This is a genomic window from Commensalibacter sp. ESL0382 (assembly GCF_009725775.1).
GTDB lineage: Bacteria > Pseudomonadota > Alphaproteobacteria > Acetobacterales > Acetobacteraceae > Commensalibacter > Commensalibacter melissae.
Map to the genome: position 1 here is coordinate 288,358 of NZ_WNII01000011.1, position 57,671 is coordinate 346,028.

Below are 57,671 nucleotides of genomic sequence, written 5' to 3' on the forward strand. Positions count from 1 at the left end.
GATTGCATCAGAATTCATATATCCTTTGTCAATAAGGATTTTTCCTAATGGTGTATAGGGTTGTCCATTCTTGCCGGCATAAGCCAGACGTAAAATTTTACCGTCCGGTAACAAAATCCGGCCTGATCCTTGAATTTGCATAAAAAACAGATCTGCCGAATTTTTTAACCATACAATTTCAAGATTTTTACCGTTTAATGCCCCTCTGTCAATTTCAGCACGTGTGTAGTAGGGAATGAATTGATTATTCTGCATGTGACCATACTGAATTTGACCATCAACAGTTTTACGCGCTTTCAGATCGTTGGGACGTGTATATACAGGTACTTGATAATTGCCTGTTTTTACAGTTGACCCTTCAATTTCTGGTTCATAATATCCTGTCACCTTTCCTTTCTGAATTCTATAGGAATATTGATAGGGTTGCAGCCATTGTTCAAAAAAGTTTTTCACTTGTAGAGGTTGTTTGATATCAATCTGTTCCGCAGCAATACAAACTGGAATCCAATCCTTAGCCTGACTTCCTGGCAAACCGCTAACTCCCCCTAGATAAGTGGTAGATGGCAATTTTTTTATCTGCCTACAGGTTTGACGAAAAACTGTCAAAATTTGTGAGTGGTTTTCCTGATTCCATCCCTGTAATACCTGATAGGAAACCGGATAGAATTCTGACAGTTTTTCCTGACCTTCCTGTACACAAGCGGTCAGACATATTCCAAGGGAAATCGATATTGCACGAACAAAGCGTTTCATAACAAGCCTATTAAATTCAAGTTCCTGTACGAGTTGATTTTAAACGCCAGGAAATATCCTGACCATTCATTCCTAATACACGTTCAAATAACCAGAAATCAATAAATTCCGTCACAGATTCCGTGCCAACTACAGGTTCTTTCTTTTTATCAAATATACAATTCAGTTGATCGGAAATGATCTTAACCTCAATCAATGCTTTTTTAGGATCAACTTCAGATTTAATCTCAGCTTTTGTTATAGCGATCGAACAAATTGCTTTGATTTCAATTTTCTGAATTTCGTGTGCCTCTTGACGTTTTTTAATGGCCCTTTCAAATGAAGAATAGGCATCTGATGTCAGCATTGACCTAAGACCATTTAAGTCTGCATTAGCAAATGCAGTTAGAATTTTACGAAATACTATTTCAGTACCTGCTACAAATTTTTGCGGAACAAAAGTTGAATCGAGCGCGCTAATTTTTTGTAAAGTCTGTCCTAATTCACTATTGGCAGCCGGTATTTCATAATTAACCTTGGGTACAGGTGCTACTGCTGGCTGTACGGGTTTATTTTTTGTATTTGATAAAAAAGCTGGTGCTTTAACTGTCAAGGAAATGGCTTCATGTTTCTCAAATCCAGTTTTTTTCCCTAATACGCTTCGCAAACGGAGAATCAGAAAAATCGCTATCAAGGAAAATATTATAATATCTATGGGAATATCACCTACAGAAAAATCCATCTTTTAACCTGTTAACTTGAACCTATATTGAAGTTATTTACTATATTCTTTTATGATCATTTAAAACATTAAAAACAAATTATTTTATTTAATTATTTCAATTTTTAAACTGCCTCTTGTTTTTTTATTATAAGTTTAATTAGTATAAATCGTTTTATTTAATGATAAAATTTATGTTATATGAAAATTTAAAAATTTTTAAATTAAGAATATATAGAGAATATAATGACTGACTCAACAAATACGGTATCGAGCAATCAAACAGAAGGAACACCCCCTTCCCTTCCATTAACCCTTAATATCCAGTTTACAAAAGATCTTTCATTTGAAGTCCCTCACGGAGCTGCCATTTTCGCAAGTTTGCAAGAGGCTCCTCAAATATCGGTTTCAATTGACACAAATGCCAACCGATTAAATGAAAACGGAGTTTATGAGGTCAGTTTAAAAATTAAAATTGACGCTGTAGAGGCACAAAAACAAAATGAAGGTGCCAGTCGCACAATTTTTATTGCGGAACTTATCTACTGTGCTGTTGTAACCCTGAATAATCCGCCAGAAGAATTGATTGAACCCATTCTTCTTGTCGAAGTTCCTCGTTTGATTTTCCCTTATGCACGAAATATTATAAGTGAAGTTACACGAGATGGAGGGTTTCCACCCGTTGTTCTACAACCCATAGATTTTGTTTCTTTATGGCAAAATAAACAACAACAGGCAGCCCAAACACATACCGAGGCAGGTCATGCATAATTTTGAGCATGCTATCACTTTATAAGATAAAGCATGGATTCAGTAGAGGGATGATCCGCAACGACAATCCCTTTCCACTGAAAATTCTCCAATACCTTTTTCACTTTTTCACTTATTGCAATAGCATAAATCTGGTTAAGCAAATATCTATACTCTTCATATAGAAGATCCTTAAAAAACTGGGCTGTTTCCGAAGAGAAAAATAGAATTGTATTAATTTCCCCCTGTTTGAGTTTCTCAATAAAAGAAAAAGGTATAAAATCTTTTTGTCTGGTTTCGTACACTTCTTCCACAATCATTTTGAAACCATAATTTTGTAAATTGGAAATCAATTGTTTTCCCTGCCCTTTTCCTACAGGAAACAATAAACCGCCTTGTTTAGGAAACAATTCCCTTTGAATTAAATCATTCAAAGCGTTCGAATCTTTATGCGCACTTTGAACCTTTTCAAAACCAGCAATTTTAGCATCATGCGCAGTTATATCGCCAACAGCAAAAACAGGGATATCCCTATATCTTATATCTTGCCGAATAAATAATTTTACCGTAGAAATGATGGCTTGGCGGCTTGTAAACAAAATAGCCTGAATTTGATCAATATTGGTAAATTCAACAGATAATTGATTAACATTCATCAAGGGTAAGGCTAATGTTTTCCATCCCAATTTCTGAACCTTTAAAATCGTTTCACTCAACCCTGGTTCTGGCCGAGTTATTACAACATAATTTTTTTGCTTATCACCCAATTTCAAGACTCAAAAATATCATTCGGACTATCTTTACGCAATTGTTTACCTAACTCATGACCGATCAATTCAGCTTCTTCCAGAGTTCCTATAACATCTTTTTTGATTAAAAAAGAACCGTCTTCTCTTGCAACCAATCCCGTTAAATGCAACCGTTCTTCCTGACCCGGAAAAGAAACAACCCTTGCATACCCGCCAATTGGTGTTCGACAAGATCCATCAAGCTCAGCCAGCAAGGCACGTTCAGCGCTGGATACCGCCTTTGCCTCCCTATTTTCAATTGCCGAAAGCATCTCAAGCAATTCTGTGTCTTTTTCTCTAACTGTGATTCCAACAATACCTTGACCCGCCGCTGGAACCATAATTGAGGGATCAATCAAAACATCAATTCGATGCTCCATATCCAGTCTTTGCAATCCTGCAGCAGCAAGAAAAGTTGCATCAAATTGTTTTGAGGTAATTTTATCCAAACGTGTCTGAATATTACCCCTCAACAATCCAAATTTCAAATCAGGTCTATAATGCAGCAATTGAGCTTGACGTCGTACGGAAGAAGACCCGATCAACGCGCCTTTTGGTAAAACATCAAATGGATTTTTAGAATCAATGGGTTGATATTCACTTCTAACAATTAAAGCATCCCTCGCATCTTGTCTTTTTAGCGTACATGCCAAAACAAGACCTTTGGGCAGGTCTGTTTCTAGATCTTTAAGGCTATGGACAGCAAAATCAATATTCCCTTCCAACAGCTGTTCATGAATTTCCTTGGCAAATAATCCCTTGCCACCGATTTCAGCCAAACGTCGATCCTGTATGCGATCTCCTGAAGTATGAATTTGAAATTCCTGAAACGCCCCAATCTGACGTAATAAAGGGCAGAATTGTGTCAATAATGTGAGAAAATTGCGAGTCTGGACCAAGGCCAAAGGAGAACCCCTGGTTCCTACTCGCAGGGGCAGTCCTCTTTTTCCATGGGCTTTAATATAGTTTGCTTTCTGTAATTCCGCAGCCTTGGCGGCAACCCGTTGTAAATTGGGATTTGAAGCAATATGTACTATGTTTTTGATATCCATAAAAATATACTTTATCTATATTTATGCTCATATTCTCTTTAAAAGAAAAATATTCATTATGATATCCATACACCAAACACGTATAAAAACAAATAACTGCTTTAAAATTCTGGCTATTGAATCTTCTTGTGATGATACAGCATGCGCAATCATTCGTTCGGACGGAATGGTTTTGGGAGAAAAGGTTCATTCACAAAAGGAACATGTTCATTTTGGTGGTGTGGTACCAGAAATAGCTGCCCGTGCTCATATGCACCATCTTCCTTCTTTGGTAAATTCATTGTTGGATGAGGCAAAAGTTTCTTGGTGTCAAATTGATGCCATTGCCGCAACCTGCGGACCCGGTTTAATTGGTGGGGTGATTGTTGGCAGCAGTTTTGCAAAAGGTCTGGCACTTTCAAAAAAAATTCCCTTTATTGGTATCAATCACATCGAGGCTCATGCCCTTACCGTCCGTTTACCGGATATTTCAAGCAAGAAAATAGAATTTCCCTATCTATTATTTTTAACATCAGGTGGCCATTGTCAATGTATCTATGTTGGCGATGTCGGTAAATATCAGCATTTGGGAGGTACTATTGATGATGCGGCTGGCGAGGCTTTTGATAAAGTTGCAAAAATGCTTGGACTTCCCTGGCCTGGTGGTCCAGCTCTTGAAGCCTTGGCAAAAGAGGGAAATGAAAATGCATTCATCATGCCTCATCCTTTATATGGCCGTGACGGATGTGACTTCTCATTTTCCGGACTTAAAACGGCAGTAGCTAATTTACTAGAACCCTATAAGGACTTATCTTGCTTGCCACGCTCTTTGGCAGCTGACATTGCGGCGAGTTTCCAGAAAACTATAACGGATACCATTGTCAACAGATTAGAGAATGCCATTCAAATGGCCCCTAAAACCAAAATTCTTGCGACAGCTGGTGGGGTTGCGGCCAACCAATATTTAAAGTTTCATCTAATGAGACTTGCCAGTCAATATAATATGGAATTTATAGCACCTCCAATTCGTTATTGTACGGATAACGCAGTTATGATTGGATGGGCAGCAATTGAAATTTTAAAAAAGACCATTACAAATAATTTTATTCCAAACGACATTGATTTGATACCTCGTCCACGTTGGCCTTTGTCTGAAATGAAGTCTCGTTTTGAACACTGAGTCTTTTATTATTTGAAGGATTATGAAACATGAAGAAATCGATTGCTGTCATTGGTGCCGGCGCTTGGGGAATAGCCCTTGCCATTCATGTTGCTCGTACAAATGCCAACGTATATTTATGGAGTAGAAAAGAGCTTCCCGATCCGAATACAAAAACACTTTCAAGATTAAAAAATTTCCCTTTACCAGATAATATTCAGGTTCATAATTCATTTCCAAAGAATGCCGACCTTATTTTCCTGGCAGTACCTCTTCAATTTATCCGCTCCATTCTACCGAATATCAGTAGTTTACAATGTCCGATTATTGTCTGCTGCAAAGGTGTAGAACAGCAAACCCTTAAATTTCCATCAGAAATAATTGAAGAATTTGTGTCAAAACAGAATATTGCCATTTTGTCAGGCCCAAATTTTGCTCACGAAGTAGCAGCAAATTTACCAACAGCCAGTGTTATCGCGTCTGAAAACATACAAATGGCCCAGGAAATTTCAGATGAAATTTCAACTTTTAATTTTCGTTTTTATAAAAATGATGATCCCATTGGTGTTCAAATTGGCGGTGCTGCAAAAAACATATTTGCAATTGCCGCAGGAGCGGCAATTGGGGCCGGTTTGGGGGAAAATGCCCGTGCTTCGCTAATAACCCGTGGTATTAGCGAACTCTCGAGACTCAGTCTCGGATTGGGAGGATCTCCCAGAACATTATCAGGATTGGCTGGATTGGGAGACATGATTTTGACATGCACGGGAACGTCATCTAGAAACTATTCATTAGGAATCGAGCTAGGTAATGGAAAAAAACTTGACGCCATCCTAAAGGAAAGAACTGTCGTGACAGAAGGCGTTACAACCACTCCCGCCTTGCTTAAAAGAGCGCAAAACCATCATATTGACGTTCCAATTATTGAAACAGTCGCCGCCATATTAAGTGATAAAATCACCATTCATCAAGCAAAGGAAAGATTGATGTCCCGTCCCATTCCTTTCGAATAAATAAACATTTATATTTGAAATAATATTTAATATAATAAAAAAAATTTTAAAAATCTTGTCAACGAAACTGAATCCATAACATATATAATGACCACATCACTCTATGATTTAACTATATCCTCTTCTACAGGAGAAAGTATTAACCTTGGTAAATTTCAGGGTAAGCCTTTATTAATTATCAATACCGCGTCTCATTGTAAATTTACGCCTCAATATGAAGATTTACAGGATTTATGGCTTTATTTTAGAAATTGGGATTTGAATATTATCGCCATTCCTACCGGTGATTTCGGCAATCAAGAGTTTGAAACAAATGAAGAAATCAGGAATTTTTGTCTTAAGCGTTATCGTATTGATTTTATTCTGGCCCAAAAAAGCCATGTAAAGGGAAAACAGGCCATTCCACTTTTTCAATGGCTGAATAAGGCAGGGGGATATATATCAAAACCAAGATGGAATTTCTATAAATATATTATAAGCCGTCAGGGTAAGTTGTCATCTTGGTACTCATGTTTAACACGTCCTTCATCCAAGAGGTTTATTAATGCGGTTGAACGTGTAGCCTATGATTTATAAATCTGATAATAACTAAATAATATTGTTTTATAAAACACCTTCACCTTGGTAAAGGTTTCAATGTTTAAAAATCTTTTAACAGTCAGTGGATGGACCATGTTAAGCCGTCTTCTGGGACTGGTTCGGGATCAACTGCTTGCCGCCTTTCTTGGGGCCGGTTCTTTACAGGATGCCTATCAGGTTGCCTTTAGGTTACCAAACATGTTTCGCCGTTTATTTGGTGAAGGCGCTTTTAACGCCGCTTTTGTCCCCTTATTCACCCTAACTCTTGATAAGAAAAATATCAACGAGGCTAAGCATTTTGCAAATGAATCGTTCAATATTCTTATATTTATCTTGTTGATTTTTACCTTACTGGGTGAAATTTTTATGCCCCAACTGCTTCACATCATAGCTCCAGGTTTTACCACCGATAAAAATCGTTATCATGAAGCCATTATTTTAAGCCGTATCACCTTTCCCTATATGATCTTAATCTGTGGAGCAGCTTTATTGGCTGGTGTTTTGAACAGTTTACATCATTTCAGCATTGCCGCTGCTGCTTATGTCAGTTTTAATATATTTGGAATTGCCGCGCTGCTCTGGTTAACCCCTTTTATGCCAAACGCAGCATGGGCTGCAGCATGGGGAGTTACAATTTCAGGAGTGGCCCAGTTTGGCATTTTATGGTTAGCGGCAAGAAAAGCTGGGATCACTATCCTTTTCCATCGGCCAAAATTAAGTCCAAGTATCAAAAAACTCTTTAGGAAGATGACCCCCGGTATTATTGGAAGTGGCATCACACAGATCAATTTAACCATTGATACAATCATCGCCACCTTGTTACCGACCGGTAGCGTTTCAGTCATGTATTTTGCTGACCGAATTAATCAGCTACCCCTTGGTGTTCTGGGGGCTGCTGCAGGAACAACCCTATTACCCCTATTGACAAAAGAGCTTAATACCGGAAATAAAGAAGCTGCCTTATCCATTCAAAATAAAACTCTTGATTATTGTTTGCTTTTGACACTTCCTGCAGCTTTTGGTTTATTTACTTTGGCCCCTCTTATAATTTCAACTTTATTTGGTCATGGTGCTTTTAATCTTGACGCTGTCTGTAAATCAGCTCAATCCTTACGGACCTATACAGTTGGCCTTCCAGCCTTTATCCTTATCAAGGTTTTATCTCCCGGTTTTTTTGCCCGTGGTGATACATCTACTCCTGTAAAAATCGGTATATTCACCCTTTTGTTGAATTTCATCCTGAATCTTATATTCATGTATCCTCTTGCCCATATGGGCCCCCCTCTGGCAAGCAGTATTGCGGCCATTGCTAATGTCGGGGCCCTTGCTTTCATTTTATGGAAGAAAGATGCGTTTTACCTACCAGTTTCTATAATAAAACGTATCATTTATATGCTTGTTGCCGCATTCATCATGAGTTTGAGCATATTTTTGACAGAAATGATTTTCTTTCAAAATATAATTAAAAATCCAATTTTATTTCGTATAATAGATCTCTCTATTTTAGTGTTAACAGGCGGAATTGTTTATGGAGGAATTCTTCACATTCTTGATATCATTGATTTGAATTCGACTTGCCTAAAAGTCAGACAAAGAATTTTAAAACAATAAATTAAAAAGCAATTTAAACAGGTATATATGACACTTCCTTCTGCAAAAGGTGCCACACCCGTAATGGCACAATGGTTTTCTCTTAAAAAAGAACATCCTGATGCCCTTCTTTTCTTTAGAATGGGTGATTTTTTTGAACTGTTCTTTCATGATGCAGAAGCGGCGGCAAATGCACTCGATATTGCCCTGACTGCTCGTGGTACCCATGCCGGACAGCCAATTCCCATGTGTGGTGTTCCCGTTGGTACTGCTGCAACCTATCTTGCTCGTCTCATCAAAAAAGGATTCAAGGTTGCCGTTGCAGAACAAACAGAAAGTCCAAAAAACAGAGGAAAAAATCAAAAAGGCCCGCTTTCAAGAGCTGTTATACGTTTAATCACTCCAGGAACCCTGACCGAAGATGAATTATTAAAAGCTTCTCAACCAAATTATATCCTTTGTATCATCCCTGACCTTAAAAAAAATTCCTCCAATCTGGGAGCGGCATGGATTGATATCTCAACAGGAATTTTTGAAACCAGCTATTTCAAATCCTTTCAATTAGATGATTTTTTAGCCCGTATCAATCCCTCTGAAATCTTGGCACCCAATCGTTTATATCTAAATTCGTATGAAAATCGCCAAACAATATTGAATGAAATCAATAATATCAAGATTGCTCAAAAACAACTTGCAAATTTATTCAATATCAACTCCTTATCCGCACTAGGTGATTTCAAAAATGAAGAAATTATTGCTGGATATGAACTGATCACCTATATTAGCCAAACACAAAATGGTAGAATTCCACAATTATCACGTCCTCAATCACAAAAATACGAATCAATCCTAGCTATTGATCCAGCAACGAGAAACAGTCTTGAAATTCTTGAAAATAATGCCGGCAACAACCAATTTACCCTATTTTCCAGCATTAACCGTGCCATTACGGCACCAGGTTCAAGAATGTTGGCGAATTGGCTGTCGTCACCCCTGACTGAAATCGATAAAATTGAAGCCCGACAAAAAGGATGGATTTATCTATATCAAAATACACAGCTTCTAACCCTTCTACACCAGACCCTGAAAGGTTCGCCAGACATTGCCCGCTCTCTGGGTCGAATTTCGGTCGGCAGAGGTTCTCCCCGTGATCTGGCATCCATACGAAACGGTTTGCATGTTGCCAGAAAAATAGCACAAATCTTGTCGAAATACGAAAAAAAAATTGATCGGACTCCACCTTATATCCATAAAATCAAGCATTATCTTTTATCAGGAAACATCCTTCTTGAAAATTTAACCAAAGCCTTGATGGAAAATCCTCCCCTTAAACTGGAAGAGGGTTCAATTATCAAAGAGGGTTATGATGAAAAGCTTGACACTTACCGTCATCTTCATCAGCAAAGCCGGCAAATAATTATTGATTTGCAACAAAAATACTGCAAAAAATATGATATCACCACATTAAAGATTCGATTTAGCAACCAATTGGGATATATCATTGAGCTCAGTCGTACTGCAGCCGCAAAATTAAAAGATTGTCCAGAACTGATTTTAAGACAGGGAACAGTTAATCTTGCACGTTATACAACCGACGAATTAAATATCTTAAATACAAAGATCCTTGAATCTTCCTCCATTTCTGCAGAATATGAAAAGATGCTTTTTGATAAGCTGATTGAGGAAACGTTACGGGAAAGGGATTTGCCGCTTCTGGCAAACGCCATTGCCGTCATTGATGTTTTACAGGCATGTGCGACGCTTTATTCCTCGCAAGAATGGTGTGTACCAACTTTAACCAATGATACACGCTTCACACTTAAAAACGCACGCCATCCAGTTGTTGAGGCCGCGTTACAAAAACCTGATAAGTTTACACCCAACTCCTGCAATTTATCCAACAATAAAAGGGTTATGCTGCTTACAGGTCCTAACATGGCCGGAAAATCAACATTCCTAAGACAAGTCGCCCTAAACGTCATTCTTGCACAAAGTGGTTTGCCCTTACCTGCAACAAATGCCGAAATTGGAATTGTCGATCGCCTGTTCTCAAGGGTGGGTGCCTCTGATGACCTTGCCAATGGCCGATCAACCTTTATGGTTGAAATGACCGAGGCAGCTTCAATTCTAAATCAGGCTGGTCCCCGTTCTCTTGTTGTAATTGATGAAATAGGAAGAGGAACTTCAACCCTGGATGGATTGGCCATCGCCTGGGCTATATTAGAAACCTTGCATAATACGATACAATGTCGTACAATTTTCGCCACACATTTTCATGAATTATCACAATTGACCCATCATTTGCCATTTATACAAAATTTTACCATGAAAATTAAAGAATGGAAAGGTTCCATAATTTTCCAATATGAGGTAGTGCCTGGCGCAGCCGAACATAGTTGGGGTATTCATGTCGCACAGTTAGCAGGAGTTCCAACAACAACGTTAAACAGGGCAAAATCGGTTTTACAAACTCTTGAAACGCAACAGTATGGTTCCCAAATCTCACTCCCTCTATCAGACACTGATGCAACGGTTGGAAATCAGGATCATTCCCAGGGAAATTTTGATACTGAAAAACGAAAAATGCTTAATGAAATAGAAACTGCCCTTATGGAAATCAATCCGGATCAAATCACTCCAATAAATGCCATAAATATTCTTTATAAACTAAAAAAAGTTATTGATAGATGATGATTTTTTTTTAATTATTATCTGTAAATGCCCTTTATTCCATTATGAAATTGGTTAAATAAATTGAAGCAATCTTTACTTAATTTCTCCTCTCACCCTGAAAAAGCGACAGAATCTCTTCGCAATTACGTTCAAAAGATTTTAAATAATAATCCAGATTTATCCAGAGAGGAATTGCTTCAGATTTTTAGACGTCATCTCGGGCGCATCCAGACACAAATTCAATCCGAATTTGAGATATCCAAAATTCCAGGACTGAAAGCCGCCACGGAATTGGCCGAATATATTGACGGTTTAATTACCGTTATATTTGATTTTATCTATAAAACCTTACCCTCCACAGATATCGCCACACATTCCATAGCATTGGTCGCGACAGGTGGATATGGAAGAAAGGCCCTTGCCCCGTTCAGTGATATTGACCTTCTTTTTTTAACGTCTGAGCGTCCCTCAAGCAATCTGCTCAATACGATTGAACAATTTTTATATTTTCTTTGGGATTTAGGGTTAAAAGTTGGTCATGCCACACGTTCCATTTCGGAATGTCTTTCAACAGCACAAAAAGACATAACCATTTTGACCACTTTACTTGATTCACGTTTTGTAAGCGGAGATCAGAAACTTTTCAACCAATTTAGTATTGAATTCAAAAGGACCCATGAAACCGTGGGTGATGTTCGTTATATTCAGGAAAAGCGTAAAGAGAAAAAAAACAGGTACAAAAAATTTGGAGAAACTCCGTATCTAGTTGAACCTAATATCAAAGAAGGTTTGGGAGGGCTAAGAGACTTACAGACAATTCATTGGGAATGCCGCTATATCCTCGGGTTAAATCAGCAGGACAATATCTTTATCAATCCATATATCGGATCCTTGAATGTACTGAATGAACAAGAGGTTCGACGTTTAAGGAGAGCGCATAATTTTTTATGGACGGTTCGTTTTCAGTTGCACTATATCGCAGGACGAGCTGAAGACCGATTGACTTTTGATATGCAGCCCATCATTGGGGGGAGGATGGGATACACACGACATGGACAACAAGTCGGTGTTGAACGATTTATGCGACATTATTTTCTTACGGCCCGCGAAATAACGCGTTTAACCTATGTTATCGAGGCGGCTTTATATCTTCATGCCCAACGGCTCAAAATAACCGATTATCAAAACAATAAATTTCTTGAACATACCGGTTTTGCCCTTTTAGAAAACCAGCTTTTTCCAACGCCAAAAATTTCATTTGACAATCAACCCATTTACATGATGCGGATGCTTAAGATTGCCCAGACCCAAAAACGTGCCATTCATCCTCTGGCAATTCATCAAATGATCAGAGCGGAACGACAGACCAACCTATTACGTGGGGACAAAGAGGCTTCCCATATTTTCCTTGATCTGTTATGCGATATACCGAAAGTACTTACTTCAAAAGCACGCTATAAACGTCTAAGCCAGAATAAAAATGAACGTCAGATAGCTGTTCCGTTTGACCCAGTCTCGGACGAACAATATAATTTTCATTGGCTGCAAATCCTTAATACAACAGGTGTATTGGGTCAGTTCATTCCTGAATGGCGTCATATGGTGGGACAGATGCAATTTGATACCTATCATGTATTTACCGTTGATCAACATAGTATTGAAGCTGTCAAACTTTTGGCGCTACTCGAAGCAGGATATTATCCCGAGGATTTGCATTTTGCCTACAAACTCATTCAGGGATTACAGTCACGACGGGCATTATATCTTGCCACCCTTCTTCATGATTCAGGCAAAGGCAAAGGTTCAGATCATTCTGAACTTGGTTCTCAAATGGCGGTTAATATTTGTGCAAGATTGCATATGTCAGCCGATGAATCAGATACCGTTTCCTGGCTTATCCTTCATCACCTGCTTTTAAGCAGTACTGCATTTCAACGCGATATCGATGACCCAAAAACAATTTTGGATCTGGTTGATACCATTCAATCTCCAGAACGTCTTCGTTTATTATTTTTACTAACCGTTTCTGATATTCGTGCCGTTAACGATAAAGTTTGGAATGCATGGAAAGCCACCCTTTTAGTCGAACTTTACAACCGAATATCCGAGGTGTTAGAAGGAAGTCTTGCAACTGCTGAACAAGATACCCGAGTCCACCAGAGTAAAGATAGTATCACCAACCTGTTGAATAGCAAAGAATTCAATTCATGGGAAATTGATGATTTTATCAAGCTGGGATATGCCAGTTATTGGCTATCTTTTGATCAAGACACATATTTGCGCCACGCGGAAATAATTACGAAAGCTAATCAATCAAGCTCTCCCCTAACGGTCCATACCCATCCCATTCATGACCGTGGTGTCACAGAAGTCACCATCTATACACAGGATCACTCCGGTTTATTTTCAAAAATCGCAGGTGCCCTATCGATTGCTGGGGCATCCATTGTGGATGCACGAATTCACACCCTCACAAATGGCATGATTCTGGATACATTCTGGATACAAAATGCCTCCAAAGATGTTTTTGATGAACCCCACCGCCTGAAAAGAGTTGAGGAATTAATTCATTCAACTCTCGAACAGAAAACAGACATAGAACAATGCATATATAATTATTCCCATCACCTGTTATATGGAAGACGTATGCGGGCAATTCATGTCCCTCCCCGTGTTGTTATAGACAATCAGGCTTCTAACAGTTTTACCGTCATTGAAATCAATGGACGTGACCGGATTGGTTTACTTTATGATGTGACAAAGACTATTAAGGAACAAAATCTACAGATAAGTTCCGCCCATATTACAACTTATGGTATTAGAGCTGTGGATGTTTTCTATGTTAAAGACGCGTTTGGTCTAAAAATTCAAGATAAAACCAAATTGTCTCTCATAAGAGACGCTATTCTTCAAAAACTATACCAAGCTGAAGAAAAAATTACTGGTCAACAATCTGAAAAATCTAAGGTAACACAACATCAACCTCAGTCAGAAAATATCAATTTATAAATTTACTTACTTTTTTTTCCAATGCAAGTTTTACCTTATCAATGACAGCTTGCCAGCTCTCTTCCCCATTCCCCGCTTTTTCTTGTTTGAATAATGTCAAAGTTGGATACCACAAATTCTTTTTTGGTATATCGGGACTTTGATTGTACCATCGCCAATCCCCACCATAACGGTTTAAAAGCCAGGTCTCTTTACCTAAAATACCGGCAAGATGCGCTATTACAGTATCAACTGTTATGATCAAGTCCATTTTCTGCATAATTATGGCTGTATCAAGTAAATCACCCTGTGGTAAAGTCAATATTTTATATTTATCAAGTAATTTCTGAGAAAAATTAATTTGTAAAGATTGAAAAATCACATGTTGAATTGAAAATAACGTTGATAATAATTTAAAAGATATAGACCTTATTCGGTCAAATCGATAATCCGGACTACCTGCCCAACAAATTCCAACATGAAATTTGTTTTCATGCAAAACTATTTCATTTGTTTTATCAAGAATAACTGTAGGCATAATTGGAATGAAATTGATATCTAACAAATAGGGCAAACTCATTAATCTTGCCTGGAAATCAATTGGCTGATTAATTTCCTCCCCTTTTACAATAACTTTACAAATATTATTTAATTCCTGTTGAACAATAACCAATCCAACCAATCGATATACAGGTAAAGGAACTTCCAAAATTATAGAAAGGTTTTTATCTAAATATGGCAGATACCGGATAAACTGAAGAATATCCCCCAATCCCTGTTCTGATCTTATCAGCAATGTGCCTTTTAGCACTTTCCCGTCCCAAAAAGGTATATCAGAATATTCTGGAGCAATTTCAAGTAAAGGATGACGAGATTCCATAAGTCTCCAGCCTTCTTTAAATTGACACTTAGCCAATAATATCGATGACAAATTATATTTTATTCTGTTCTGATCTTCCTCTGACAAAAAATGTAAATCATCATCATGAAACAATCTAATATACAGTTTTTCAGCCTCGTCAATCATTCCTAATTCAAAAAATAACGTACCTAAATTCAAGCCTATTTTCAGATCTGCCGGAAATTTGTCATAAACCTTCTTCAGTAACTTTAGAGATTTCAGCAATGATCCCTCTGCCATATAAACAAGGGACAAATTAACCTGACATTCTGAATTGTCATTCTGCTTATCAAATGCTTTTTCCAAATAATGTTTGGCTTCATCAATTTGATTTAATTGAAATAATATCCCCCCTAAATTAGCATAGGCACCGTAATCATCATGTTTTAAATGAATAATTTTCTTATAAACAATAACAGCTTCATCCAACAAATTTAACGCCTGCAAAACCAATGCAAGTTTAAATAGAAAATCTATTTCTCCTGGATTATTCCTGACAGATTCCTGTGCAACCGACAAAGCTGTTTCATAAAAATGCCGATCCCAATAAAAATCGATCAAATCATTCCAATAATTGAATGTCTTCTGTTGTAATTCAACCGCCTGCTTAAATGTCTGTTCGGCACGTGTATAATCATCTAAATCATTATAAACTCTTGCTATGGCGTTTAATGCCCGATCATCGGATGGTTGTAAAATAATTGCACTTTTTAGCGCTGATTTAGCCTCATTTAAATGACCCTGACAATGCAGCGCTTTCCCAAGAATTACATAATATTCAGGTTTGGAAGAAAGTTGGACGGCCCTACCTGCGAAACCTATGGATAGATCAAACCTTTTGGCCATATAAAAAACAAGTGAGCGCCCATATAATGCATCTGGTTCATCAGGATTGCTTTCTAAAATTTCAAAGAAAGCTTGATCCGCTTCTTGAAATTTTCCCTCGGATATGTAATCCATACCCAATTTTATCAACAGCTTATAATTTGTCATAAACAAATGTCACTTTATAAACAGAAGAATGGTCAAAAATTAATCAATACAAATTTTTTGGTTTAAAATTTCGTGCGTTATACATTTTTTTTATTCTATTATGAGAATAACAGTATTAAATAAGGTTAGTCTCTATCATAATCTTTGATTTTAACTTATAAATAAACAAAAATTAACTGGTAATAGAATATTCATCATGAGCATTTTAAAATATTGTTTCATTGCCCTGTCCATGATCCTGATGGTTGTGTTCGTCTCTTTTGACAAGGGTATGGCAAAGCAAAAATTAGATCAACCCTCTCTATTACCATCCAATGCGTTACAAAGCGTTGCAACTGTTAATCAATATATTCCAAATTATATTGCGGTTGATACGGAAAAAAGAATTTTTGTTCAATTTTTCAATTACAATAGAGATTCAGGCCCTTCTCTAGCAACTATAAACGCTGACAACTCAGTTACTCCATATCCGGGAGGTCAATGGAATGACTGGAACAAGACATCCAACCTTGATCCCTCAAACGCATTTGTTGGATTGTCTGGAATGACCTTAACACCTGATGGTTATCTATGGATCATTGATAATGGTATCGATAAATTCGGAAACAAGCCAAATAAAAAAGGCATTAAAATAATTAAGATAGATACAAAAACCAATAAGGTTGTTGATACCTATCCCATTCCTTCCTCTGTCATTTTGCCTAAATCGGTTTTTAATGCGTTGGCTGTCCACGACCATCATGCTTATTTTGCAGATAAAGGTGCCCCCGCCTTGATTATTATGGATTTAAACAATAATCAAGCCAGACGTGTCTTAAGCAATTCATCCAGCCTATATTCTCGACAACCCATTATCGTCGATCATAATCTTATACGTCCAAGTAGCGATCAGAATTCTTTTTTCAACGTTAACCAAATCGCAATCACCCCCGATGGAAAGAGACTTTATTATCAGGCTGTCAGTGGTCCACTTTATCGTATCGACACCATGTATCTCAATGATCCTACATATTCGGAATCCGAATTAAATGAAGCGATGATTCTATGGCTTGAAACTCCCTCTTCAGGTGGGATCACATGTGATAATGAAGGCAATCTTTATTTTACTGACATCTCCACAAACAGTATCTATCGTTTTACCCAGGGACGCATTTTAAATAAAATTGTTACGGATCCCCGCCTGCAATGGCCCGCTCATCCTTTTGTTCTACAGGATAAAACCCTATATACTCCTGTAAATCAGTTTATCCATCATTCGGCATTGGATCATAATAATCATTCAACGATTAAATGGCCTTTGACGATTTACAAAATTGACCTTCCACCCTTAAAATAAATTCTATCTAAAAAACAGGTTACCATGCGTTACATATCCACACGGGGACAAGCCCCAATTTTAAATTTTTCTCATACGCTCCTTACGGGTCTTGCAGAAGATGGAGGCTTATATATTCCTGAAACCTGGCCACACCTTTCCCATAATGATCTTAGGGAATTGAGAAAGCTTGATTATTCAGAACTTGCCGCAAAAATTATTGGTTTATTTACAGGGGATGATATACCTGCTCCCATCCTTTTGGATTTATGCAAACAATCCTACGCAAGTTTTAACCATAAAGCAATTGTCCCCTTGGTTCAGCTCGAACACAACCTTTTTGTTCAGGAACTTTTTCATGGTCCCACCCTGGCTTTTAAAGATATGGCGATGCAGCTTTTGGGACGCCTGTTTGATTATGTTCTCAGCCAACGAGAGGAGCATATCACAATTGTAGGTGCGACCTCAGGCGATACAGGCTCTGCCGCAATAGAGGCTTTTAAGGACAGTAAATATCTTACGGTCACTATTTTACATCCCTATGGACGCACATCAGAAGTCCAGCGTCGTCAAATGACAACCGTCCTTTCACCCAATATCAATAATATTGCCATTAAAGGTTCCTTTGATGATTGCCAGGATTTAGTCAAGTCCATGTTTGCTGACATGCCATTCCGTAAAGAAATGCATTTATCTGCCATAAATTCCATTAATTGGGGGCGTATCGCCGCACAAATTCCCTATTATATTTATGCGGCACTATGTTTAGGCGCTCCTGACCGTGAGGTTTCCTTTACTGTCCCAACAGGAAATTTCGGCAATATACTTGCTGCATGGACGGCAAAGAAAATGGGGCTTCCCATTAAATTTTTAGGAGTCGCCTCCAATCATAATGATATCCTAACACGCTTTTTATTAAATAATGACATGAGTATACAAGAGGTAAAACCGAGTTTATCTCCCTCAATGGATATCCAGATTTCTTCGAATTTTGAACGGTTGCTTTTTGAATTGCTTGATCGTGATGCAGCGCAATGCTGTCAAATCATGCAAAATTTCCGCAAGGATGGAAAAATGAATATTCCTGAACAATCCTGGACAAAAGCGACTCAGAATTTTAAGGGAATGTCACTGAATAATGAAGAAACGAAAAAAGCCATTACAAAAATTTTCAAAGATTCACTGTATCTTGCAGACCCACATACTGCAATCGGAATAATAACCGCACAAAAATATCTTGAAAAAGATGTCCCTATGGTAGCTGTTGCAACAGCTCATCCGGCCAAATTCCCTGATGCGATTAAACAGGCAACAGGAATTCTTCCTCCACTGCCACTTGCAATGGCGGATTTATATGAAAGAAAAGAAAACTATCAAATTCTTCCTGCAGATTTACAAGCAATTGAAAATTCAGTCCGCACTGTAGTCTATCAAAATAATTTTTAATTTTAGGATAATTATGAATCAAGCCATAAATATCACACGTCTTCCTTCCGGCATGTTGGTCGTGACTGAACAGATGAAACATGTAGAAACCGTTTCCATGGGAGCTTATGTTTCAGTCGGGACAAGATATGAAAAGGCTGAAGAAAATGGAATATCCCATTTTCTGGAACATATGGCTTTCAAGGGTACACACTCGCGCTCTGCATCCGTTATTGCGGAAACGGTTGAAAATGTTGGTGGACACATCAATGCCTTTACCGCCCGCGAACTTACAGCCTATTATCTTAAACTTTTAAAGGATGATGTGGAACTGGGGACAGATATTCTGGGCGATATCTTGATCCATAGTATTTTTGATGCGGAAGAATTTGAAAAAGAGAGAAATGTTATTCTTCAGGAAATCGGTCAAGTTAATGATACACCTGATGAAATCATTTTCGATTATTTCCAGGAAACCGCTTATCCCGATCAACCAATGGGACGTCCCACTCTTGGGACAAGCAGTATTATCAGATCTTTGCAAAAAGAACATCTGCAACACTATATGAATTCACATTATAATGCGGAAAATATTATTTTCTCTGCAGCTGGTAATATTGAACACAATAAAATTGTTGCGTATGTAAACAAATATTTCAAAGACTTACCAAAAAAAAAATCAGTCTCTCCTGTTGCAGCCCTATATAAAGGTGGGGAATTCAGAAAATTAAAACACTTGGATCAGGCACATATTATTCTGGGCTTTCCATCATTTACATTCAAACATCCATGTTATTATGCCTCCATTCTTTTATCTATTATTCTCGGTGGCGGAATGTCCTCCCGTCTTTTTCAGGAAATACGAGAAAAAAGAGGGCTTGTTTACACAATCTACGCTTATAACCTTACCCATCAGGATGATGGAATATTCAGTATTTATACAGGTACTGGTAAAGAACAGGTCAAGGAATTAATGCCTGTTCTCGTACAAGAATTGAAAAATATTCAAAAATACATCAAGCCCGAGGAATTACAACGCACCAAGGCTCAATTAAAGTCTTCCCTGTTAATGTCAATGGAAAGCACTAACAGCCGTTGTGAACAACTTGCACGTCATTTACAGATTTATGGCCGGATCATTTCCCCCCAGGAAATTTCCAAACGCATTGATGCTGTCACCCTTGATGACATATGCCAAGCTGCAAAACACATTTTTACCCGTGTTCCCACGCTAACAGCACTGGGTCCTATTGAAAACGTTCCATTTCTATCAAGTATTACCGAAAGTCTTGCACAATGACAGATCATAAAGATTTTATCAAAAACCTGATTTTAAAGGCTGAAAAGGCAGGGGCGACCGATGCGGATGCAATCTATCTTGAATCTACATCCGTTGGTGTGCAGGTCAGAAATGGTCAGGTGGAAGAGCTTGAACGTTCCGAATCAAAAACAGTTGGATTAAGAGTTTTAGTTAACAAACGCGTTTCAACAGTCTCAACAACTGATTTGCAACAACAGAATATGGAAAAGCTGGTAGAGCATGCTATTTCAATGGCAAAAATATTGCCAGAGGATCCCTATGCCGAATTGCCCGCACCCTCAGGAAAAAATTATATTGAACCGCAAAAGCTAGATCTGTATGACCCTACAGAACAATCAACCAAACAGATGATTGAGCAAGCCAAAGCCGTGGAAACTGCCGCAATAACCATAAAAGGAATAACAAATAGTATGGGAGGAAGCTGCAGTTATGGCAAGACAGCTATGACCCTGGCAAACAGTAAGGGTTTTTTGGGATCTTATCAACGTACCTCTCATTCGCTGGCTGTTTGTGTTCTGGCAGGAACCGGTACAGAAATGCAAAGAGATTATGACTTTCATTCCTCTGTTCATCTTCAGGATTTACAGTCCCCCAAAATCATCGGTGAAAATGCCGCCCGTAAAACGTTGGCCAAATTAAATCCCTCCAAACCCAAAACAGGTATATTATCTGTCGTTTTTCATCCTCGGGTTGCCAACAGCATTGTTTCTCATTTGGCAAGTGCATTAAATGGTCATGCAATTGCAAAAGGAACTTCTTTTTTGAAAGAGAAAATGGGACAGTTTGTTTTTCCCGAAAATATAACCATTATTGATAATCCATACAAAATAAGAGGGTTGGCATCTCGTCCTTTTGATGCTGAAGGATTGTTTCCTGAAGAATTGAAACTGGTTGATTCTGGTAAAATAGCCAATTGGTTGTTAGACAATCGTACAGCAAAACAACTCGGTCTGCAAAGCAACGGTCACGCAACCAGAGGTCCATCATCTCCACCCACACCAACGACAACCAATCTGTATATTCAGCCTGGCAAACAAACCCCCGAAGAATTGATGAAAGATATTGCAGAAGGTATTTACATAACAGAACTATTAGGTTCATCGGTCAATATTGTCACAGGTGACTATAGTCGTGGCGCCAGTGGGTTTATGATCAGAAATGGAAAAATTGCTGAACCAATTATGGAATTCACACTTGCTGGCAATCTAATGGACATGTTTTCAAAACTTCACGTCGCAAACGATCTTGATTTCAGATATACTACCAATAGTCCAACTCTACGGATTGATGAAATCAGTATTGCTGGACAATAATTTCATAACCTTAAGAGATGGATCAATAAAATGAAACGTGCGACCTTACACAGCCGTACACTGTTATTTTTATTAAGTGCTGCTTTGATTAGCCCCCCGCTCCTCATTTCTTCCTCTCATCAAGCTGAAGCAAGAGCAGGACGAGGGTTTTCCATGGGTAGCAGGGGAAGCAGAACCTTCAGCTCACCTTCCTATACTAGAATAACTCCTAATGGAGGACAATCTTTTCAACGTACCATGACGAGACCTCCAGCAACTAATAATTCAGGTTTTAATGCGCGCCCTGTAGCACCGTCAGCTCCAACTACGCGACAGATATCCCCCAATAACGCAACAGCTCCGCAAAGAGGAAATTTTCTTAAAGGAGTTGCCGGAGGAGTTGCCGGAGCGGCTGCCTATGATATGTTGATGGGTCATCATCAAACCAACGCCCAAACTCCCGCTGCTAATGCCAATCAAAATACTGATCAGAACATGAATCCGTCAGATCCCAATACAATGCAATCACATCCGACACCAATGTCTCAACAGACACCCAAAAAGCATAATTCATCAGGATCTCTTGTATGGATTATAGTTCTTGGGCTTCTGGTATGGTTTGGTATCCGTTATTTTCGCAAAAATTCTGCCATTAATAAAGGACAAGGAAACAATAATTCAATAAATCCGATTAAGGAATATATCAAGGAATCAAATATACAACTTAATCAAAACGATTATACTGTTTTCCAACAACGACTCATCGAAATACAAGAATCCTGGAATCATCAGGATTTGGGAAGTATGCAAAAAATTGCCACTCCCGAGATGGTGTCTTATTTCAATGAGCAACTTACCGATTTGGCTAGTAAAGGTCTGCATAACAGCACTTCAAATGTACAATTTGAACAAGGGGATCTTTCCGAAGTTTGGACTGAAGGTACGCGTGAATATGCTACAGTGGCTATGCGTTATTCGCTAATCGATATAACGACCGACAATAACGGAAACGTTGTAGAAGGTAATCCAAATCAGCCTGTAACTGTAACAGAACTTTGGACTTTCGTACGATCGGTTGATCATAATTGGTGGTTGTTGTCTGCCATCCAACAACAGAAATAATTTAAACTTTGATTAAGGTGATAATATATAAAATTCCACTTAATCCCAAAAATGCATAAAATAAAATTTTATTCCTTTGAATGTTACGGCGTTTTTTTTCCTGCCTTTCTTCAAGGGATATTTTTTTTTCAAAATATATCATGATTGATATTAGACACCCCATAAATCATAAATATAATGATCTATAATCAAGGCTAAAAATAAAAAAAAGAGATAAATCAAAGAAAAACGAAAAGACCATCTTGCCGCTTTATCACTTCTTAAACTTTTTCCTGAATGATCCTGTTTTTCAAGTAAAACACAAATGGCCATAAACATAAATCCGACATTCAATATCAACGCTGCCACCATATAGACGCTATGCGTGAAATGAAAATACACAGGCAATAAACTGACAATGGCCAACAAAATAGTATATATGAAAATCTGCCACCGTGTATGTCTGGCCCCTTTCACAACTGGAAGCATGGGAATACCAGCCCGTCCATAATCCTTGCAAGCATATAGGGATAAAGACCAAAAATGGGGAGGTGTCCAGAAAAAAACAATCAAAAACAGTATTATTGGGAATAATTGGATCTGTCCAGTTACACTTATCCAACCTATCAAGGGAGGAAAAGCACCCGCTGCCCCACCAATAACAATATTTTGCGGGGTTGATCTTTTTAACCAAACTGTATAAATCACACTATAATAAAATATTGAAAACGCCAGTATAAAACTTGCAAAAAAATTTGTAGCCAGAAACATAAGGATGACAGAGATAATGGATACAGTTACCCCATAAATCAAAGCATCTGAAGATTGAACCCTCCCCGAGGGCAAAGGACGGGTTATAGTCCTGTTCATAACACGATCAATATCCTGATCGTACCACATGTTAATGGCGCCAGCACCTCCTGACGCAAGACAAATACAAATAATACTTATCAAAGAAATAAAAGGGTTTGCATATCCAGGTGCCAAAATAATGCCGACAATTCCTGTAAAAACAACCAAAGAAATAACCCTTGGTTTTAACAGAAGGAACCAATCCCTGACATTGCTTCCAACAATTAGTGGGTCGAAGCGTATACGCTGGTTGACAGCATTATTCTCAATCTGAATTTTACTCATCTGTTTTGCTTGTTTGCAGTAAACATGGGAGAAGGCAATTTCCATTCATTCGTGATCGCACCTTTACCCCAATAATTGGCTACAGGTTTAACCACGTTATAAAATATGGCATTGATAATCACACCCTGAAAAACAAATATGGATAGTCCCATAAATATGTCACCCCAAAAAACTGTGTTTCTACCTAATGGGATTATTTTCAATGTCAGAACAATTCCAATCATTGTAATCACAAAATGTGAAATTCCCAATGATTCTGAATATTGTTTTCCAAAAATTTTACCCATCCAAAAATAAAACCCTGCAAAAATTGATAATATAATTGCATAAGTTAGAGTTGAATGAATCTGATCTATTCCTTGAATTAATCCTTTATATGGCCAGGCAAAAAGTAAAAGGAACAAGCAACCCAACGACCATAGCATAGGCGTTGATACGTTTTTTAAGCCTGTTTTAAACAAGTTCAATGCAAAAATACTTAAAACACATATCAATCCATATAAACCAACAGCAAATATAGTTTCGATGTTCACAAATGAATCTGTCTGAAAGTAGACTTCTGTAAATATGGATTTATTCCAAAATAAAAATAATAGAAGAGAGAATGCTGTTGTAATGCCAATTAATAAAATTTTATCCGATTTGATTCTGTTTTCCGAGATTGTCTGAAAAATATGAAATAAGATACCAAAAGATGGCAAGATTAAAACTACAACCATGGGGAAAACGAAATTTTTAACAGTTTGTGAAATTGCCCAATCCAACTGCATATTATAATTGAAATAATCTCGTGTTAATATCCCCAATAATATTGATCCCACTCCCAATAAAAAACTCGCACTTATAACATGCATCCAGGCAAATAGGGGAATTGAGTAATATTTAATATCCTGCCCACGATTATTAATAAAAGTAACAAGGACATTAATTGAAAATAAAACCGAACCAATTGACCAAAATACCAGGCTTATCAAGCTCATCAATCCAGTTTCTGAATTAAAAAAGGAAAAAAAATTAAAGAAAAATCCTGTCCATAATAAAATAATTGAAAGGATATTGATTAATGGAAACGCAAAATTTCTGCTTCCAATTAAAACAGGAAAGAACCATGAACCGAAGGCTACCATTAATGCTGGCTGTAAGACAAAAAAAACCATCATTCTGGCATGAGTCTGGAAAATGTTGATGGCAGCAGTTTGGTCATGAATTTGAAATAATAAAGGTAGAAATTCATTCAGTTGGTAATATAAAGCGGTGATCCCTCCACTTAATCCTGCCAAGATAGCCAAAATAATGGCACTCATTCCTACTTTATAATTGATTTTCATTAATAATTTTCCACAAATATACTTTTTTTAGAGTATATCTATCTTTCAAAACTAACCAAAGTAAATAATCCTAAAGGCGGGACCGAATTTATTTCAGCCCTTTTTAACACTTCTGGTGGTAACAAGGACTGAATGGCAAAATCGGGATGCCAACCCAATGCCTTGGATGCAGGAGCCATAATTCGTTCAACATATGACCGGAGTCCTTTTTGAGCTATAAAATGATTCACAAAAAGAATATGTCCACCAGGCTTCACTACACGTTGTAATTCCTTAAACAATCGGTCTGGATGAGGCACAACCGAGGCAACAAACATGCCGACCGCAATGTCAAAAGAATCCGTTTCAAAAGTCGTTGCTTCAGCATCCATTTCCAACAATGCATCAACATTATCGATTTTTTCTTTTTTCACACGCTGTTTGGCCTTTTCCAGCATATCGGTTGAAAGGTCAATACCCGTCACTCTTTTATCATTATGATAAGAAGGTAAAGCCAGGCCAGTTCCGACACCCACCTCTAATATTTTTTTCCCCGGTAAAGAATTAACCTTTTCAACGGCACATCGTCGGCCAAATGAAGAAACTGTACCAAAAACAGTATCATAAACCTTGGCCCAGCGACGATAGGCAAGCTTAACTGCATCTGCATTTAAGGCAGTATGAGGTAAAGGAGACACGCTATTGCTCCAAATTTGGTGAAATAACAAAATAATACAAAAATAACACTTTATAATCCAATTTCATAAAAATAGAAATTTTTTTTATTTACCTTAAAATTAAAGTATTATTTTTTATAATTTTTCTTTGGATAATCAAAATTCATCGAACACTCTTTATTGTTTCCCGAATTATGTCTATACTCCATTTTGTTAACAAATTAAATAAATATAATTAGGACTTAAGCGTTAAAATGTTAATGACAATTGTGGTATGGATCCTCGCGATTGGATCAATCATACTATGGAGCTATAATTTTACTTACCTAAAACATCGTGAAATATACGAGTGGTTTGATAATAAATTTGGCAAGGATGACCCCATACCGCCAATGCCTTCAAAATCGAATTCTGATCAATCCAGTGATGACAAAAAAAATAATCTTTAATTCTTTTTCATTTTAGATAGGATTCAATAACATTCCAGATACAAGCTGCAGAATTCATTTGATTAAAACGGTCCAGCTCTTGTAACCCTGTTGGTGAGGTGACATTAATTTCAGTAAGGTAATCCCCCAATACATCTATCCCAACAAAAATCAACCCCTGCTCTTTCAGGGTTTTACCTATTTTAGAGCAAATATAAAGATCCCGTTCAGTTAATTGAGTTTTCTCCGCCACTCCCCCAACATGCATATTGGATCGCATATCTCCTTTTTGCGGAACTCGATTGATTGCACCGATAGGTTCCCCATCAACTAAAATGATCCTTTTGTCTCCCCTTTTAACGGAAGGCTCGTAACGTTGCACCATCAGGGGTTCATTGGATATTGAAAACTGCATTTCTAACAATGCATTAAAATTCTCATCCTCATCCTGAATGCGGAAAACGCCTACACCCCCATTCCCGAACAACGGTTTAACAACAATATCTTTGTATTCCTCCCTAAACATCCGAATTGTTTCGACATCGCGGGAAACAAGCGTGGGAGGCATTAATTCAGGCCAAAATGTAGCCATTAATTTTTCCGGTGAATTTCGAACGGATTTTGGATTATTTACAACAAATACCTTGTCCTTGCCCACACCATGAATACGTTCCAGAATATGTGTGGCAGTAATATATCCCATATCAAAAGGTGGATCCTGGCGCATCAACAGCACGTCAAAATCTGCCAGATTCACGGTTTCCACTTCTCCAAATTTTACATGATCACCTGTAACCTTTTGAATATTAACTTTTCGACCTCGTGCTGTTACATACTTACTTTTTTCATTGTTGAACAAACTTAAGCTATTTACAGAATAAACAAAAAGTGAATAACCACGAGCCTGTGCCTCGAGCATCAATGCAAATGTTGAATCTCCATGAATATTTATTTTTTCCAAAGGATCCATTTGTACCGCGATTTTTAACATTTTTAAATATCCATTCTATTCTGACTCTGCATCATAAGTGATTTCTAAAATTTCAAGGTATTTTTCACCAACAGGGGTTTGCAACCTTATTTCATCCCCTACTCTAGCACGCATTAATGCCCTAGCTACAGGGGATACTAAACTTATTTGCCCTTTTTCCGTGATTGCTTCGTCTGTTCCAACAATAGTAACCCTATGCTCACAATCATCCTCAGTTAAATAACGCACTGTAGCACCAAAAAAAACCCGATCTTTTCCCTGTTGATCAATGGGGTTTACAATTTGTGCGTTCTCTAACCGTTTGGATAAAAATCGAACCCGACGATCAATCTCACGCAATCTTTTTTTTCCATAAAGATAATCTCCATTTTCAGATCGATCTCCATTACCGGCTGCCCATGAAACAATTTCCACTATTTTTGGACGCTCTTCATGCAATAGTTGTAATAATTCCTTTTTCAAACGTGTATAACCCCAAGGGGTGATATAAGGTAAAGACATATAAACAAACCTAAATTCTAAAATAATCCCTATATTCCCATAAAGGAATAGAATATCCTGCCTTTTAAAATTTGCCCCGGTTTTAAGATAAACAAGCCGCGATCCGAAATTTCTGGCATATTGATTGCATTATTCATGTTAGTTGCCGGTTCCATAGTAAAAAAAGATTGGTCTGGCGGGGTATATACAACAAAATGCCGAAAAATAACGCTGGCAGAAACCGTTAAGAAACTATTACTATATTTCCAGCGGATAAACGCTTCGCGACCCCAGTTCACATAACAATTATCCAGAAAATCGTCTTGTTTCAAAATACGCATTTGATCAAAGTTCCATTGATCTTCGTTCAACATGCGACCCTCTGGCAATCCATCCGGACCATTGTTCCATACAGACGGTGCCGAAAAACCGATTTCAACAAGATTTCTTCTTGGCAAATAGGGATGAAAGCCCATCCCGATGGGTTGTTTGCAAATATCAGTATTTTTACATGACATTTGTATAAACAATCCACTTTCATAAACACAATATCTCAACCTGGCAAAATATGCATAGGGCCATTCCTTTTGAGATCCCTTATCCGGATTATAATTCAAAGTTAAAACAACACTATTTTCCGTAAATGATTCAAGATCCCAAGACTTTTGCCATGCATTACCATGAATGGAATCCTTTCCGTTCGACGCATTGGGGGTTAATTGATAAACACTGTTATTGAATTTAAATTTACCGTTTGCAATACGATTAGAATAAGGCAACATTGGATAGGCTGCAATAATCTGGTCAGAATGTCTCGTCAAGGGCGAACGCTCGACTGGATAAAAAATCAATAAATCTTTTCTCAACCAATATGCTATGGCTCCACCCAAAGAAGGATATATGCCGATTCTATTATTTCCCGCCTTAATTTCCAGCATCCCGCATCCCTATTTAATGTTTCTTTGATCTTTGACGCCTCGATGGACCATAGCCTCCCCCACCAGGTCCAAGAGGTCTTGGTTTAAAATTGCTTTTTAGGATTCTCCCCTCTTCTCTGGTACGGATTGTCGGTTCAATATCAGAAATTAATCCCATATCTAAATCTTCCAATCTCTTTATTTCATCTCGTATACGAGCAGCCTCTTCAAACTCAAGATTGGTGGCGGCGTTACGCATTTCCTTTTCCAATTCTGCTATGGTTCCTTTCAGGTCCTTCCCTACCAGAGAATGAATATCAGAAAATTCTGTTGGGGAAACCGTTACATAATCCTGCTCATAAACAGAAGCAATGATCTCTCCAATTTTCTTTTTTACTGTTGCTGGAGTAATATTATGATCTTCATTCCATTGTGTCTGTTTTTCACGACGTCTTGCAGTTTCTTCGATCGCATATTTTAAACTGTCCGTCATTTTATCCGCATATAATAAAACACGCCCATCAACATTTCTTGCTGCCCGTCCAATCGTCTGTATCAAAGAGGTTCTTGACCTTAAAAATCCTTCTTTGTCAGCATCAAGAATGGCTACCAATTGACACTCCGGTATATCCAGACCCTCCCTTAGAAGATTGATCCCTACCAGAACATCTATCACACCCAAACGCAAATCCCTTATAATCTCTATACGCTCCAAAGTATCGATATCTGAATGAAGATAACGTACCTTTATACCAGCTTCATTCATATAATCAGTTAATTTTTCAGCCCATTTTTTGGTTAGCGTTGTAACAAGAACACGCCCACCCTTCTTGATGACCTTATTTGCCTCGGATAATAAATCATCCACTTGCAATTCAATTGGTCTTATATCAGTAACAGGATCAGTCAAACCGGTTGGACGTATGACCTGTTCAATAAACACGCCTCCTGTTTTCTCTAACTCCCAGGGACCTGGTGTCGCACTGACAAAAATGCTCTGGGGACGATAACAATCCCATTCCGCAAAATTAAGTGGCCTATTGTCCATACAAGAAGGGAGTCGAAAACCAAAATCCGAAAGCGTTTTTTTACGTGCATAATCCCCCCGTTCCATTCCTCCTATCTGAGGTACACTTACATGACTTTCATCCACGATAAGCAAGGCATCTTCTGGCAGATATTCAAAAAGAGTAGGCGGAGGTTCACCGGGATTGCGTCCTGAAAGATAACGGGAATAATTCTCAATACCCTTACACAATCCTGTTGTTTCGATCATTTCAAGATCAAAAGTTGTACGCTGTTGAATACGTTCGGCCTCCAACAATTTGCCTTCAGCTACAAATTGATCAATTCTTTCCTTCAACTCAACCTTGATATTTTTAATTGCCTGATTCAAGGTTGGTCTTGGCGTAACAAAATGACTATTGGCATAAATAGCTATCGATTTTAAATTTGCTGTATTAACCCCGGTCAAAGGATCAAATTCGTTAATTGATTCAACCTCATCCCCAAAGAGCTGAATTCTCCAGGCACGATCAGCGTTTTGAACGGGAAAAATATCTATTGTTTCGCCTCTTACACGAAACGTTCCCCGCTGAAAGGCCATATCATTTCTACGATATTGCTGTTCTACCAAAGCTTTTAGCAAATCCTCACGATTTAACACTCCACCTTCCTCAACCCGCACAACCATATGAGAATAGGTTTCTGGAGATCCAATACCGTAAATACAGGAAACAGAACCAACTATAATAACATCATTACGTTCTAGTAAAGCCTGTGTGGCCGCATGTCGCATACGGTCAATCTGTTCATTGATCTGACTATCTTTTTCTATATAAGTGTCAGATCGAGGCACATAGGCTTCCGGTTGATAATAATCATAATAACTGACAAAATATTCAACCGCATTATTTGGAAAAAATTCTTTCATTTCTCCATAAAGCTGCGCTGCAAGCGTTTTATTGGGTGCTAAAATCAAGGTTGGTTTTTGCACGGCCTCAATAACCTTGGCCATGGTAAAAGTTTTGCCTGAACCTGTTACACCCAATAAGACCTGGTCACGATCTCCAGCCTCAATTCCATCAGTAAGTTGTTTGATGGCGTTTGGCTGATCTCCTGAGGGCTGAAATTGCGATACAATTTCCAACCTGTTCATTTTCGGCTTTGCCGGAATCTTTTCTGGATGAAAAATGACAGTTCCGCTTCTTTTTGGTTTTTTCATGGAAATTATCTGATTTTGTTATGATTTCTATATTTGATTTAAGATTAAGACTTTGTATTTGCTATATTATATAGCATAATAAATGGGCTACTAAAATGAACAATCCCAGTTCATAGATCAAAAAAACAAATGTCTGTTTTCATCGCCTGAAATATTCGATAAAATCCATTTATATAAAAGATCATTCATTTAAATCAAACAGAGATACAATGTCTAATTCATCTTGTCACACCAATCAGCCGAATCATGATACACTAAAATCCGAAAAGAAAAAATCGGATCAACTTCCTTCTTGGGACCTGACAGATTTGTACCCATCACCCGATTGTCAAGAATTAAAGAATGATCTGCAAAAAGCTCAAACCCTCATCACACAATTTTCTGAAAAATGGAAGGGAAATTTATCCCAGACATCAAGTCAGGAATTAAACCAAGCTCTTAAAAGTTATGAAATAATCAATGAAATATTGGGAAGAATTGGATCTTATGCTCAACTGATTTTCGCAACTGATTCGACCAATCCTCAAAATATCAAATTTTATCAGGATATCCATGAAAAAATAACTGGATTAAGCACGCAGTTTCTTTTCTTTACTCTGGAATTGAACCAGCTTAGCGAGGAAAATGTCAAGAATAAAATGCAGGACAACGAATTACTGCAGTGGAAACCGTTTCTTGATAAAATCCGTATATTGCGCCGTTATCAGTTAAGTAATGAAATCGAAAAGCTTTTCCATGAAAAAGCAGTTACGGGTGCCAATGCATGGTCAAGATTATATGACGAAACATTGGCGACCCTGGAAATCCCCCTAAAAGATAAAACCGTCCCTTTAGGTGAAGCTTTGAATAAATTATCATCTTCACAGGCAAAAGAAAGAAAAGATGCAGCCCAGGGATTGAGTTCGGTATTTTCGAAAAATCTGAGACTTTTCTCGATTATTACAAATACGCTGGCAAAGGATAAGCAAATCTCTGACCAATGGCGTGGTTTTTCCCGTCCAGACTCACAACGAAATTGTGATAACCAGATTGAAGACAGTGTCGTTGATGCACTGGTTACCGCTGTTACCAATAATTATCAAAATCTGTCACACCGCTACTATCTTTTAAAAGCAAAATGGCTGGGTGTGGACAAATTACATCATTGGGATCGTAATGCTCCCTTACCGGAAGATCATGATCAACCTATACACTGGAGAGACGCGAAGACAATCGTTTATCAAGCGTATCATGAATTTGATCCTCGGCTGGGCAAAATGATTGATCAGTTTTTACATAGTCCATGGATTGATGCCACACTACGTACCGGGAAATCCTCTGGTGCCTTTGCCCATCCCACTGTTCCATCGGTTCATCCCTATATTCTTCTTAATTACCATGGTCGCAGCCGAGATGTCATGACATTGGCCCATGAGCTGGGGCACGGAATTCACCAGATTCTTGCTGCAAAACAGGGATATATTCTATCTGATACACCGCTGACCCTTGCTGAAACAGCCAGTGTATTCGGAGAAATGCTGACTTTCCAGAGCCTTTTAAAAAACCAAACAGATCCCAGACATCGTCATATTCTCCTAAGCCGTAAGGTTGAGGATATGTTAAACACAGTAGTAAGACAAATTGCATTTTATCAATTTGAACGCAAGGTTCACGAAGCCAGACATGAGAACGAGCTTTTACCTGAACAAATTGGTCAGTTCTGGCTTGAAACTCAACAAAAAAGCCTTGGCCCAGCTTTTGAATTTACACCAGACTATAATACATATTGGACATATATACCGCATTTTATCCATACACCTTTTTATGTTTATGCCTATGCGTTTGGAGATTGTTTGGTAAATGCACTCTATAATGTCTATCAGGAAGGGTTTCCCGACTTCCAGGACCTTTATATTGAAATGCTGAAGGCGGGTGGAACAAAAAGTCATAAAGAACTTTTGGCGCCTTTTGGATTGGATGCCTCTGATCCAGCCTTTTGGCAAAAAGGATTAAATGTAATCAATGATTTCATAGATGAACTGGAACAAATTTAGATGGTACATAATAACGATAATCTTGATAAAACCAGTTTATTCAGTGGAATGAAACGTATGGTCAATTCTACCCGGGCGGTGGGGGGGATTGCCGCACGGTTGGCTGGTGAAAAAATGGGAATACCGATTAACAAAGCTTCCCATGCAGAAGAGTTGAAAAACATTCTTGGGAATCTCAAAGGCCCCATGATGAAGGTGGCGCAATTAATCAGTACCATTCCCAATGTCCTGCCTGATGAATATGCCGATGAATTGGCGCAGTTACAATCAAATGCCCCTCCGATGGGATGGTCTTTCGTCCGTCGTCGCATGAGGGGAGAATTGGGTCCGAACTGGGAAACCGCTTTTGACGAATTTTCACATGAAGCTGTCGCCGCAGCCAGTCTTGGTCAAGTCCACAAGGCAAAATTGCACGATGGAAGGGAAGTTGCCTGTAAATTACAATATCCCGACATGATTAGCACTGTTGAATCAGACCTCAAGCAACTTCGTCTATTAATTGCTTTATACCATCGATTGGACAATGCAATTAAACAGGACGAGGTTTACAAAGAGCTTGTTACACGTTTACAGGAAGAACTGGATTATAAAAGAGAAGCGGCCAATTTAAGACTTTTCTCCTACATGCTCAAAAATAATGACACAACAGTTATACCAAATGTAATTGAAAATCTTTCCACTGAACGTCTTATAACCATGGATTGGATAGAGGGCAAGAATCTAAGATCCATGATCACACCTGAATTAGATCAGGCTCATCGGAACAATATTGCCCGCGCACTCTTTAAAGCCTGGTATATTCCTTTTTATCAATATGGTGTCATTCATGGTGACCCGCATATGGGAAATTTTCTTATCAATCATCAAAATCAACTGTGTCTTCTTGATTTCGGTTCGATACGAATTTTTCAGGGTAAATTTGTCAAGGGTGTTATTGATCTTTGCCGTGCCGTAGAAACTAACAATGAGGAATTAGCCTATCAGGCCTATACCTCATGGGGATTTAAAAATATTTCCAAAGAGACAATGACTGTTCTAAATGAATGGGCAAGTTTTCTCTATGCCCCCCTTACCCAGGATAAAGACCGTTATATACAAGATGATACAGATCCGGATTTGGGACGTAAATTGGCCAATAAAGTACATAAAGGGCTTCAACAAGCTGGGGGAGTGACACCACCACGAGAATTTGTTCTGGTTGATCGTTCTGCGATAGGACTTGGAAGTTTATTTACAAGATTAAATGCAAAATTAAACTGGCATCAATTATTTCAGGAAATCATTGCAGATTTTAATGTTGACAAACTGGATCAGGAACAGGAAAAGGCAATAGAATTGGCCCGTGTTCCCCCCCCTTTGGAATAGAATAACGGCTACAGTGATTTAGTATGGAAAATTTGCTAGATCACTGTAGATATCAGGCAGTTAAAAGATTTAATACAAACCTTTAACTGCATGATATAATTTTTTGAATTTTTGATATTTTTCTTGATATTGCGCACTGACAGATTGATTGGGAACATAGGTTGCCTGTATGGAAGGTTCTGGCAATAAATCTCCAAATGCTACATTTGGATGACAACTCAACATTGCCAATCTTGCGGCACCCAATGCTGGCCCCACATCTCCACCTTCACGATATTGCAACGTTTCTCCTGTAATATCAGCAAGCAATTGACGCCAAAAAGAGCTTCTTGCCCCTCCGCCAATCAAACTGATATGGTCTGGCCTTAAACCCGTGGCATGTAAAACTTCCATACCCTCCGCCAATCCAAAACTTACCCCCTCTATTACTGCCTTGGCTATATCCTTCCGATCATGTTGATGGGTTAAGCCAAACAACATTCCATTTGCCTGGGGATTATTATGAGGCGTTCGCTCACCCGAAAGATAGGGAAGAAAAATAACGGATGATGGAATTGAAGAGGCCTGTCCTGCCATTTCCAACAATTTAGGCACTGTCTGAATTCCCATAATCCGAGCAGCCCAATCCAAACAGGAAGCAGCACTCAGCATAACAGACATTAGATGCCAGGTGTTCGGCAATGCATGACAGAAACTGTGAACAGCCTGTTTACAATTATTCAAAAACCCATCACTCGCGACAAAATATACCCCAGATGTTCCCAAAGAAAGCATAGCCTGACCTTTTCGCCAGATACCAACCCCAATTGCTCCAACGGCATTATCACCACCACCGGCAATAACCGAAACTTTTGAAGTCATTCCCCATCGTTGCGCTAATTCAGGTTTAACCGTTCCGGTTGCCTGATTGCCTTCAAACAATTGAGGCATATTTTTTCGCGTCAACCCACATGCCTTTAATAAATCATCATTCCATTGACGATTTTTGACATCAAGCCACATAGTTCCAGATGCATCAGACATATCAGATGCATAAATTCCCGTTATCAACCAGCGAAGATAATCCTTGGGTAATAGGACTTTATCAATTTGTTGATATACTTCCGGCTCATGTTTGCGAACCCAAGCTATCTTGGGTGCGGTAAAACCAGGCATCAGTATATTGCCTGTTATCTCTCTTGAATTTTGTACATTCTCCTCAATTTCATTACACTCCCGATAGCTACGCCCATCATTCCATAAAATAGCAGGTCGCAATATTTTACCATTTTTATCCAGCAAAACTGCCCCATGCATTTGACCCGTCAACCCTATCGCTTTTACATCTTTCAAGGAATATTGACTCGATAGTGACAAAAAAACCTTGTCTGTCGCCTTCCACCAATCAATTGGATTTTGTTCTGACCAAAAGGGATGGGGACGATAAACTTTCAGTTTTTCAATATGGCTGGCGACAATCTGATGGTTATCATTCAATAAAATACCTTTAATACCTGATGTTCCAAGGTCAATCCCGATATACATAACCATCCTTTATAATGAAATATAATACAAAAATAATATCACTTATTTGACTGTCCCAAGCGTGACGCAGGAATTTGAAAATCCCTTATTGCAACTTTCATTCAAAAGTTTTTTAGCCTTCCCCTTATTCTTTGGAAAATCCTTACCAGACAGAAAAGCCATTCCAAGATTATACATGGCCTGGGCATTCCCTTCCTTAACAGAATTTTGCAAATAATATTCTGCCTTGCCAATATTCTTCTTAACATCCTGTCCAGTCAGATATATCTGTCCCAAAAGACGGGCCGCTTCGGAATTTCCATTACTAGCCAAGATATCAAATAGTTTAATTGCCTCAGATACGTCTTTTTTTGTACCAACCCCCTTATAATACATCTTGGCAAGAATGAATTGGGAATCTAGATCTCCTGCCGCAGTGCCTTGCATATAATATTGGAAAGCCTGACTGTCATCTTTTTGAACCCCCAATCCATTCTCATAAAGTTGACCCAGATTATAATAAGCCTTTACTTTCCCCTGTTCAGCCGCCTCCCTAAACCAATAAATGGCCTTGGAGTAGTTCTTGTCAATCTGATCATTATTTTTATATAATTCTGCCAAAACAAACTGGGTTTGTGCATCTCCCTGATTTGCACCCTTTTGATAGTATTGAATGGCCTTATTGATATCCCTTTTCACCCCTTGACCTGTTTCATACATCAAACCTAAAGTATAGATCGCATGAATATTATTTTGCGCTTCAGCCTTTTCAAACCAGAATTTGGCCTGATCATAATTTTTTTCTATGAAAAATCCCTGTTCATATAATTTACCCAGATAGAATTGCGCCTGAGCGTTCCCCTGTATTGCAGATTTTTTATACCAATCAACGGCTGCTGACGGGTCTTTCGGAATTCCGCTGCCTTTTTCATACATAGTGGCCAATTGAAATTGTGCCTTACTATCTCCTGCCTGTGCCGCTTTTTTAAAAAGATCAAAGGCTTTCTGAAAATCCTTGTTAACCCCTCTTCCTTCCAGATATAATTCCCCCAGGGCATAAATGGCGTCATTATTTCCGGAATTGACCGCCATGTTGAACCAGTTCAATGCCTTGGAATAATCCTGGGAAACAATTTTTCCCTCTTCATACAAAATCGCCAATTTATATTGTGCTTCCGAATATCCTTTTTCAGCAGCCTGCTGCAATAAAGATAATGCCAATTGCGAATTTGGATTAACCCCTTTACCCACCATATACATCATTGCGAGATTGTATTGAGCTGTCACATTCTTTTTCGAGGCTTTTTCATACCAATAAAGAGCCTTGGAATATTCTTTATCAACCCCAATCCCGTTTTCATACATATTGCCAAGTTTATATTGGGCGTCAGCATAACCTTTATAGGCGGCCTGTTCAAAACATCGTTGAGCCAATTTCGGACTTTTTGTAATATTTTTCCCTTCCAGATAAAGACTTCCAAGAAAATACAAGGCATGAATATTTCCCTGATCGGCAGATTTTTTGATCAGTTCTATACCTTTAGTTACATTTCTATCATTTCCCTCAAGATAAATGATACCCAATTGATACTGCGCATTTGTCTCCCCCTTGTCTGCAGCGGTTTGATACCAGCGAATTGCACGTGAAAGATCTTTTTTTACCCCTTTGCCATTTTTGTACATATTGCCAAGTACATATTGGGCCTTTACATATCCGTGACGGGCTGCCTTGCGATATAACTGAATAGCTTTTTGATAATTCTGCTCGGTGTTTTCGCCATATTCATACATCACACCCAGCATATATTGAGCCTCGACATTTCCCGCCTCAGCTGATTGCTCAAAATATTCACGTGCTTTTTTATAGTTCTGAGACGTACCCTCACCCTGCATATAAAGATTTGCACGATTAAATTGTGCCTCAATAAATCCCTGACGAATCGTTTTATAGAAACAGATGCACAAAAACACAAAAATTATGCAAATTACTGCTGCACTTTTACCGATAAAGGCAATCTTAGATCTGGACATAAACCCAACAATAACAAAAAAGAAAATGAATTAAGGCTGAATTATAAAGAATTTAATCGATAAAATAAACTTAACAAATCAATTTATTAAAGGCTCGGATTCCGCTTTATCTCATCTTAAAACCTGATAATGAAATATACCAGTTACAGATATCATGTTTCGCTTAATCGAATTAGCTCCATCCCTTTTTGATGATCGTGAGGTATTCCTCTTCCCTCTAGATACATTTTTCCAAGGATTAACTGTGATTTTTTATGATTTTGATCGGCAGCTTTTTGAAACCATGCCGCAGCCTTATGATTATCCTGGATAACACCATCTCCCTTATAATACATGACCCCCAAATTAAATTGAGCCAAAACATAACCTTGTTCCGCAGCTTTTTTAAAATAATCATAGGCCTTTTGAAGATTTATTCTTGATGTCTTTCCAGTTAAATAAAGATATCCCAAATTATATTGAGCATTCATATCATTTTGATCGGCTGCCTGTTCATACCAATACACGGCTTTGTCAATATTCTGGAGGACACCCTTACCCTCCTCATACATTTGTCCAAGCATGAATTGCGCCTTGACGTAACCCTGCATCGCGGCCTTGTTATAAAAGCTGAAAGCCCTCTTATAATCTAATTCGACCGTATTTCCAGTAAAGTACAGATTGGCTACAAAATATTGTGCCTCAACGTCATCCTGATAGGCGGCTTTCTCAAAATATCCTCTGGCTTTATTAGTATTTTTTTCTCCACCTTCACCATTCCAATACATCAAAGCTAGATTATATTCCGCTTTACGATCTCCCTGATTAGCAGACAGTTCAAAATATTCACGTGCTTTTTCAAGATCCCTCGAAACACCTTGACCATTCATATAGATGAACGCCAGATTAGTTTTTGCCTCCATATTACCTTTTTGGGCGGCCTGTTCGAAATAAACTCTTGCTTTACTATAATCCTTATCAACACCCTTACCATCAAGATAGATTAAACCTAGATTGAATAAAGCCTCACCCTCACCCTGACGAGCGGCCATTAAAAAATATTCATTGGCCTTTTGATAATTTTGCTCGACAATTTGGGCATCCATATAAATCTGCCCCAGTATCATCATTGCCTTTGTATTACCTTTTTGGGCCGCATTTTCAAACAATTCAAAAGCTTTTTCAACGTCAGCTTTGACACCCAAACCCTCGTAATAAATTATAGCCTTATACAAAATACCTTGCGCATATCCCGATGCAGCAGCTTTTTCAAAATATTTCAAGGCTTGTTTGTAATTTTGTGAAACACCATCCCCGTTAAAATACATTAAACCTATATCAACAGGATTGTTTCGTATTGCAGGTGAAGTTTCAGTTTGTATCCGATGATTTTTTTTATTATTGGATTTATTGATTATATAAAATAATGCAATGAAACCTGTACATAAAAGAATAATTATAAAAAAAATCATATGAACCCTATCGATTCAAATTGAATGTTTAGATCCAAAATAATTCTGAAAACGAAGATAATCAATAGTAAAATTAGTTATTTATAATTCGAAAATACTTGTTCACACTAAATTAATACTTGCCTCTTATTCAGTAACAACTTTATATTTCCTATAAATCATCCAATTTGAATTTTTAAGAAAATTTGATCATGAAAAACATTAAACCAATTTCTCTTGAAGATTGTCTTCCTCTCAGACAGAAAGTCTTATGGCCTTCATTAACAGTGGAGGAATGTATTGACCCAGAAGATCAATATTCAAAACATGTTGGATATATTCTTGATAACCAGGTTGTCAGCTGTTTTTCCATTTATCCAAAATTGCAAAACAATTATCAAATTCGTAAATTTGCAACTTCCCCCTCTTTTCAAAGAAAAGGTATTGGGACAAAACTTTTCACAACTGTTCTTAATGATCTGAAACAAAAGAAAATTGAATTTGTGACGCTGAATGCAAGAATAACCGCGGTTGAATTTTATAAAAAATTTGATTTTTATTTGTCTGGAAAAAAATTCATTAAAAAAAATATACCATTTATTCCAATGCAAATCGCATTGAAAGATTTTAATTTTAAATATAATTCAATTGAATAATTATTCTAAAGATATACAACTATACAGGATAAAAATTTATTGAATGGCGGAGAAGGTGGGATTCGAACCCACGGTACGCTATTCACGCACGGCGGTTTTCAAGACCGCTGCCTTAAACCACTCGGCCACCTCTCCGACTTATGAAAACTTCATATATGATTTAACGTGGATTTGGCAAGCATTTTTTTTACTTTTATTAATAAAACTGATTTTAAAAATAAAATATCATTATAAGATTAATTTGTTTAGATTAATAATAAAATAAAACATTAAATCGTCAAATCTTTGATAGAGTGACAAACATATCAGGTATTTCTTGATTATGTCTTATAAACCTTCTTTTTATCGGATATTTTATTACAATATTGGGCAATGATCGCAATTACAAATAGCTGAATTTGATGAAAAATCATTAAAGGCAATATTATCATTCCCACCATTGAGGGAGGCAATAACACGTTTGCAATTGGAACCCCGGAAGCTAGAGATTTTTTTGATCCACAAAATACAATGCTGATTTGGTCCTGCCAACAAAATTTAAAAAGTTTCGATAGCAAAAAAGAAATTATTAAAATTGAATCTAGTAAAACCACGTCAATTAAAATCAGTTTCATAAACTGATACAAGGATAATTTGTACCATAAACCTATATTCACTGCCTGACTAAAAGCTGTATAAACAACGATCAGGATTGACCCACGATCAGAACAGGATAAAAGACGGGAATTTTTTAATGCCCATTCCCTTATCCACGGCTGCAGGATCTGTCCCATGATAAAGGGTAATAACAATTGGTAAACTATGTTAAGATTATCTCTTGAAAAAATAGCCTGATGATGATTTGAAAATATTGATCCAACCAAAAAAGGAGTTATGAAAATTCCCAGAATATTTGAGGCAGTAGCTGAACATATTGCAGCTGGCACATTTCCTTTTGCGATTGATGTAAATGCAATTGACGATTGTACTGTAGATGGTAAACAGCATAAAAAAAGAATGCCCATCCATAAGTCAGGCAATAACATTTTAGGGAATAAATAATGCAAGCCTAATCCCAGTATAGGAAAAATGACAAACGTACATGCAAAAATTAGTAAATGTAATCTCCAGTGAAAAATACCCTCAATAACCGCTTGACGAGATAACCTTGCACCTTGCAAAAAAAACATAAGAGCAATGGCTATTACAGCCAGATTGTTAAAAAAAAGAACACCCGAACCGTGACATGGAAAAAAGCTTGCTATTGCAACGGTCATTAATAGTAAAATTAAAAACGGGTCCAGATATTTCGGCATTGAAAATCCTTAATCTTTTAGTTTTGATCCAAATCATTATCCAACTATTATAATTTTCAATCTTTTGTAAATAACCCTTTAATATCTTTCTTAATATCGATATAGTTTAATTCTTTTTTGAAAATGAAAAATGTTTCTATGGTTATGAGTATATTTTTAAAGTCTTTGCCTTTTTTCGTGCTGATGCTTATTTATTCACTATTTAATAATGCAGTAGCTTTCGCTTCTGTAACTTGGCATTCATACTGTTCAAATATATCATCAGACACTGTTGATCATCATATCAATTCTTTACAAGTTACTAATTATACTGTCAAAATTCCGGATAATTCCAATGTTTTCCTGAATAGCAAACAGTTAATGGTAAACCAGAGCGGTAAAACCTTGTCCAAAGATCAGTTGCAAAGAGTTACCAATATCACATCGACCGGATTGTTGACCGTATTTCTGAAATATCAAATCAATTCCTGTAACAAAAATTACTATACTGATTCTATTACACCTATATTAAAACAACTTAAACAAAACGAACAACTTACCATTATATGGCGAAACATTTTAATAAAAAATTTAAACAATGCCTACAAAGCTGATGAAATACGGTTGCAAGTTCAAAATATCGCTGACAATGTAAATTTGAAACTGTTTTTTTCAGGTCTGAATGAAATAAACCCCTCTCAAAAATCAAACCTTTTCCTTCCACGAGAAGGCATTTTGAATCTGAATACCCCTTCAAAATATTATCCCCTAATTTTAGCCGCCGCGAGTGGCAATAATGAGGATAAATTTTATGACCTGTCATTACCATTAAAAATCAATAACTTAATGATGCAGAACAATTTAACCCATATTACTGCGTATGGAAACGCTTTAGTTGACCGAGAGCTTAACTTCCAATCGGCAAAAGGTAAAATCACTGTAAGCAATATGGAAAAATTGATTGCAAATAGTGGTTCTACCCGTATAAATAATCTAAAGACAGCATTGATTTTAGCTAAATTTGCTGGACGTTCTGTCGGAAACAATAATCTTGAATGGGATATAAACTGGCAGGGAAATCTGTTCAAGGTTAATAATGTTCCCATTCCCGTATGGTAATTTAAACAAAGAATATGAATTAAACAGTAACCTGATTAATGGGTTTGATACCATACTGATTATTTTCTGAACCGGGAAAACTTGCTATAACAAGAAAAATAATCTGAATTAAAAAATTGAGGTATAGATAGGGTAAGGGAATAATCATCAACAAAACCCACCAACCTGACAAATTAAGATCATGCAGGCGACGTATGAACAGTACAAATGATGGAAAGATCGTTAATAAAAAATATATTAAAAAAAATAGATGGATATCACAATAATAATAATGAAAAGTCACTCTGTAAATCAAATGAAAATATTCATCTATACAAAATAAAAAATATAGAATTAGACTATTTAAAACTGCAAAACACCAAAAACCTGATCTGCTTGTCCTGCCACTGAAATAAAAATAATGAAGTATAGCATCCCACCAATTCGATATAAAAATTGAAATCACCCGACCCAATCGAATATTATGCATCTTCATTATTTTATTTATTTCTCAAAAAAAAGCGAAACCATGGCTTCCCATGACTGCACCAATGATTGCAATGAAACTGATGGTTAATAAAAACCAGTGTAATCTCTGAACCTTAACATATACCTTATCGGGTTGTTGCTGGCCACTATTCCCTAATTTTTTATTGAGTATAAAGGGTTCAATTACAAATAACATGGTTGTAAAGATTAACCACACCAAAAACATGGCATGCATCCACCAAAATTCTATATGCTCAAATCGATTCCATATTTGCATTCGCCATACCATGTAAAACCCGGATAATCCGGCTATCAAAGTTGTAAAACGAGCCTGTGTAGCAAAACGGCTTTCAATACGATGAAATATAGACAATCGTTCGCTGGATGAAAAATTCTTACGAATGGTTGGTAGAAGAACCGTTGTCACCATACATACCCCACCTATCCAAATTACAATTGCCAATACATGTAAAGCCCGCGCCAAAATTAAATCTGACATCTTGTTTCTCTTGAATTAATTAATATGTATATTTTTTACATCAATTTAATTTGAAAAAAATAAAAGTGCAATTATAATTTGCAAGGTAATAATATAAATAGCGAAATTTAATGTTCAAAACTTTGCAATAGCAAAGAAAATGCCTGTGTAAAATTGTTTCGATTGGGGTATCTCAGATAATATCCTGAAAAAGAGGGACAGTATTCAGATAAAACATGTACAAGATGTTTTTGCTGAATGGCGTGATAAACCTCTTTCAAGGGAATATAGGCAAAACCAAAACCATCCAGTGTGGCCTGTATGACCTGGGTTAGGGTATTACAAGAAAATTGACCTTCCATATGAATTACTTGTGTATTACCCTTTACAACAAATTCCCAATCATACTGATTTTGCATAAAAGAAAGAAAGTAATTTATAGATTGATGTTTGAGCAAATCATGCGGCGTTTTTGGAATTTTTTTATCTTGTAAATATAATGGTGACGCGACAACCGCTATTTGGACAGGTGCGCTAATTTTTATTGATAAGAAATCTTTGTCTACAACTTCACCAAGGCTTATTTTTGCATCATATTTTCCATGAATTTCTTTTTGAAGATTGGAGGAAACCTCTACATTAAATTTTATATCAGGATAATGTCGCAAAAAATTTCGCAAATGAGGCCATACAACAAAGTTTGCAGCATGTTCATCTGTTAAAAGATTGATATTTCCAAAAGGCCTTTTTTTCAAATCAATAATCTTGCCAAGCTCTTCAACAATTTCCTCTAATCTCGGCGCAATATTTTTCAATAAAATCTCACCAAGCTTGGTTGGCTCTACACTTCGTGTAGTACGGGATAATAATTGCACATCCAGATTTTTTTCAAGATTTCGCATGGTATGACTTAATGCGGATTGGGATACACCTAATTTTGATGCTGCCTTTGTAAAACTTCTTTCTTTAGCAATTGTTAAAAAAACCAAAAGATCATTGACATTTTTTTGCAACATAATCTAATTTCTCTACTTAACTTTATTTATTTCTTAAAAAAACATTTAAATTACGTAACATTATCATTGGATTAAAAAATATTCAATGATTTTAATAAATTATGTCTTATTAATAAATAAATTCATGAATGCTTCAAAATGTCATTTCTAGCTAAATTCAGTCTACTTAATTTAGGAAATGACGTTTTATTATCGGTGAATTTCAACAAGCTTGCTTAATAAAAATTGACAACGCTGAATCCGTTTTGCAAACGGGGTTTCTCGCAAATATATCAATTTACCATCAGGACGCAATCTCACAGACTGATCTTTAATACCGGCTATCCATTGTACTAATCCTTCAGGATTTTTGAATTGATTGTTAAAAAACTGAACAACAACCCCTTTCGGTCCAGCCTCAATGCGATTAACACCAACTTTTTTACAAAGTTTTTTCAGTTTCATTACATGAAGCAGATTGCTTACTTCTTCAGGCAAGGTCCCAAAACGATCTATCAATTCAACTTGCATGGCTTCAATATCATCATGATTTTCCAGATTGCCTATTCGTCGATATAAACCCAATCTTACTGATAGATCCGTCACATAGGTTTCCGGGATCAGAACAGGTAATCCCAAAGTGATATTGGGTGTCCAATCCTGATTTTCCAATAACTGATTATTTTTTTCTGCACGGAGGCTTGCCACTGTTTCTTCAAGCATCTTCTGGTATAGCTCAACGCCAACTTCCCGAATATGACCAGACTGTTCTTCTCCCAGCAGATTACCCGCCCCTCTCAAATCCAGATCGTGAGATGCCAAAGTGAATCCTGCCCCAAGATTATCCAGTGACTGCATTATTTCCAGTCGCTTTTCAGAATTCTTGGAAAGAAAATGATGCTGTGGCCATGTCAAATACGCATATCCACGCTGTTTTCCCCGTCCCACACGACCTCTCAATTGATATAACTGACCTAATCCAAAATGATCAGCCTTATAGATTATCAGTGTATTGACAGTTGGCATGTCCAGTCCACTTTCAACAATATTGGTCGAAAGCAATACATCATATTTACCTTCATTGAATTCAGTCATCACCCGTTCAAGTTCTGTAGGGGATAACCGCCCATGAGCTTGTACCAACCGTAAATCGGGAACTATATCCAAAAGTTGATCTTGCAGGTTTTGCAGATCCTGAACACGCGGTGCAACACAGAATATTTGCCCCCCTCTGAATCGCTCCCTTTGAATAGCCTCTCGAATAACGATACGATCAAAGGGCATAATAAAAGTTCTAACAGCCAAACGATCAATTGGAGGCGTTGCGATTAGACTTATCTCTCGCATTCCAGTCAATGATAATTGCAACGTCCTTGGTAATGGGGTGGCAGATAATGTCAATACATGAATATCTTCACGCAAGGTTTTCAATTTCTCTTTGTGCGCAACACCAAAATGCTGTTCTTCATCTATAATAAGCATACCCAAATTTGCAAACTTAATCGTCTTGGCTAGTAAAGCATGTGTACCAATCACTATATTGACATTGCCATCTGCCAATTCCTTTTTGATCTGTGCCGCATTTTTTGATGTCACCATTCTGGAAAGTTGGGCAATTTTTACCGGAAATCCCTCAAAACGTTTCACAAAGGTTTGATAATGTTGACGTGCCAATAGGGTTGTCGGTACCACAACCGCCACCTGGCCTCCATTCATGGCCACAATAAAAGTGGCACGTAATGCCACTTCTGTCTTACCAAAACCAACATCACCACAAATCAAACGATCCATGGGACGTCCGGAAGCAAGATCCTGAATAATATCAGCAACAGCCCTTGCCTGATCATCCGTTTCAATAAAGGGAAACCGTGCACAGAACTCCTCCCACAATCCTTCAGGAGGGGTCTCGATCGTCGCTTCCTGCATCAAGCGGGCCGCAGCTGTTTTCAATAACTCACCAGCCATGTCCCGAATACGAGCCTTCATTGTGGCTTTACGTTTTTGCCATGCAGGACTTCCCAGTTTATCCAGAGCCACACCCGTTTGATCAGATCCATAACGGCTCAATAACTCAATATTTTCGATAGGTAAGAATAATTTTTCATCACCATGATAAACAAGTGCCAGACAATCGTGTGGCGCAGCACCGATTTCCAGATTAACCAGTCCTTGATAACGACCAATTCCATATTCCTGATGTACAATAAGATCTCCCTCGCTAATTTCAGAAGCTTCTGAAATGAACTGCTCGGCTTTTTTCCGTTTTCTATGTGGACGTGAAATTCTTTCCCCTAACAAGTCGGCTTCAGAAACAAGAATGAAATCATCGGCAACAAATCCGCGATCCAAACCAAAAGTCAATAATCCAACAGAAGCTTCCCTGAAATTTTTAACTTCTTGCCACCCTTCCAGTTTCTGAACGGCGATTTTGTGTTCTTTCAATAATGTAGCGATGCGCTCTCTTGATCCGTTTGTCCAGCCGGCAACCAATGTTTTCCGTCCAGATGAATACCATTCCCTGAATCTTGACTTGAACATATCAAAAACATTATCGGCTTCGACTGTCAGATTACTTTTAGCAAAAACTATACCTGGCCTTCCCCCTGCATCCATTCCACTAGATCCGTCAGGCATTGCAAAAGGATAAAAATACACCCCTTTATATCGCGTGACTATATGATTCCACTCAGATTGAGTAAGATATAGCAAATCAGGTGGTAAGGGACGATATACAACTTCGTCATTTCTTACTGGCTGTTTGCGGGCTTCATAATGATCAGCAATCATTTCCAGTCTTGGTTGCAATGCCTCCTCGGCCTGATATGAAAAAGACAGTTTAACATCAGAAACATAATCAAAAAACGTTTCCATCTTATCATGAAAAAGAGGTAACCAATGTTCAAGTCCTTGAACCATTCGGCCTTCCGAAACGGCTTCATAAATTGGATCACTCATTGATCCCTGACCAAACAGTTCTCGCCATTTCGTACGAAACCTTGATATGCTTTCCTCATCCAGAGAATAAACTGCGGTAGGTCTTAAAACAAGTTCCGTAACTTTCCGAGTTGAACGTTGCGTAATCGGATCAAAACAGCGAATTGAATCTATCTCATCTCCGAATAAATCCAAGCGGACAGGCTCTTCTTCCCCAGCCAGGAAAATATCAAATAAACTACCCCTCAAGGCAAATTCACCCGGTTCCATAACTGTATCCGTACGATTGTATCCCTGCGCAACAAGAAGTTCGACTAAAAATTCCTGATCCAGACTTTCACCCTGTTTAAGGGTCAGAGCACGTCCTGCAAAGACTGATCTGGGTGCTATTTTTTGTAACAGTGCGGGTATTGTCGTCAATATGATCCTTGGCCCGGTCAAGGGTTCAAGTAATTGCGTCAATGTTGCTACCTGTTCCGAGGTTATTGCCTTGTTCGGGGATACACGGTCATAAGGCAAACAATCCCAGGCAGGAAAATTCAAAACATTTAATTGAGGTGCGATATAATAGAGTAAATCAGCCAACCGGTTCATATCTATATCATTCCGTGCGACATGAACCAGAACATGGTTATCTTTTTGATAACATTCCTGAGCAATTTTACTTAATAAAAAGGCATCATATCCCTCGGGAGCTCCCCATATCGGCAAAAAATTTTTAAATTGCTTTTTTGAGGCTCCCCCCATGCGATTTCTCCTTAATGTTTATTCGGTTTATTTTGTTGAGCAAAATGATATAGCGAAAGAAAAACAGGACTCTCAATTTTTTTTGGGTAAGGCTCGAAACCTGTCAACCATAACATCAGATCTGTATCAGCCAATTCCATTATTTTTTCAAAATCCTCAATTTCAATAATTGTCATTGCTGGTACATTCATCATCGCAAACTGACCGATGATTAAGTCAGCCTCGAAGGTCCCTCTATGAGTTGCACGATAAATCAGTCTGCGTTTTCGTGCCTCAAGTGAACTTATATTTTCTTTTTGCTCTACCATTTAACATATCCTATACTGATATCTAAATTTAAACAATTCTACACTCTCATAACCAAAATAATCATGAGTCCCCCCTCTATTCCACCTTCCCTTTATCTTTCCATAAAACCTATATTGTCCCCCTTATCCAGTCTTAAAGGTATAGGTCCGAAATTGAGCAAGTTAATGACCCATGCAATTGGTGGTGAGCGAATTATTGATTTACTCTTTCATTTGCCCACTTCAATAATTGACCGACGATATCGCCCCAAATTGCAAAATGCAATCCCTGGAAAAATAGTTACACTTCAAATAGAAATTACCCATATTGAAAAACCCCGTCATCATAAACAACCCTGGCGTATATTTGTTAACGATGGCAGTACTAAAGCTGAAATGATATTTTTTTCATCTTGGCAAGCGAAAAAACTGACCCTTGATACAATATTTGTTGTTTCAGGTCTTTTAGAAAATAAAAATAACAAACTGATTATAACCAATCCACATTATATTGAACCTATATATAACCAACAGGCCATTCCATTAATTGAACCTGTATGGCCCTTAACAGCAGGCCTTTTCCCAAAAAATCTTTCAAAAGCTTTACGCCTGGCATTAAACCTATGTCCCGAATTGCCCGAATGGATCAATCCTTCCCTTTTACATCAACACCATTGGCCAAGTTTTAAAGAAGCGCTTCATTTGCTACATTTTCCAGGAGATTTCCCCACTTTTTTTGAAAATCAAACCTATGAAGCTGTTGAAAGTCGGGCACGTTCCCGTTTGGCATTTGATGAGTTATTCGCGGAACAATTAGCCATTACAAAAATAAAACATACAAATCAGTTAACCACAGGAAAATCCCTGATTGGTGATAATCATCTTATTTTCCACGCTTTACAAAAATTCGGATATTCACTGACATTTTCCCAAAGACAGGCATTCAAAGAAATTCAGACAGATATGGAACGCCCTTATCGCATGCTAAGATTATTACAGGGAGATGTCGGTTCCGGTAAAACCATTATTGCTATAATGGCCGCCTTACAGGCTGTTGAAGCGGGATTCCAAAGTGTTATTATGGCACCCACTGAAATTCTTGCCAGACAACATTATGAAACCTTTATGAAACTTGCTCCTGTTGAAATTTCATTTTTAAGCAGTTCCATAAAAGGAATAGCTCGCAAGGAAACCCTCGATAAAATTAAAACCGGAAAAACAAAAATTGCTATCGGTACACATGCCTTGTTTCAGGAACAAGTTGTTTTTCATAACCTGGCGCTTGTCATTATTGACGAACAACATCGTTTCGGTGTTGAACAACGCATTAGACTGGGGGAAAAGGGGGAAAATACAGATACACTTGTAATGACAGCAACCCCTATTCCAAGAACCCTTTTACTGACAAGATGGGGAGAATTGCAGGTTAGTCGCCTTACAGAAAAACCTGCAAATCGGAAACCTATCCATACCACGCTGCATGCATTAAGCAAAATTGATAAAATTTTGGAAGGTATCAAAAGAGCCATTCAACAAGGTTGTCAAATATTCTGGGTCTGTCCTCTAGTTGAAGAAAGCGAGGTTATGGATCTGGCTGCAGTCAAAAATCGTTACATGAGCCTACAGCATTATTTTGGTATCGAGAATGTAGGCTTAACGCATGGCCAACAAGATACCGGCGAAAGACAAGCTGAACTTAATAAATTTGCACAGAATAAAACCAAAATACTAGTTGCCACCACAGTTATCGAGGTTGGCGTCAATATTCCCAATGCTAATATCATGGTTATTGAACATGCAGAACGTTTTGGTCTTGCACAATTGCATCAATTACGTGGGCGTGTTGGAAGAGGAGAAAAACAGTCATACTGTCTTCTTTTACATGATGATAAAATTAGTTATATAGCAAAAAAAAGATTATCCCTCATACGCGACACAGAGAATGGCTTCCTGATAGCTGATGAGGATTTCAGGATACGAGGCGGCGGAGAGGTAACAGGTCGTAGACAATCCGGTTTACCCAATTTTAAAATGGTCAATGAAATCATGTTGGATCATTGGATTAATACAGCCTGGAAAGCTGCTGAATACTGGTATAACAAAGAAACTCAAGCCTCTATTGATGAAAAAACGTCAATACAAGTTTTACTCATGTTATTTGAAAAAAATAATATTCAAAACCTTATCAAAGCAGGATGATTTCCAGAATAGCATCACAGTAATGCAACAAAACAATTTTCAATAAATTATAATTTGTAATTCAAAAAATCTGAGGAAACATCATTTTAAGATAATTAAATTAACATAAATTTATTTTTCAATTATTGAAATAATTTCATATTTAATTTGCCACAAATCAATAATGTTATAACATATTGACAAATATTTCCTTTCTCTTTTTTATATTTTCATTTATTTCAAAAAAATTAAAGTTTCATATAATGATTTCAAATAATTTAATTTTAAAACAAGATTTCCGTTCATTTGAAAAAATATCAAAGCAAAAAAAAATTTGTATTTCATCCCCTGCCATTTTATCTCTTCCCAAAAATTTTAATACTATAACAGGTAAAAGGGATTTCATGCGAGGGTTGTCTTATTATAACGTAAGATCAAATCCTAAAAAAAATGATCAAATAACTTTACCTCTTACGTATTTGACTCTATTTACCCTTAAAAACGCATATTTTATCGTTTTCCCGGGACTGGACGGAGTAATCGTAACATCCGAAGGATATATCGTTGATGAACCTTCTTGTTTTTTAATAAAACAACAATTGCCACCCAGTGAAAATCATTCTGGCTTTTTATTTCCAGACATTGAACAAAAGTCCAGTTTAGATAATGTTTTTGTGGGTTTTGACGCTGCTTGCTTTAATTATTATCATTGGTTATTGTATGGAATCTCCAAAACACAATTAGCCAATTCCATATTGCCACCTGATACAATTCTTGCCTTACCATCTGAACATAGCCTATTCAACAATCGGCAATGTGCTTTCTCCCCAACAACTTATGTTCAAAGCCTTGAATATAGTGGATTGATTAATCGTGCCACTTTTATGAATTATGGTATTTACCCTGTAAAAAATCTGCATTTCTTCTGGCATAAACCCCTGATGCCGGAATTATATCTAACATTTGATGAAATTTATACCTTATTCGATACAATCCAGCCCCCTGTCAATACTTCATTACCCAAACGTTTTTACATTTCAAGGGAACATCATCCAAATCCTCGAATTAGTTTTGATGAACAACGTATTATTGATAAAGTTTTGAATGAGAAATCAATTGAAAAAGTGTTTCTTGAAAACATGGATTTTGCTGCACAAGTCAATCTTTTTCGTCAGGCTGATCTGATTATCGCCCCTCATGGTGCAGCTTTAGCAAATATGGTCTTTGCAAAAAAAGATACAGCTCTATTGGAGTTAAATAGAAAACTGGATAACCAAAATCATCTGCGTAATTGTTTCTATCTTCTTACCGCAGTTAAAAAGCAACGTTATGGTTGCATAAATTTAAGTGATCAACCTTTAACAGAAAATGATTTATTCAGTGCGATAAATCAATTGATAAATTAGAATTCCTTCATCTGATCATTAAATGCAATATTAACAAACAAAAATCAAGATAAGGTAAATTAAAAAATATTATAATATTTTAACAGTTCACCCTTTAGGAAAAATCTTTTCCGCAGTTTAATAAATCCCCCCAATGATTAATAAACCCAATATTCTCAATTATGATTCAGTTTTCAAATATCGCATAAGCAACGCATATTCGAGAGAAAGATTTTTCTGGACAAGAATGTAGACAATATGACTATTTCCTGGGGCGATTTTAATGGCTTCCCCTTTCGTGTTTTCCATTTTTTCTAAAGTAAAGCTAACATTTCCGCCAGGAGTCATTATTTCTAGTTGATCACCAATTTCAAAACGGTTTTTAACCGCGATTTCGGCAAGATCATCCCTGAAATTACCAGTGAATTCACCAGCAAATTGCTGTTTCACCGAAATTGATGAACCTGTTTCATAATTTTGATATTCATTATGTTTATGTCGACGTAAAAAACCTTCAGTATATCCACGATGAGCCAGGGATTCCAAACTTGTCATCAAGTTCATATCAAATGGCCGACCTGCCAAGGCATCGTCAATTGCCTTGCGATATATTTGAGCAGTACGGGCACAATAATAATGAGATTTTGTTCTCCCTTCAATTTTAAGGGAATAAACACCAATATTAACCAACTTTTCAACATGCTGGATTGCTCTCAGATCCTTTGAATTCATGATATAAGTGCCATGTTCATCCTCAAAGGCTGTCATCTCCTCATCAGGGCGTTTTTCTTCGCGCAGAATGAAAACTTTATCCGTTGTCTCCCCTTCACCCAAGGTTGGTGGAACATCATCAGATTTACAACATGTTTCAGATTGGTTTTTATTGACAATTTCTCCCAATTCATTTTCAGTTGCCTCTTCAACATCATATTTCCAGCGACAAGAGTTTGTACATGTTCCCTGATTGGCATCACGGTGATTAATATATCCCGACAATAGACACCGACCTGAATAAGCCATGCAAAGGGCCCCATGCACAAATACCTCCAATTCGATATCTGGAACATGTTGATGAATTTCTTCAATTTCCTTGAGGGAAAGCTCACGTGACAAGATAACCCGTGTTAATCCCATCTCTTTCCAAAATTTAACCGTGGCCCAATTAACAGCATTGGCCTGAACGGATAAATGTATGGGCATTTGAGGAAAATGTTGCCTCACCATCATAATTAGTCCAGGGTCAGACATGATCAAAGCATCAGGTCCCATGGTGACAACAGGCTCCAAATCTTTGATAAATGTCTTTAACTTTGCATTGTGAGGTGCAATATTAACCACCACATAGAAAGATTTTCCTTGAGCATGTGCCTCATCAATACCGATTTTAAGATTTTGGTGATTGAATTCATTATTGCGAACTCGCAGACTGTAACGTGGCTGTCCTGCATAGACCGCGTCTGCACCGTATGCGAATGCATATCGCATGGCCTTTAACGTGCCAGCTGGACTTAAAAGTTCTGTTTTCAAAGATTGACGCATAACAAGGTAAAACTTTAATGAAACAAAAAAGCCTTTTTAACAAGGCCAAGAAATTTTTCAACCTTTTAAAAAAGCTATATGCAGATAAAATTATTTATCTTCATAATTTAATTTATCTAGGCAAGAGAACATGCCTCCGTTAACCGTCTGACCACTCTTTCTCGCCCAATCAGCGGTAAAAGCCCTCTCATCTCCGGCCCTTTATCCTCTCGTGTTAATGCCAGACGCAATGGATGAAAAAGAGATTTTCCCTTTCGACCACTAACCTCTTTCAAAATATTGGTCCATTGGCTCCAGGTCTCTTGTCCCCAAGGTTCAGTTGGCAAACATTCCAAGGCCAGATGAAGATATGATTTATCTTCATCCGCAACTTCAGGAATAATATCCTCATGAACCAAATCCCACCAATATCGCGTTTCAGACAATATATCGATATTGGGTCGGACAATATTCCAGAATTCTTCTGTAACAGCTTCAGGCAATCGATCTCTGACTTCTGAAAATTCCATTGTATGCAAACACTTTTTATTCAATGCCAACATTTGTTGAATATCGAACCTTGCTGGTGAACGCGAATATGAGGATAAATCATAATCCTTTGCCAATTCGTCAACAGACAACAATTGTGGATCTCTTGATGTCCCCAATCTTGCCAGATAGGAAACCACAGCTTTTGCCTCCAATCCATCCTCGCGTAATCGGCGCAAGGAGATACTTCCCAATCGTTTTGAAAGCTTACCCCCATCCTCGTCAAGCAGTAACGGTAGATGTGCAAACTGGATGGTATTTGGATGATCAGTCAATGCCTCAATCAAATCCAGTTGAACACCTGTATTTGTCACATGATCCTCACCCCGGATAATATGCGTAATGCCACTTTCAAGATCATCGACAACTGATGCCAAAGTATATAAAACGGTACCATCCGCCTTGATCATGACTGGATCGGAAATGGAGGATAATTTGACGTGACAGTCACCCATAACCAAGTCTTTCCATTTCATTTCACGCCCAGAAAGCATGAAGCGCCAATGAGGTTTTTTTCCGTTTGCCTCTGCTTCTTCTCGTTGTTCAGACGTAAGCTTAAGCATTGCCCGATCATAAATAGGAGGCTTATTTTGCCGACGACGCAACTCTCTCTTAAAATCAAGCTCCTGTTTAGTTTCAAAGCATGGATACAGACGCCCGGACTGTTTTAATTTTTCTATTGCCAATTGATAACGATCCATACGTTCAGATTGACGCATGAATTCATCCCAGCCAATCCCAAACCATTTTAATGCCTGATATATTTCCCGAACATATTCCTCCTTGGAGCGTTCAACATCCGTATCATCAATACGCAACATAAAGGTTCCACCATGATGACGGGCATAAAGTGCATTAGCAACTGCTAGACGGGCATTTCCTACATGCATTAAACCAGTAGGACTTGGGGCAAAACGTAATTTCATAATCTGTACTTGTATTTTAATTAACAAAGAAAACTTATATTATTTGTCGTCTTCAGGAAAATCATCCTCTTCCACCAAACGACGTGGATCAAGCGCACGCCAGTCCCTTTCCATTGGCGTAGCAACATTTTCAATAAACATCATAATGGAATCCGAAGAATCCCAATTCTCTTTTTCTTGTGAATCAACAACTTTCGCATCTTCTCCAAAAGCTGACCAAGCATCAAAGATTTCCTGTCGTGAAGCTCCTGGAATACGGCATCTTTCAACACTGTCCCGAACATAAGTTTTGGCGAATGCATTGGCATGTTCCAAACTGTAAAAACCGGCAACCACTTCAGTGACCTTATTTTTTTGCTCACTCGAAAGATCAAAGATCTGTACATTATATTCTCTCTTGTCTTCTTTGTTCTGATCTTCTTGATTTTGCAAATTATTTACCCCATTCATATATTATAAATTATCATATTCCCAAGTTAGGCATATACTGTCGGGCAAGATTAATCAAAAATTCCCGACCTTTTTTAACCAAAGGTTTGCCATTATAGGCAATAATATCGGCAGTTGCATATGTTTCATTCCATAAAACAGGAATGAATGAACCGGTCCCGACAATATCAACCGGGGCTCTTGCTTCAGAAATGATACGACATTTCTCGATATCAAACCCCGATGAGGCAATGATCTTAACCCTATCAAATCCGGCCTCATCAAGTTTTTTACGCATATACCATATTGCAGCCGCAGAGACACCTGTTCCTGCCAGATATGTCAATTCTTTTTCGGAACAATAGCGTTGAATTGTTTCAGGAGCATATCGCATTAACAGTTCATATGATGACTGTCTATTCAGTCCTTCAATGTATCGTCCACCATGAGTATCCAAGCGCAGCAAAACTTTACCCTGGGCCGCCAATTCTGGAAAAGCCTTGCAAACCGCCAATCCATCCGTAATTTCTTGACCAAAGTAATCAACCAATACACCAAGTTCCTGATCTGGAAACTGCCCATGAAACATTTCAGCAGCTTTAAGGGTTGAACCGGCATAACCGATCAAGGCATGCGGCATTGTTCCAAGTCCATGATGTAATCCATAAAATTTTGAGGTTATCGTACTCGCAGTCCCGATAAATCCTTTCGCTCCGTTCTTTTTTTGTGCTGCCTTGCTACCAACCCATGCAGCATACTCCACCAACTCCTGCATTTCATAACCGGCACAATGTCGCGCATCCATCGCGATGAAGCTTGTATCTGGCAAAAGTTGGGTCATCTGAAACGCATTGCAGGCGGCAACACAACAGGCGCCGAGTTTTTGCAATAATATGGTTTCCAGTGTGACAAGCTGTTTAAAGGATCCCTTTAAGTATAGTATCGGCAACCCTGCTCCAACCCATTCCCCTTCTGGAAATGCCAGTTTATAACTGGCATTAATTTTTTCCCTTGCGATAATATGCTCTAGCCATTCAAGAGCAATACGAGGTGCAGAAATTACAGGACGTCGTAAAAAAACGGCATAGACAACTTCTGTATCCCCATATTGCTCGATTATTTTCTGTGTACGAACAAAATACATATCCGTACGATTTAATATTTCCTCATTATTACCAGGTACTGTCACAGCCAAGGTAGATGACAGAATTTTATCCACGTTCTTTTTCTCTAATCCATCAGTCATCCATTTGACTTTCAATAATATTACAAAACAATATTCCTGTTAATGAGCCGCAAAATTTCTTTTGGTCAACTCATCAGCAAGCAGAAAAGCGATTTCCAAAGACTGTTCAGCATTTAAACGAGGATCACAAAATGTCTGGTATCGTTTTGCAAGATCAGACTCCTTTAGATGATGGGCTCCACCGATACATTCCGTAACATTTGTTCCGGTCATTTCAACATGAATACCACCCGGAATGGCATTTGAAGAAGTCATTACATCAAAAAAACCTATAACTTCAGCAAGTATTGAATCAAATGAACGTGTCTTGACCCCGTTACTTGTTGAAATCGTGTTCCCATGCATTGGATCGCAAAGCCATGTAACAATATGGCCAGAATCTTTAATCCCCTGAACTATCTTGGGCAAATAATCCCTAACTTTTGCAGCCCCCATGCGACTGATCAGAGAAATACGTCCCGGTTCATTGTTTGGATTCAAAATATCCAACAATTTTAATAAATCCTCCAAATCGGCAGATGGACCAACCTTGATACCAACCGGATTTTTAACGCCTCGCAAAAATTCAACGTGCGCACCATCAGGTTGGCGTGTTCTATCACCTATCCATAAAAAATGCGCCGAACAATTGTACCAGTCATCGGATGTTGAATCAATTCGTGTCAAAGCCTGTTCATAGGGCAATAATAAGGCTTCATGAGATGTGTAAAATTCTGTTTCATGAATTTGCGGCGTATTTTGTGATGTCAAGCCACAAGCTTTCATAAACGCTAGAGTTTCATCTATTCGATTGGCCAATTTGTTGTATTGTTTTGCCAGAGGCAGGCGCTTGACAAAATCCAGATTCCAGCGATGGACTTCATTTAGATTAGCATAGCCACCATTTGCAAATGCACGGATCAAATTCAAGGTCCCAGCTGACTGGAAATAGGCAATTTCCATTCTTCTCGGGTCTGGAGTACGGGCCTCTTTCGTAAATTCAGCTCCATTGATAATTTCACCACGGTATGATAAAAGACTCATACCGTTCTTATTTTCATGTGATGAAGAGCGTGGTTTGGCAAATTGACCTGCAATGCGACCAATTTTTACAACAGGAACTTTTGCTCCAAACGTCAGGACGACAGCCATTTGAAGAATAACCCTGAACATATCCCGAATGATATCAGCCGTAAATTCCTCAAAATTTTCAGCGCAAGGCCCACCCTGTAATACAAATGCCTTACCTTCCGCTGCTGCTGCCAATTGCTGTTTCAGTTTACGCGTCTCACCTGCAAAAACCAAAGGTGGATATTGGAATAATTTATCTTCGATTAATTTCAATACGGATTGATCTGGATATTCTGGCACCTGTTTAATTGGAAATGAACGCCAAGAATCTGGTGTCCAGTTCTTATTTACATTAGCATCAGACAATATCTTACTATCCATTGTAAATCCTGTTTCAATAAAAGCTTAAATTACAAATATTTTATCTAATATTTTACATTCAAACATACAATAACATTTTCCTAAAAAAACATATTATTTATCTTTTGATATAAAAAATTAACCATATTTATAAAATAATTAACCAGCAGCTTTAAT

45 protein-coding genes and 1 tRNA gene (1 of these 46 running past the window's edge) are annotated in these 57,671 nt (G+C 37.8%); 19 read left to right on the forward strand and 27 right to left on the reverse strand.

From position 1 onward, the window contains the following. Both GM552_RS05585 and GM552_RS05590 read right to left on the reverse strand, forming a co-directional pair. Nucleotides 1-753, reverse strand: the 5' portion of a protein-coding gene (locus GM552_RS05585) for a murein transglycosylase A (protein WP_155565621.1). 447 nt of this gene lie to the left of the window's left edge; 753 of the gene's 1,200 nt are visible here — the first part of the coding sequence; it begins with the start codon at nucleotides 751-753; its stop codon lies beyond the left edge, outside the window. Between the two features lie 16 nt (nucleotides 754-769). Further along, nucleotides 770-1,474, reverse strand: a complete 705-nt coding sequence (locus GM552_RS05590; protein ID WP_155565622.1) for a Tim44/TimA family putative adaptor protein — start codon at nucleotides 1,472-1,474, stop codon at nucleotides 770-772. 225 nt (nucleotides 1,475-1,699) lie between these two features. Here GM552_RS05590 and secB point away from each other — a divergent pair, with 225 nt between their 5' ends. Further along, complete coding sequence (secB, locus tag GM552_RS05595; protein WP_155565623.1) at nucleotides 1,700-2,224, forward strand: protein-export chaperone SecB; 525 nt, start codon at nucleotides 1,700-1,702, stop codon at nucleotides 2,222-2,224. A 14-nt stretch (nucleotides 2,225-2,238) separates the two neighbouring features. On the opposite strand, the gene GM552_RS05600 is transcribed toward secB, so the two are convergent. Together GM552_RS05600 and hemC are read right to left on the reverse strand one after the other, a co-directional pair. Further along, nucleotides 2,239-2,976, reverse strand: a complete 738-nt coding sequence (locus GM552_RS05600) for a uroporphyrinogen-III synthase (RefSeq protein ID WP_155565624.1) — start codon at nucleotides 2,974-2,976, stop codon at nucleotides 2,239-2,241. After that, the gene (gene hemC, locus GM552_RS05605) at nucleotides 2,973-4,043 is read right to left on the reverse strand and encodes a hydroxymethylbilane synthase (RefSeq protein WP_122123750.1); all 1,071 of its coding nucleotides are present in this window, start codon (nucleotides 4,041-4,043) and stop codon (nucleotides 2,973-2,975) included. The genes GM552_RS05600 and hemC overlap by 4 nt, the downstream gene beginning before the upstream one ends. A gap of 58 nt (nucleotides 4,044-4,101) precedes the next feature. On the opposite strand from hemC, the gene tsaD reads away from it, so the two are divergent. From tsaD to GM552_RS05635, 6 genes are all read left to right on the forward strand, one after another. Next, nucleotides 4,102-5,202 carry a tRNA (adenosine(37)-N6)-threonylcarbamoyltransferase complex transferase subunit TsaD gene (tsaD, locus tag GM552_RS05610; protein WP_155565625.1) on the forward strand — a complete coding sequence of 367 codons (1,101 nt, stop codon included), beginning with the start codon at nucleotides 4,102-4,104 and terminating at the stop codon, nucleotides 5,200-5,202. 29 nt (nucleotides 5,203-5,231) lie between these two features. Continuing rightward, nucleotides 5,232-6,194, forward strand: a complete 963-nt coding sequence (locus tag GM552_RS05615; RefSeq protein ID WP_155565626.1) for an NAD(P)H-dependent glycerol-3-phosphate dehydrogenase — start codon at nucleotides 5,232-5,234, stop codon at nucleotides 6,192-6,194. A gap of 87 nt (nucleotides 6,195-6,281) precedes the next feature. Beyond that, nucleotides 6,282-6,770, forward strand: a complete 489-nt coding sequence (locus tag GM552_RS05620) for a glutathione peroxidase (protein ID WP_155565627.1) — start codon at nucleotides 6,282-6,284, stop codon at nucleotides 6,768-6,770. A gap of 60 nt (nucleotides 6,771-6,830) precedes the next feature. Further along, nucleotides 6,831-8,384 carry a murein biosynthesis integral membrane protein MurJ gene (murJ, locus tag GM552_RS05625; RefSeq protein WP_155565628.1) on the forward strand — a complete coding sequence of 518 codons (1,554 nt, stop codon included), beginning with the start codon at nucleotides 6,831-6,833 and terminating at the stop codon, nucleotides 8,382-8,384. A 27-nt stretch (nucleotides 8,385-8,411) separates the two neighbouring features. After that, the gene (gene mutS / locus GM552_RS05630; protein WP_155565629.1) at nucleotides 8,412-11,054 is read left to right on the forward strand and encodes a DNA mismatch repair protein MutS; all 2,643 of its coding nucleotides are present in this window, start codon (nucleotides 8,412-8,414) and stop codon (nucleotides 11,052-11,054) included. Nucleotides 11,055-11,117: 63 nt separating this feature from the next. Next, nucleotides 11,118-14,045, forward strand: coding sequence for a [protein-PII] uridylyltransferase (locus GM552_RS05635; protein WP_155565630.1), 2,928 nt, complete (start codon nucleotides 11,118-11,120; stop codon nucleotides 14,043-14,045). Here the strand turns inward: GM552_RS05635 and GM552_RS05640 are convergent. After that, on the reverse strand, nucleotides 14,035-15,918 hold the full coding sequence (locus GM552_RS05640) for a lipopolysaccharide assembly protein LapB (protein WP_155565631.1): 1,884 nt from the start codon (nucleotides 15,916-15,918) through the stop codon (nucleotides 14,035-14,037). The two genes, GM552_RS05635 and GM552_RS05640, sit on opposite strands and share 11 nt — an antisense overlap. A gap of 196 nt (nucleotides 15,919-16,114) precedes the next feature. Here GM552_RS05640 and GM552_RS05645 point away from each other — a divergent pair, with 196 nt between their 5' ends. Genes GM552_RS05645 through GM552_RS05665 form a run of 5 tightly spaced genes read left to right on the forward strand, consistent with a single transcriptional unit; the run spans nucleotide 16,115 to nucleotide 22,393 of the window. Further along, the gene (locus tag GM552_RS05645) at nucleotides 16,115-17,254 is read left to right on the forward strand and encodes an L-dopachrome tautomerase-related protein (protein WP_155565632.1); all 1,140 of its coding nucleotides are present in this window, start codon (nucleotides 16,115-16,117) and stop codon (nucleotides 17,252-17,254) included. Nucleotides 17,255-17,278: 24 nt separating this feature from the next. Further along, a complete protein-coding gene (gene thrC, locus GM552_RS05650; RefSeq protein ID WP_155565633.1) occupies nucleotides 17,279-18,679 on the forward strand; it encodes a threonine synthase in 1,401 nt (466 codons plus the stop codon). 13 nt (nucleotides 18,680-18,692) lie between these two features. After that, entirely contained in the window at nucleotides 18,693-19,958 is a 1,266-nt protein-coding gene (locus tag GM552_RS05655) for a pitrilysin family protein (protein WP_155565634.1), read from the forward strand. Then, nucleotides 19,955-21,292, forward strand: coding sequence for a TldD/PmbA family protein (locus GM552_RS05660; protein WP_155565635.1), 1,338 nt, complete (start codon nucleotides 19,955-19,957; stop codon nucleotides 21,290-21,292). The genes GM552_RS05655 and GM552_RS05660 overlap by 4 nt, the downstream gene beginning before the upstream one ends. Before the next feature lie 30 nt (nucleotides 21,293-21,322). Then, a complete protein-coding gene (locus GM552_RS05665; RefSeq protein WP_230882764.1) occupies nucleotides 21,323-22,393 on the forward strand; it encodes a TIM44-like domain-containing protein in 1,071 nt (356 codons plus the stop codon). A 150-nt stretch (nucleotides 22,394-22,543) separates the two neighbouring features. Here GM552_RS05665 and GM552_RS05670 read toward each other — a convergent pair whose 3' ends face one another. Genes GM552_RS05670 through GM552_RS05680 form a run of 3 tightly spaced genes read right to left on the reverse strand, consistent with a single transcriptional unit; the run spans nucleotide 22,544 to nucleotide 25,550 of the window. Further along, nucleotides 22,544-23,509 carry a heme o synthase gene (locus GM552_RS05670; protein ID WP_155565948.1) on the reverse strand — a complete coding sequence of 322 codons (966 nt, stop codon included), beginning with the start codon at nucleotides 23,507-23,509 and terminating at the stop codon, nucleotides 22,544-22,546. Then, nucleotides 23,506-24,837 (reverse strand): cbb3-type cytochrome c oxidase subunit I, encoded by a 1,332-nt coding sequence (locus tag GM552_RS05675; protein ID WP_155565636.1) that lies wholly within the window; start codon nucleotides 24,835-24,837, stop codon nucleotides 23,506-23,508. The genes GM552_RS05670 and GM552_RS05675 overlap by 4 nt, the downstream gene beginning before the upstream one ends. Nucleotides 24,838-24,875: 38 nt before the next feature. Beyond that, entirely contained in the window at nucleotides 24,876-25,550 is a 675-nt protein-coding gene (locus GM552_RS05680; protein WP_370533610.1) for a class I SAM-dependent methyltransferase, read from the reverse strand. A 203-nt stretch (nucleotides 25,551-25,753) separates the two neighbouring features. Between GM552_RS05680 and GM552_RS05685 the strand changes: the two genes are divergently transcribed. Then, entirely contained in the window at nucleotides 25,754-25,942 is a 189-nt protein-coding gene (locus GM552_RS05685) for a hypothetical protein (RefSeq protein ID WP_155565638.1), read from the forward strand. 7 nt (nucleotides 25,943-25,949) lie between these two features. Here GM552_RS05685 and gshB read toward each other — a convergent pair whose 3' ends face one another. From gshB to uvrB, 4 genes are read right to left on the reverse strand one after another with little or no spacing between them, the layout of a single operon-like run. Next, nucleotides 25,950-26,912: a glutathione synthase gene (gene gshB / locus GM552_RS05690; RefSeq protein WP_155565639.1), complete on the reverse strand. Its 963-nt coding sequence runs from the start codon at nucleotides 26,910-26,912 to the stop codon at nucleotides 25,950-25,952. 15 nt (nucleotides 26,913-26,927) lie between these two features. Then, nucleotides 26,928-27,413, reverse strand: a complete 486-nt coding sequence (gene greB / locus GM552_RS05695) for a transcription elongation factor GreB (RefSeq protein ID WP_110438227.1) — start codon at nucleotides 27,411-27,413, stop codon at nucleotides 26,928-26,930. Nucleotides 27,414-27,442: 29 nt separating this feature from the next. Then, entirely contained in the window at nucleotides 27,443-28,330 is an 888-nt protein-coding gene (locus GM552_RS05700; RefSeq protein WP_155565640.1) for an aldose 1-epimerase, read from the reverse strand. A gap of 13 nt (nucleotides 28,331-28,343) precedes the next feature. Further along, nucleotides 28,344-30,533, reverse strand: a complete 2,190-nt coding sequence (uvrB, locus tag GM552_RS05705; protein WP_155565641.1) for an excinuclease ABC subunit UvrB — start codon at nucleotides 30,531-30,533, stop codon at nucleotides 28,344-28,346. Between the two features lie 209 nt (nucleotides 30,534-30,742). Between uvrB and GM552_RS05710 the strand changes: the two genes are divergently transcribed. After that, a complete protein-coding gene (locus GM552_RS05710) occupies nucleotides 30,743-32,566 on the forward strand; it encodes a M3 family oligoendopeptidase (protein WP_155565642.1) in 1,824 nt (607 codons plus the stop codon). Next, complete coding sequence (locus tag GM552_RS05715) at nucleotides 32,567-33,931, forward strand: AarF/ABC1/UbiB kinase family protein (protein WP_155565643.1); 1,365 nt, start codon at nucleotides 32,567-32,569, stop codon at nucleotides 33,929-33,931. 69 nt (nucleotides 33,932-34,000) lie between these two features. Here GM552_RS05715 and xylB read toward each other — a convergent pair whose 3' ends face one another. The 3 genes from xylB to GM552_RS05730 all read right to left on the reverse strand — a co-directional run bounded on the left by xylB (nucleotide 34,001) and on the right by GM552_RS05730 (nucleotide 38,916). After that, nucleotides 34,001-35,455 carry a xylulokinase gene (gene xylB, locus GM552_RS05720; protein ID WP_155565644.1) on the reverse strand — a complete coding sequence of 485 codons (1,455 nt, stop codon included), beginning with the start codon at nucleotides 35,453-35,455 and terminating at the stop codon, nucleotides 34,001-34,003. Nucleotides 35,456-35,497: 42 nt separating this feature from the next. Beyond that, on the reverse strand, nucleotides 35,498-37,465 hold the full coding sequence (locus GM552_RS05725; RefSeq protein ID WP_155565645.1) for a tetratricopeptide repeat protein: 1,968 nt from the start codon (nucleotides 37,463-37,465) through the stop codon (nucleotides 35,498-35,500). Nucleotides 37,466-37,617: 152 nt separating this feature from the next. Then, a complete protein-coding gene (locus tag GM552_RS05730) occupies nucleotides 37,618-38,916 on the reverse strand; it encodes a tetratricopeptide repeat protein (RefSeq protein WP_155565646.1) in 1,299 nt (432 codons plus the stop codon). Nucleotides 38,917-39,107: 191 nt separating this feature from the next. Between GM552_RS05730 and GM552_RS05735 the strand changes: the two genes are divergently transcribed. Next, a complete protein-coding gene (locus GM552_RS05735; protein ID WP_155565647.1) occupies nucleotides 39,108-39,551 on the forward strand; it encodes a GNAT family N-acetyltransferase in 444 nt (147 codons plus the stop codon). 44 nt (nucleotides 39,552-39,595) lie between these two features. Here the strand turns inward: GM552_RS05735 and GM552_RS05740 are convergent. Beyond that, a tRNA-Ser gene (locus GM552_RS05740) sits at nucleotides 39,596-39,686 on the reverse strand. 185 nt (nucleotides 39,687-39,871) lie between these two features. Next, complete coding sequence (locus GM552_RS05745; RefSeq protein WP_155565648.1) at nucleotides 39,872-40,846, reverse strand: bile acid:sodium symporter family protein; 975 nt, start codon at nucleotides 40,844-40,846, stop codon at nucleotides 39,872-39,874. Between the two features lie 144 nt (nucleotides 40,847-40,990). Between GM552_RS05745 and GM552_RS05750 the strand changes: the two genes are divergently transcribed. Further along, on the forward strand, nucleotides 40,991-41,944 hold the full coding sequence (locus tag GM552_RS05750; RefSeq protein ID WP_155565649.1) for a hypothetical protein: 954 nt from the start codon (nucleotides 40,991-40,993) through the stop codon (nucleotides 41,942-41,944). A 19-nt stretch (nucleotides 41,945-41,963) separates the two neighbouring features. Here GM552_RS05750 and GM552_RS05755 read toward each other — a convergent pair whose 3' ends face one another. The 5 genes from GM552_RS05755 to GM552_RS05775 form a co-directional block, all read right to left on the reverse strand. Continuing rightward, nucleotides 41,964-42,419 (reverse strand): DUF805 domain-containing protein, encoded by a 456-nt coding sequence (locus GM552_RS05755; RefSeq protein WP_155565650.1) that lies wholly within the window; start codon nucleotides 42,417-42,419, stop codon nucleotides 41,964-41,966. Nucleotides 42,420-42,434: 15 nt separating this feature from the next. After that, nucleotides 42,435-42,911 carry a hypothetical protein gene (locus tag GM552_RS05760; RefSeq protein WP_155565651.1) on the reverse strand — a complete coding sequence of 159 codons (477 nt, stop codon included), beginning with the start codon at nucleotides 42,909-42,911 and terminating at the stop codon, nucleotides 42,435-42,437. Nucleotides 42,912-43,018: 107 nt separating this feature from the next. Further along, entirely contained in the window at nucleotides 43,019-43,906 is an 888-nt protein-coding gene (locus tag GM552_RS05765; protein ID WP_155565652.1) for a LysR family transcriptional regulator, read from the reverse strand. Nucleotides 43,907-44,095: 189 nt separating this feature from the next. Next, a complete protein-coding gene (gene mfd, locus GM552_RS05770) occupies nucleotides 44,096-47,566 on the reverse strand; it encodes a transcription-repair coupling factor (protein ID WP_155565653.1) in 3,471 nt (1,156 codons plus the stop codon). 11 nt (nucleotides 47,567-47,577) lie between these two features. After that, nucleotides 47,578-47,874 (reverse strand): succinate dehydrogenase assembly factor 2, encoded by a 297-nt coding sequence (locus tag GM552_RS05775; protein ID WP_110438242.1) that lies wholly within the window; start codon nucleotides 47,872-47,874, stop codon nucleotides 47,578-47,580. A 63-nt stretch (nucleotides 47,875-47,937) separates the two neighbouring features. Between GM552_RS05775 and recG the strand changes: the two genes are divergently transcribed. Together recG and GM552_RS05785 are read left to right on the forward strand one after the other, a co-directional pair. Next, complete coding sequence (recG, locus tag GM552_RS05780; RefSeq protein WP_155565654.1) at nucleotides 47,938-50,052, forward strand: ATP-dependent DNA helicase RecG; 2,115 nt, start codon at nucleotides 47,938-47,940, stop codon at nucleotides 50,050-50,052. Between the two features lie 383 nt (nucleotides 50,053-50,435). Continuing rightward, nucleotides 50,436-51,437, forward strand: coding sequence for a DUF563 domain-containing protein (locus tag GM552_RS05785; RefSeq protein ID WP_196424858.1), 1,002 nt, complete (start codon nucleotides 50,436-50,438; stop codon nucleotides 51,435-51,437). Between the two features lie 159 nt (nucleotides 51,438-51,596). Here the strand turns inward: GM552_RS05785 and yegQ are convergent, their stop codons facing one another. From yegQ to GM552_RS05810, 5 genes are all read right to left on the reverse strand, one after another. Next, nucleotides 51,597-52,955, reverse strand: coding sequence for a tRNA 5-hydroxyuridine modification protein YegQ (gene yegQ, locus GM552_RS05790; protein ID WP_155565656.1), 1,359 nt, complete (start codon nucleotides 52,953-52,955; stop codon nucleotides 51,597-51,599). 116 nt (nucleotides 52,956-53,071) lie between these two features. After that, entirely contained in the window at nucleotides 53,072-54,409 is a 1,338-nt protein-coding gene (gene gltX / locus GM552_RS05795) for a glutamate--tRNA ligase (RefSeq protein WP_155565657.1), read from the reverse strand. A 39-nt stretch (nucleotides 54,410-54,448) separates the two neighbouring features. Further along, a complete protein-coding gene (locus GM552_RS05800) occupies nucleotides 54,449-54,841 on the reverse strand; it encodes a hypothetical protein (RefSeq protein WP_122124282.1) in 393 nt (130 codons plus the stop codon). Between the two features lie 31 nt (nucleotides 54,842-54,872). Then, on the reverse strand, nucleotides 54,873-56,084 hold the full coding sequence (locus GM552_RS05805; RefSeq protein WP_370533600.1) for a nicotinate phosphoribosyltransferase: 1,212 nt from the start codon (nucleotides 56,082-56,084) through the stop codon (nucleotides 54,873-54,875). Between the two features lie 39 nt (nucleotides 56,085-56,123). Beyond that, nucleotides 56,124-57,515, reverse strand: coding sequence for a class II 3-deoxy-7-phosphoheptulonate synthase (locus GM552_RS05810; protein ID WP_122123782.1), 1,392 nt, complete (start codon nucleotides 57,513-57,515; stop codon nucleotides 56,124-56,126). Nucleotides 57,516-57,671: the final 156 nt, after the last annotated feature.

Excerpts from the sequence above, each read along its gene's own strand:
- GM552_RS05590 (WP_155565622.1), bottom strand. The coding sequence starts at position 1,474 with ATGGATTTTTCTGTAGGTGATATTCCCATAGATATTATAATATTTTCC.
- secB (WP_155565623.1), top strand. The coding sequence starts at position 1,700 with ATGACTGACTCAACAAATACGGTATCGAGCAATCAAACAGAAGGAACA.
- hemC (WP_122123750.1), bottom strand. The coding sequence starts at position 4,043 with ATGGATATCAAAAACATAGTACATATTGCTTCAAATCCCAATTTACAA.
- tsaD (WP_155565625.1), top strand. The coding sequence starts at position 4,102 with ATGATATCCATACACCAAACACGTATAAAAACAAATAACTGCTTTAAA.
- GM552_RS05615 (WP_155565626.1), top strand. The coding sequence starts at position 5,232 with ATGAAGAAATCGATTGCTGTCATTGGTGCCGGCGCTTGGGGAATAGCC.
- GM552_RS05620 (WP_155565627.1), top strand. The coding sequence starts at position 6,282 with ATGACCACATCACTCTATGATTTAACTATATCCTCTTCTACAGGAGAA.
- murJ (WP_155565628.1), top strand. The coding sequence starts at position 6,831 with ATGTTTAAAAATCTTTTAACAGTCAGTGGATGGACCATGTTAAGCCGT.
- mutS (WP_155565629.1), top strand. The coding sequence starts at position 8,412 with ATGACACTTCCTTCTGCAAAAGGTGCCACACCCGTAATGGCACAATGG.
- GM552_RS05640 (WP_155565631.1), bottom strand. The coding sequence starts at position 15,918 with ATGACAAATTATAAGCTGTTGATAAAATTGGGTATGGATTACATATCC.
- GM552_RS05645 (WP_155565632.1), top strand. The coding sequence starts at position 16,115 with ATGAGCATTTTAAAATATTGTTTCATTGCCCTGTCCATGATCCTGATG.
- thrC (WP_155565633.1), top strand. The coding sequence starts at position 17,279 with ATGCGTTACATATCCACACGGGGACAAGCCCCAATTTTAAATTTTTCT.
- GM552_RS05655 (WP_155565634.1), top strand. The coding sequence starts at position 18,693 with ATGAATCAAGCCATAAATATCACACGTCTTCCTTCCGGCATGTTGGTC.
- GM552_RS05660 (WP_155565635.1), top strand. The coding sequence starts at position 19,955 with ATGACAGATCATAAAGATTTTATCAAAAACCTGATTTTAAAGGCTGAA.
- GM552_RS05665 (WP_230882764.1), top strand. The coding sequence starts at position 21,323 with ATGAAACGTGCGACCTTACACAGCCGTACACTGTTATTTTTATTAAGT.
- GM552_RS05670 (WP_155565948.1), bottom strand. The coding sequence starts at position 23,509 with ATGAGTAAAATTCAGATTGAGAATAATGCTGTCAACCAGCGTATACGC.
- GM552_RS05675 (WP_155565636.1), bottom strand. The coding sequence starts at position 24,837 with ATGAAAATCAATTATAAAGTAGGAATGAGTGCCATTATTTTGGCTATC.
- GM552_RS05685 (WP_155565638.1), top strand. The coding sequence starts at position 25,754 with ATGACAATTGTGGTATGGATCCTCGCGATTGGATCAATCATACTATGG.
- gshB (WP_155565639.1), bottom strand. The coding sequence starts at position 26,912 with ATGTTAAAAATCGCGGTACAAATGGATCCTTTGGAAAAAATAAATATT.
- greB (WP_110438227.1), bottom strand. The coding sequence starts at position 27,413 with ATGTCTTTACCTTATATCACCCCTTGGGGTTATACACGTTTGAAAAAG.
- GM552_RS05700 (WP_155565640.1), bottom strand. The coding sequence starts at position 28,330 with ATGCTGGAAATTAAGGCGGGAAATAATAGAATCGGCATATATCCTTCT.
- uvrB (WP_155565641.1), bottom strand. The coding sequence starts at position 30,533 with ATGAAAAAACCAAAAAGAAGCGGAACTGTCATTTTTCATCCAGAAAAG.
- GM552_RS05710 (WP_155565642.1), top strand. The coding sequence starts at position 30,743 with ATGTCTAATTCATCTTGTCACACCAATCAGCCGAATCATGATACACTA.
- GM552_RS05715 (WP_155565643.1), top strand. The coding sequence starts at position 32,567 with ATGGTACATAATAACGATAATCTTGATAAAACCAGTTTATTCAGTGGA.
- xylB (WP_155565644.1), bottom strand. The coding sequence starts at position 35,455 with ATGTATATCGGGATTGACCTTGGAACATCAGGTATTAAAGGTATTTTA.
- GM552_RS05725 (WP_155565645.1), bottom strand. The coding sequence starts at position 37,465 with ATGTCCAGATCTAAGATTGCCTTTATCGGTAAAAGTGCAGCAGTAATT.
- GM552_RS05730 (WP_155565646.1), bottom strand. The coding sequence starts at position 38,916 with ATGATTTTTTTTATAATTATTCTTTTATGTACAGGTTTCATTGCATTA.
- GM552_RS05735 (WP_155565647.1), top strand. The coding sequence starts at position 39,108 with ATGAAAAACATTAAACCAATTTCTCTTGAAGATTGTCTTCCTCTCAGA.
- GM552_RS05745 (WP_155565648.1), bottom strand. The coding sequence starts at position 40,846 with ATGCCGAAATATCTGGACCCGTTTTTAATTTTACTATTAATGACCGTT.
- GM552_RS05750 (WP_155565649.1), top strand. The coding sequence starts at position 40,991 with ATGAGTATATTTTTAAAGTCTTTGCCTTTTTTCGTGCTGATGCTTATT.
- GM552_RS05755 (WP_155565650.1), bottom strand. The coding sequence starts at position 42,419 with ATGAAGATGCATAATATTCGATTGGGTCGGGTGATTTCAATTTTTATA.
- GM552_RS05760 (WP_155565651.1), bottom strand. The coding sequence starts at position 42,911 with ATGTCAGATTTAATTTTGGCGCGGGCTTTACATGTATTGGCAATTGTA.
- GM552_RS05765 (WP_155565652.1), bottom strand. The coding sequence starts at position 43,906 with ATGTTGCAAAAAAATGTCAATGATCTTTTGGTTTTTTTAACAATTGCT.
- mfd (WP_155565653.1), bottom strand. The coding sequence starts at position 47,566 with ATGGGGGGAGCCTCAAAAAAGCAATTTAAAAATTTTTTGCCGATATGG.
- GM552_RS05775 (WP_110438242.1), bottom strand. The coding sequence starts at position 47,874 with ATGGTAGAGCAAAAAGAAAATATAAGTTCACTTGAGGCACGAAAACGC.
- recG (WP_155565654.1), top strand. The coding sequence starts at position 47,938 with ATGAGTCCCCCCTCTATTCCACCTTCCCTTTATCTTTCCATAAAACCT.
- GM552_RS05785 (WP_196424858.1), top strand. The coding sequence starts at position 50,436 with ATGCGAGGGTTGTCTTATTATAACGTAAGATCAAATCCTAAAAAAAAT.
- yegQ (WP_155565656.1), bottom strand. The coding sequence starts at position 52,955 with ATGCGTCAATCTTTGAAAACAGAACTTTTAAGTCCAGCTGGCACGTTA.
- gltX (WP_155565657.1), bottom strand. The coding sequence starts at position 54,409 with ATGAAATTACGTTTTGCCCCAAGTCCTACTGGTTTAATGCATGTAGGA.
- GM552_RS05805 (WP_370533600.1), bottom strand. The coding sequence starts at position 56,084 with ATGACTGATGGATTAGAGAAAAAGAACGTGGATAAAATTCTGTCATCT.
- GM552_RS05810 (WP_122123782.1), bottom strand. The coding sequence starts at position 57,515 with ATGGATAGTAAGATATTGTCTGATGCTAATGTAAATAAGAACTGGACA.